The 55,785-nt window shown below is 57.9% G+C and carries 57 protein-coding genes (2 of these 57 running past the window's edge); 35 read left to right on the top strand and 22 right to left on the bottom strand.

Annotated features, from left to right (window positions below; genetic code table 11):
• Both ACR0DX_RS01665 and ACR0DX_RS01660 read left to right on the top strand, forming a co-directional pair.
• On the top strand, positions 1-27 hold the final stretch of the coding sequence (locus ACR0DX_RS01665) for a hypothetical protein (protein WP_480844977.1). The gene continues 756 nt to the left of window position 1, outside the view; the window shows 27 of its 783 coding nt (coding positions 757-783); its start codon lies off the left edge, out of view; it ends in the stop codon at positions 25-27.
• Positions 28-62: 35 nt separating this feature from the next.
• Positions 63-791: a SpoIIAA family protein gene (locus ACR0DX_RS01660; RefSeq protein ID WP_170354585.1), complete on the top strand. Its 729-nt coding sequence runs from the start codon at positions 63-65 to the stop codon at positions 789-791.
• 242 nt (positions 792-1,033) lie between these two features.
• Here the strand turns inward: ACR0DX_RS01660 and ACR0DX_RS01655 are convergent, their stop codons facing one another.
• The 3 genes from ACR0DX_RS01655 to ccmI are packed head-to-tail and all read right to left on the bottom strand — an operon-like array spanning position 1,034 to position 2,965.
• Entirely contained in the window at positions 1,034-1,267 is a 234-nt protein-coding gene (locus ACR0DX_RS01655; protein WP_170354584.1) for a DUF1289 domain-containing protein, read from the bottom strand.
• A gap of 16 nt (positions 1,268-1,283) precedes the next feature.
• Positions 1,284-1,748 (bottom strand): Holliday junction resolvase RuvX, encoded by a 465-nt coding sequence (gene ruvX / locus ACR0DX_RS01650; RefSeq protein ID WP_170354583.1) that lies wholly within the window; start codon positions 1,746-1,748, stop codon positions 1,284-1,286.
• A complete protein-coding gene (ccmI, locus tag ACR0DX_RS01645) occupies positions 1,745-2,965 on the bottom strand; it encodes a c-type cytochrome biogenesis protein CcmI (protein ID WP_480844974.1) in 1,221 nt (406 codons plus the stop codon). The genes ruvX and ccmI overlap by 4 nt, the downstream gene beginning before the upstream one ends.
• A 196-nt stretch (positions 2,966-3,161) precedes the next feature.
• On the opposite strand from ccmI, the gene ACR0DX_RS01640 reads away from it, so the two are divergent.
• The 5 genes from ACR0DX_RS01640 (at position 3,162) to ACR0DX_RS01620 (ending at position 9,143) form a co-directional block, all read left to right on the top strand.
• Positions 3,162-4,406: a sarcosine oxidase subunit beta family protein gene (locus ACR0DX_RS01640; protein ID WP_170354581.1), complete on the top strand. Its 1,245-nt coding sequence runs from the start codon at positions 3,162-3,164 to the stop codon at positions 4,404-4,406.
• Between the two features lie 76 nt (positions 4,407-4,482).
• Positions 4,483-4,812 (top strand): sarcosine oxidase subunit delta, encoded by a 330-nt coding sequence (locus ACR0DX_RS01635; RefSeq protein WP_170354580.1) that lies wholly within the window; start codon positions 4,483-4,485, stop codon positions 4,810-4,812.
• 43 nt (positions 4,813-4,855) lie between these two features.
• On the top strand, positions 4,856-7,885 hold the full coding sequence (locus ACR0DX_RS01630; protein ID WP_170354579.1) for a sarcosine oxidase subunit alpha family protein: 3,030 nt from the start codon (positions 4,856-4,858) through the stop codon (positions 7,883-7,885).
• Entirely contained in the window at positions 7,878-8,444 is a 567-nt protein-coding gene (locus ACR0DX_RS01625; RefSeq protein WP_170354578.1) for a sarcosine oxidase subunit gamma family protein, read from the top strand. Before ACR0DX_RS01630 ends, ACR0DX_RS01625 begins: the two co-directional genes overlap by 8 nt.
• Before the next feature lie 273 nt (positions 8,445-8,717).
• On the top strand, positions 8,718-9,143 hold the full coding sequence (locus tag ACR0DX_RS01620) for a hypothetical protein (RefSeq protein WP_170354577.1): 426 nt from the start codon (positions 8,718-8,720) through the stop codon (positions 9,141-9,143).
• A 484-nt stretch (positions 9,144-9,627) separates the two neighbouring features.
• Here ACR0DX_RS01620 and ACR0DX_RS01615 read toward each other — a convergent pair whose 3' ends face one another.
• On the bottom strand, positions 9,628-10,389 hold the full coding sequence (locus ACR0DX_RS01615) for an FkbM family methyltransferase (protein WP_170354576.1): 762 nt from the start codon (positions 10,387-10,389) through the stop codon (positions 9,628-9,630).
• Between the two features lie 100 nt (positions 10,390-10,489).
• Between ACR0DX_RS01615 and ACR0DX_RS01610 the strand changes: the two genes are divergently transcribed.
• Positions 10,490-11,089: a superoxide dismutase gene (locus tag ACR0DX_RS01610; RefSeq protein WP_170354575.1), complete on the top strand. Its 600-nt coding sequence runs from the start codon at positions 10,490-10,492 to the stop codon at positions 11,087-11,089.
• 199 nt (positions 11,090-11,288) lie between these two features.
• Here the strand turns inward: ACR0DX_RS01610 and ACR0DX_RS01605 are convergent, their stop codons facing one another.
• Positions 11,289-12,035 (bottom strand): M10 family metallopeptidase C-terminal domain-containing protein, encoded by a 747-nt coding sequence (locus tag ACR0DX_RS01605; RefSeq protein WP_170354574.1) that lies wholly within the window; start codon positions 12,033-12,035, stop codon positions 11,289-11,291.
• 577 nt (positions 12,036-12,612) lie between these two features.
• Between ACR0DX_RS01605 and ACR0DX_RS01600 the strand changes: the two genes are divergently transcribed.
• Complete coding sequence (locus ACR0DX_RS01600; RefSeq protein WP_170354573.1) at positions 12,613-13,065, top strand: host attachment family protein; 453 nt, start codon at positions 12,613-12,615, stop codon at positions 13,063-13,065.
• 35 nt (positions 13,066-13,100) lie between these two features.
• On the opposite strand, the gene ACR0DX_RS01595 is transcribed toward ACR0DX_RS01600, so the two are convergent.
• Positions 13,101-13,664 carry an LOG family protein gene (locus ACR0DX_RS01595; protein ID WP_170724415.1) on the bottom strand — a complete coding sequence of 188 codons (564 nt, stop codon included), beginning with the start codon at positions 13,662-13,664 and terminating at the stop codon, positions 13,101-13,103.
• A gap of 126 nt (positions 13,665-13,790) precedes the next feature.
• Here ACR0DX_RS01595 and ACR0DX_RS01590 point away from each other — a divergent pair, with 126 nt between their 5' ends.
• From ACR0DX_RS01590 to ACR0DX_RS01580, 3 genes are all read left to right on the top strand, one after another.
• Positions 13,791-15,203, top strand: coding sequence for a LysM peptidoglycan-binding domain-containing protein (locus tag ACR0DX_RS01590; RefSeq protein WP_170354571.1), 1,413 nt, complete (start codon positions 13,791-13,793; stop codon positions 15,201-15,203).
• 93 nt (positions 15,204-15,296) lie between these two features.
• The gene (locus ACR0DX_RS01585) at positions 15,297-17,087 is read left to right on the top strand and encodes an ABCB family ABC transporter ATP-binding protein/permease (protein WP_480844968.1); all 1,791 of its coding nucleotides are present in this window, start codon (positions 15,297-15,299) and stop codon (positions 17,085-17,087) included.
• Positions 17,088-17,127: 40 nt separating this feature from the next.
• Complete coding sequence (locus ACR0DX_RS01580) at positions 17,128-17,526, top strand: DUF2147 domain-containing protein (protein ID WP_170354569.1); 399 nt, start codon at positions 17,128-17,130, stop codon at positions 17,524-17,526.
• 33 nt (positions 17,527-17,559) lie between these two features.
• Here the strand turns inward: ACR0DX_RS01580 and ACR0DX_RS01575 are convergent, their stop codons facing one another.
• Both ACR0DX_RS01575 and ACR0DX_RS01570 read right to left on the bottom strand, forming a co-directional pair.
• Positions 17,560-21,321, bottom strand: a complete 3,762-nt coding sequence (locus ACR0DX_RS01575) for an efflux RND transporter permease subunit (RefSeq protein ID WP_480844965.1) — start codon at positions 21,319-21,321, stop codon at positions 17,560-17,562.
• Positions 21,318-22,550, bottom strand: coding sequence for an efflux RND transporter periplasmic adaptor subunit (locus tag ACR0DX_RS01570; protein ID WP_170354567.1), 1,233 nt, complete (start codon positions 22,548-22,550; stop codon positions 21,318-21,320). The genes ACR0DX_RS01575 and ACR0DX_RS01570 overlap by 4 nt, the downstream gene beginning before the upstream one ends.
• A gap of 225 nt (positions 22,551-22,775) precedes the next feature.
• Here ACR0DX_RS01570 and ACR0DX_RS01565 point away from each other — a divergent pair, with 225 nt between their 5' ends.
• The 5 genes from ACR0DX_RS01565 (at position 22,776) to ACR0DX_RS01545 (ending at position 28,128) form a co-directional block, all read left to right on the top strand.
• Entirely contained in the window at positions 22,776-23,447 is a 672-nt protein-coding gene (locus ACR0DX_RS01565) for a hypothetical protein (protein WP_170354566.1), read from the top strand.
• A 41-nt stretch (positions 23,448-23,488) separates the two neighbouring features.
• The gene (locus tag ACR0DX_RS01560; RefSeq protein WP_170354565.1) at positions 23,489-24,811 is read left to right on the top strand and encodes a PQQ-like beta-propeller repeat protein; all 1,323 of its coding nucleotides are present in this window, start codon (positions 23,489-23,491) and stop codon (positions 24,809-24,811) included.
• Between the two features lie 48 nt (positions 24,812-24,859).
• Positions 24,860-26,323, top strand: a complete 1,464-nt coding sequence (gene der, locus ACR0DX_RS01555; protein ID WP_170354564.1) for a ribosome biogenesis GTPase Der — start codon at positions 24,860-24,862, stop codon at positions 26,321-26,323.
• 165 nt (positions 26,324-26,488) lie between these two features.
• Complete coding sequence (locus ACR0DX_RS01550; RefSeq protein WP_170354563.1) at positions 26,489-27,475, top strand: fatty acid desaturase; 987 nt, start codon at positions 26,489-26,491, stop codon at positions 27,473-27,475.
• Positions 27,476-27,552: 77 nt separating this feature from the next.
• Positions 27,553-28,128 (top strand): helix-hairpin-helix domain-containing protein, encoded by a 576-nt coding sequence (locus tag ACR0DX_RS01545; RefSeq protein WP_170354562.1) that lies wholly within the window; start codon positions 27,553-27,555, stop codon positions 28,126-28,128.
• 55 nt (positions 28,129-28,183) lie between these two features.
• On the opposite strand, the gene serS is transcribed toward ACR0DX_RS01545, so the two are convergent.
• Together serS and ACR0DX_RS01535 are read right to left on the bottom strand one after the other, a co-directional pair.
• Positions 28,184-29,476: a serine--tRNA ligase gene (serS, locus tag ACR0DX_RS01540; protein WP_170354561.1), complete on the bottom strand. Its 1,293-nt coding sequence runs from the start codon at positions 29,474-29,476 to the stop codon at positions 28,184-28,186.
• Between the two features lie 72 nt (positions 29,477-29,548).
• A complete protein-coding gene (locus ACR0DX_RS01535) occupies positions 29,549-31,210 on the bottom strand; it encodes a mechanosensitive ion channel family protein (protein ID WP_170354560.1) in 1,662 nt (553 codons plus the stop codon).
• Positions 31,211-31,413: 203 nt separating this feature from the next.
• Between ACR0DX_RS01535 and yajC the strand changes: the two genes are divergently transcribed.
• From yajC to ACR0DX_RS01485, 10 genes are all read left to right on the top strand, one after another.
• Positions 31,414-31,701: a preprotein translocase subunit YajC gene (gene yajC / locus ACR0DX_RS01530; RefSeq protein WP_170325331.1), complete on the top strand. Its 288-nt coding sequence runs from the start codon at positions 31,414-31,416 to the stop codon at positions 31,699-31,701.
• Between the two features lie 33 nt (positions 31,702-31,734).
• Complete coding sequence (gene secD / locus ACR0DX_RS01525) at positions 31,735-33,396, top strand: protein translocase subunit SecD (protein WP_170354559.1); 1,662 nt, start codon at positions 31,735-31,737, stop codon at positions 33,394-33,396.
• A gap of 2 nt (positions 33,397-33,398) precedes the next feature.
• Entirely contained in the window at positions 33,399-34,367 is a 969-nt protein-coding gene (secF, locus tag ACR0DX_RS01520; protein WP_170354558.1) for a protein translocase subunit SecF, read from the top strand.
• Entirely contained in the window at positions 34,348-35,106 is a 759-nt protein-coding gene (locus ACR0DX_RS01515) for a sulfite exporter TauE/SafE family protein (RefSeq protein ID WP_170354557.1), read from the top strand. Before secF ends, ACR0DX_RS01515 begins: the two co-directional genes overlap by 20 nt.
• 10 nt (positions 35,107-35,116) lie before the next feature.
• On the top strand, positions 35,117-35,470 hold the full coding sequence (locus ACR0DX_RS01510) for an Mth938-like domain-containing protein (RefSeq protein WP_170354556.1): 354 nt from the start codon (positions 35,117-35,119) through the stop codon (positions 35,468-35,470).
• Positions 35,471-35,616: 146 nt separating this feature from the next.
• Positions 35,617-36,231, top strand: a complete 615-nt coding sequence (ccmA, locus tag ACR0DX_RS01505; protein ID WP_170354555.1) for a heme ABC exporter ATP-binding protein CcmA — start codon at positions 35,617-35,619, stop codon at positions 36,229-36,231.
• Positions 36,228-36,884 carry a heme exporter protein CcmB gene (ccmB, locus tag ACR0DX_RS01500; protein ID WP_170354554.1) on the top strand — a complete coding sequence of 219 codons (657 nt, stop codon included), beginning with the start codon at positions 36,228-36,230 and terminating at the stop codon, positions 36,882-36,884. The genes ccmA and ccmB overlap by 4 nt, the downstream gene beginning before the upstream one ends.
• Positions 36,885-36,945: 61 nt before the next feature.
• Positions 36,946-37,719 carry a heme ABC transporter permease gene (locus ACR0DX_RS01495; RefSeq protein WP_170354553.1) on the top strand — a complete coding sequence of 258 codons (774 nt, stop codon included), beginning with the start codon at positions 36,946-36,948 and terminating at the stop codon, positions 37,717-37,719.
• A complete protein-coding gene (gene ccmD, locus ACR0DX_RS01490) occupies positions 37,716-37,874 on the top strand; it encodes a heme exporter protein CcmD (RefSeq protein WP_170354552.1) in 159 nt (52 codons plus the stop codon). The genes ACR0DX_RS01495 and ccmD overlap by 4 nt, the downstream gene beginning before the upstream one ends.
• Positions 37,867-38,406: a DsbE family thiol:disulfide interchange protein gene (locus ACR0DX_RS01485; protein WP_170354551.1), complete on the top strand. Its 540-nt coding sequence runs from the start codon at positions 37,867-37,869 to the stop codon at positions 38,404-38,406. Before ccmD ends, ACR0DX_RS01485 begins: the two co-directional genes overlap by 8 nt.
• 109 nt (positions 38,407-38,515) lie before the next feature.
• Here ACR0DX_RS01485 and acnA read toward each other — a convergent pair whose 3' ends face one another.
• Complete coding sequence (acnA, locus tag ACR0DX_RS01480) at positions 38,516-41,206, bottom strand: aconitate hydratase AcnA (protein WP_170354550.1); 2,691 nt, start codon at positions 41,204-41,206, stop codon at positions 38,516-38,518.
• 246 nt (positions 41,207-41,452) lie between these two features.
• Between acnA and ACR0DX_RS01475 the strand changes: the two genes are divergently transcribed.
• A complete protein-coding gene (locus ACR0DX_RS01475) occupies positions 41,453-42,154 on the top strand; it encodes a DUF1223 domain-containing protein (RefSeq protein ID WP_170354549.1) in 702 nt (233 codons plus the stop codon).
• On the opposite strand, the gene ACR0DX_RS01470 is transcribed toward ACR0DX_RS01475, so the two are convergent.
• The 5 genes from ACR0DX_RS01470 to purB form a co-directional block, all read right to left on the bottom strand.
• A complete protein-coding gene (locus ACR0DX_RS01470; RefSeq protein WP_170354548.1) occupies positions 42,155-43,078 on the bottom strand; it encodes a lysophospholipid acyltransferase family protein in 924 nt (307 codons plus the stop codon). It lies immediately after the preceding gene.
• A 93-nt stretch (positions 43,079-43,171) separates the two neighbouring features.
• Positions 43,172-44,263 (bottom strand): FliG C-terminal domain-containing protein, encoded by a 1,092-nt coding sequence (locus ACR0DX_RS01465; RefSeq protein ID WP_170724418.1) that lies wholly within the window; start codon positions 44,261-44,263, stop codon positions 43,172-43,174.
• 68 nt (positions 44,264-44,331) lie between these two features.
• Entirely contained in the window at positions 44,332-44,874 is a 543-nt protein-coding gene (locus ACR0DX_RS01460) for a tetratricopeptide repeat protein (RefSeq protein WP_170354546.1), read from the bottom strand.
• A 103-nt stretch (positions 44,875-44,977) separates the two neighbouring features.
• On the bottom strand, positions 44,978-45,130 hold the full coding sequence (locus ACR0DX_RS01455) for an adenylosuccinate lyase (protein WP_170354545.1): 153 nt from the start codon (positions 45,128-45,130) through the stop codon (positions 44,978-44,980).
• Positions 45,131-45,251: 121 nt separating this feature from the next.
• Positions 45,252-46,556: an adenylosuccinate lyase gene (gene purB / locus ACR0DX_RS01450; protein ID WP_170354544.1), complete on the bottom strand. Its 1,305-nt coding sequence runs from the start codon at positions 46,554-46,556 to the stop codon at positions 45,252-45,254.
• A gap of 89 nt (positions 46,557-46,645) precedes the next feature.
• On the opposite strand from purB, the gene ACR0DX_RS01445 reads away from it, so the two are divergent.
• The 5 genes from ACR0DX_RS01445 (at position 46,646) to ACR0DX_RS01425 (ending at position 49,111) form a co-directional block, all read left to right on the top strand.
• Entirely contained in the window at positions 46,646-46,978 is a 333-nt protein-coding gene (locus ACR0DX_RS01445; protein WP_170354543.1) for a hypothetical protein, read from the top strand.
• The gene (locus ACR0DX_RS01440) at positions 46,975-47,397 is read left to right on the top strand and encodes a DUF6314 family protein (RefSeq protein ID WP_170354542.1); all 423 of its coding nucleotides are present in this window, start codon (positions 46,975-46,977) and stop codon (positions 47,395-47,397) included. Before ACR0DX_RS01445 ends, ACR0DX_RS01440 begins: the two co-directional genes overlap by 4 nt.
• A gap of 77 nt (positions 47,398-47,474) precedes the next feature.
• Positions 47,475-48,062 carry a biotin transporter BioY gene (locus tag ACR0DX_RS01435; protein ID WP_170354541.1) on the top strand — a complete coding sequence of 196 codons (588 nt, stop codon included), beginning with the start codon at positions 47,475-47,477 and terminating at the stop codon, positions 48,060-48,062.
• A gap of 132 nt (positions 48,063-48,194) precedes the next feature.
• Entirely contained in the window at positions 48,195-48,743 is a 549-nt protein-coding gene (locus tag ACR0DX_RS01430; RefSeq protein ID WP_170354540.1) for a hypothetical protein, read from the top strand.
• Positions 48,744-48,754: 11 nt separating this feature from the next.
• Entirely contained in the window at positions 48,755-49,111 is a 357-nt protein-coding gene (locus tag ACR0DX_RS01425; RefSeq protein WP_170354539.1) for a hypothetical protein, read from the top strand.
• Positions 49,112-49,117: 6 nt separating this feature from the next.
• Here ACR0DX_RS01425 and ACR0DX_RS01420 read toward each other — a convergent pair whose 3' ends face one another.
• Entirely contained in the window at positions 49,118-50,332 is a 1,215-nt protein-coding gene (locus ACR0DX_RS01420) for a bifunctional alpha/beta hydrolase/OsmC family protein (RefSeq protein ID WP_170354538.1), read from the bottom strand.
• A gap of 239 nt (positions 50,333-50,571) precedes the next feature.
• Between ACR0DX_RS01420 and ACR0DX_RS01415 the strand changes: the two genes are divergently transcribed.
• Entirely contained in the window at positions 50,572-50,754 is a 183-nt protein-coding gene (locus tag ACR0DX_RS01415; RefSeq protein WP_480844953.1) for a hypothetical protein, read from the top strand.
• Positions 50,755-50,758: 4 nt separating this feature from the next.
• Here ACR0DX_RS01415 and dddP read toward each other — a convergent pair whose 3' ends face one another.
• Positions 50,759-52,102, bottom strand: a complete 1,344-nt coding sequence (gene dddP / locus ACR0DX_RS01410; protein WP_480844951.1) for a dimethylsulfonioproprionate lyase DddP — start codon at positions 52,100-52,102, stop codon at positions 50,759-50,761.
• Between the two features lie 123 nt (positions 52,103-52,225).
• Here dddP and ACR0DX_RS01405 point away from each other — a divergent pair, with 123 nt between their 5' ends.
• Complete coding sequence (locus tag ACR0DX_RS01405; RefSeq protein WP_170354536.1) at positions 52,226-52,966, top strand: heme-dependent oxidative N-demethylase family protein; 741 nt, start codon at positions 52,226-52,228, stop codon at positions 52,964-52,966.
• 35 nt (positions 52,967-53,001) lie between these two features.
• On the opposite strand, the gene ACR0DX_RS01400 is transcribed toward ACR0DX_RS01405, so the two are convergent.
• From ACR0DX_RS01400 to glnA, 4 genes are all read right to left on the bottom strand, one after another.
• A complete protein-coding gene (locus ACR0DX_RS01400) occupies positions 53,002-53,916 on the bottom strand; it encodes a hypothetical protein (RefSeq protein ID WP_480844949.1) in 915 nt (304 codons plus the stop codon).
• A gap of 199 nt (positions 53,917-54,115) precedes the next feature.
• Positions 54,116-54,907: a lytic murein transglycosylase gene (locus ACR0DX_RS01395; RefSeq protein WP_480844947.1), complete on the bottom strand. Its 792-nt coding sequence runs from the start codon at positions 54,905-54,907 to the stop codon at positions 54,116-54,118.
• 57 nt (positions 54,908-54,964) lie between these two features.
• Positions 54,965-55,594 carry an MSMEG_1061 family FMN-dependent PPOX-type flavoprotein gene (locus ACR0DX_RS01390; RefSeq protein WP_170354534.1) on the bottom strand — a complete coding sequence of 210 codons (630 nt, stop codon included), beginning with the start codon at positions 55,592-55,594 and terminating at the stop codon, positions 54,965-54,967.
• A gap of 98 nt (positions 55,595-55,692) precedes the next feature.
• Positions 55,693-55,785, bottom strand: partial view of a type I glutamate--ammonia ligase gene (glnA, locus tag ACR0DX_RS01385; RefSeq protein WP_170354533.1) — the 3' end only. 1,314 nt of this gene lie beyond the right edge of the window; the window shows 93 of its 1,407 coding nt (coding positions 1,315-1,407); the start codon falls outside the window, past its right edge; its stop codon occupies positions 55,693-55,695.

Genomic DNA, 55,785 nt, shown 5'->3' with positions numbered 1-55,785 from the left:
GTGGCCGAGTGGATCGAATCCCCGTAACCTACAGCCATGTATTGGTTAGGAGGTATGGGGTCATGATTACGGTCCACACACTCGCCGACGGAGCACAGATCGAGGTCGAGCTGTCCGGCGAAGTCACCAGCGCGGATTACAGCGATACTTTAATTCCCGCCATCGAGGCCGCGCTGATCGAACATGAAACCGTTCGATTGATGGCAATCGTTCAGCCCGAATTCAAAGGGTACGACCTGGGTGCTGCTTGGGCGGACACCAAGTTGGGCCTAAGCCATTGGCGCGGGTTCGACCGGATTGCCGTGGTGGCCGATCAGAGTTGGGTTCAGACCAGTGTGAGATTGGCGGCTCCGATTTTGCCATGTCCGGTCCAGGTTTTTGAACTGTCCGAGGTCGAAACAGCGCGTCGTTGGATCCGCGAATCCCTCGGGTCGATCCATGTGACCGATCTTGGTGGGCCATGCGTTCAGATCAGCCTGTTGGGTAAGGTTGACCCCGAAGAGTATCAAAAGGCCGAGGCGCATCTGGACCAGATGCTTGCAGGGAAAACCGGTTTTCGCCTGCTGATCGACCTGCGGGAGTTTGACGGATGGCAGGGATTGTCTGCTCTGGCTGCGCATTTCCGACTAGCACGCGGTCATATCGGGTTGCTGGACCGTGCGGCGATTGTTGGCGACAAGGCTTGGCAGCATATGGCGCAACGCGTGGCCGGTCATGTGCTGGGCACCCGAACCCAATTTTTCCCGTCGGAAGATATTGAACACGCGAAAACTTGGCTGGCTGCAGGATAACAGTCGCCATCAAGTTGGCTCGCCCTTGGGTTGACGTGAGGTAAGTGCGCTCGCCTCTGATTATTTCTTGATCAGTCAGTCAAAAAAGAAATAGGGTTCAAGGGTTTTCCGGTCTTACCACGTCTGGAAACACCAATGCTGAAGCGCGCCGTTGTGGGTTGCCACTCACTCACCACTTGTCTTCGAACTTGACCCCCTCGGAGTTCAGACCAACCTGCAACGGCGCAGGCTCAGCCTGTGGCTCAGGATTTGTTCAGGCGGGCTGAACGACCACCACGCCGTTTCGCAAGCTGCGGCTTTCGTGCGGGCAGGGCTTCCATGATCTCGGCGCGTTCGGAACTGTCCATCTTGGACCAACGTGTGATCTCGTCGATGGTCCGATAGCAACCAGTGCAGATCCGCTCGGTCGGGTGAACGACACAAATCTGGACGCAGGGGCTTTCGACCTCGTTCCGTTTCCAGACCATGTTTGTCATTGGTGTCATCCGATCCTTAGAGAAAGCGCAATCTGTCCAGCGCTCCTTGCAGAATATAGCCTGCTGCAACGTGGTCGATAACCTGTCCGCGACGTTTTCGTGTCGTATCCGCCTCGAGCAGTGCCTTTTCTGCCGCAACCGTGCTGAGACGCTCGTCCCAGAACCCGATGGGAATTTCGGTCAAACGCATCATGTTGCGGGCAAACGCGCGCGTGGATTGGCACCTCGGACCTTCTGATCCGTCCATGTTTTTCGGCAGGCCAAGAATGACCCCTCCGATCTCGCGCTCGGCGATCAATTCCAGCAGGCGCGCAGAGTCCAGAGTGAACTTTTTGCGCCGAACGGTTTCCAAAGGGCTGGCCACACCGCGCATCCGGTCCGAGACGGCCACACCGATGGTTTTTTCGCCCAGATCCAATCCCATCAATGCGGTCATCGGTGTGAGCGAAGCGGCGAAATCCTCGAACGCGTCATGGATCATTGCGCGATCCCGGCCTGCAATGCGGCGGCGTCAATGATCTCCAGCGCTTCGGCATCCCCGGCAAAGACCGCGTTTGCCTCTTGCATGATGTCGATCGCGCGCTGACCTTCACCCAACACGCCCAGCGCACTGATCAGCCGCGCCCAGTCCTCGGGCGGTCCGCCCTCGGTCGCCAGTCGATCCGAAAGCTGGTTGACCATGCCCATGATCATCTGTTGGCGTTCTTCCGGTGTCAGGTTTGCGGCGGCTTCCACGTCTTCCTGAGACGGTCCGGACGGGGCCGGGATGTTTGGTGGGTTGAAGACACCGGCGCGGAACGCCAACTCCTCCAACTGGGCGCGCATGGCCTGTGCCCAGGGCGAGTCTGCGGGCGATGTGCGCAGCGCCTCGACCCAGATGCGATATCCGATGTCGGGACGGCCAACCTGTGTCATCATCCGTCCAAGATAATATTGCGCGGGGCCGTTTCGGGGATCGCGTTGCAAAGACTGCCGAAGTGCGTCTTCGGCTTCGGGTGATATATATCCGTCAGCGGCCAGGATCATCATTTCGGCCAGATGTGCGTAAGCATCTGCAGGGACCGCTCCACCCGAGAGTTCAATCACCCGCTGCTGCGCTTTGTATGCGGCTGCAAAATTGCCAGCATTCGCCTCGTGTTTGGCAAGCAGTACGTGCCCTTGCAAATCGTCGGGACGTTCGGCAACCGTATTTCGCAGCTGTTGCAACAGGTTGGCGTATCCTTCGTCCAGCTGCTGGGGCAAGTCAGGTAGAACTTCGGCTTCGGCTTCGGCCTGGCTGGGGCGTTCGGCCCGCATTGTTTCGGCCAACTCCTTACGTAGCGACAAGGGCTGGTCCGGCAATCCGGCGGCGCCCATCTGGCGGTACATCCAAAAACCGCCGCCGATCAGGACAGCGGCAACCACGACAATAGCCACCGTATTGGCCCAGACTGGAGGGCCATCCTGTGTCCCCTGCGCTTGCATCTGCGCGTCGGCAGACAGAATCCGGCGCGAGATTTCGGTCCGCACCCGTTCCGCATCGGCCTCACTGATCACACCACGTGCAAGATCACGGTCCACACCAGCCAACTGCTCGCGATAAACGCGAAGGTCAAAAGCGGCTGCGGGTTCGCGGTCTTTGCGTCCCTGCAGCATGGAATATCCAAGGAACACTGCGATCAGCAGTGCGGTCAGGATCAAGAGGGCCCAGAAAGTCATGTTAGCTCCTAAATGGCTGCCTTGACTTAGACCCGCGAGCAGTCGGAAAAAAGGGGCAAATGGCCGCGAGACGACTTCATGTCGCAATATTGAGGGCTATGTCGCAATAGTGCGCTATTACGGCGTTGGATGGCAGGGGTATACTGTCGTTACACGGCATATCTGCGCACAATCACCGAACCGGATGGATTCGCTTATGAAACACTATTCAGCCTTTGCTGTGGCGCGCGAAGCGCTGCGCTATCACACAGGATGGGAGCGCGCTTGGCGCTCGCCCGAGCCAAAGAAGAAATATGACGTGATCATCGTCGGTGCTGGCGGCCATGGACTGGCCACGGCGTATTACCTTGGAAAGAACTACGGTATCCAGAATGTCGCGGTGATCGAAAAGGGTTGGCTGGGCGGGGGCAATACCGGCCGGAACACGACCATCATCCGGTCGAACTATTTGCAGGATCCGTCGGCGGCATTGTATGAAAAGGCGCGCAGCCTGTACGAAGATCTGAGCCAGGACCTGAACTATAACGTGATGTTCAGTCCGCGTGGGGTGATCATGTTGGCGCAAACCCAGCACGAGATCCGTGGCTATCAGCGCACGGCCCATGCCAACGCGCTGCAAGGCGTGAAGACCGAATGGATCACGCCCGAGCGCGTCAAAGAGCTGGTGCCGATCATCAATCTGGACGGGCCGCGCTATCCGGTATTGGGCGGTCTTTGGCAGGAACGCGGTGGCACCGCGCGTCACGATGCGGTGGCCTGGGGTTATGCCCGTGCGTGTTCGGCTATGGGGATGGATATCATCCAGCAATGCGAAGTCACTGGCGTACGTCAGGACAATGGCCGCGTTGTCGGCGTCGACACCACCAAAGGTGCGATTGACTGTGAAAAACTAGGCATCGTGGTCGCGGGCCATTCCGGTCAACTGGCTGAGATGGCGGGCTTCCGTCTGCCGCTTGAGGCCGTAGCGCTGCAGGCGCTGGTGTCCGAGCCTATCAAACCCTGCATGGACGTGGTCGTAATGGCCAACACCGTGCATGGCTATATGTCGCAATCCGACAAGGGCGAGATGGTCATCGGTGGCGGTACCGACGCCTATAACAACTTCACCCAGCGTGGCAGTTTCCACCATATTGAGGAAACCGTGCGCGCATTGGTCGAGACCTTCCCGATGATCTCGCGCCTGAAGATGCTGCGCCAGTGGGGCGGGATCGTGGACATGACCGGCGACCGCTCGCCTATCCTTTCGAAAACGCCTTTGGGTGGATGCTTTATCAACGCGGGTTGGGGTACCGGGGGCTTCAAAGCCATTCCGGGTTCTGGCTGGGGTATGGCGCAGCTGATGGCCACGGGCCATTCGCCGCTGACCGAAGCCTTTACGATGGATCGCTTCAAAGAGGGCCGCTTCATCGACGAAAGCGTCGCCGCCGGGGTGGCTCACTAAGGGTATTGCTCGAAGTGGTCACAACACAGAATACAGGTCGGCCCATGTGTCGACCGACCGACAAAAGGATGAACACATGCTGATCCTGAATTGCCCCTATTGCGGCGTCGACGCCGAAGAAACTGAACTGGCCGCTGGTGGCGAAGCGCATCTGAAACGTTTCGGACCCGGTTCGTCGGATAGCGAATTCCACGACTACCTGTTCATGCGTGAAAACCCTAAAGGCGTTCACTTTGAACGCTGGCGCCATGCAAATGGCTGCGGCAAGTGGTTCCACGCCGCCCGCTGCACAAACACGCTGGAGGTGTTCGGCACTTATTCGGCACAGGTGTATGAACCGCCGCAAGAGATCAAGGACGCCATCACCGCCAAACGTCCTGGCTGGACCTGGAGAGAGTACGAATGATCCGCCCAGCCACCCGTAATTCCGCCTGCGAAAGGTCCGCATCATGAGCACCCGTCTCGCAAATCAAGGCCGGCTGATTGACCGGTCAAAACAGGTTACCTTCACCTTCAACGGCACCTCCATGCAGGGCTATGAGGGCGACACTCTTGCCTCGGCTCTTCTGGCCAACGACCAGATGATGATGGGCCGGTCGTTCAAGTATCACCGTCCGCGTGGTGTTGTCGCCAGCGGCGCAGAAGAGCCAAACGCTCTGGTCGGTCTGGGCGAGGGCAACCGGTTCGAACCGAACCAGCGCGCCACCACGACTGAGCTATTCAACGGTCTGACATCCGTCTCGCAGAACCACTGGCCGAACCTCGAATTCGACATCGGGTCGATCAACACCCATCTGTCGCGTTTCTTGCCAGCTGGCTTCTATTACAAGATGTTCATCCATCCGAAGCCGTTCTGGAAACACGTCTACGAGCCATTCATCCGACAGTCCGCTGGCCTGGGCAAAGCGCCTGACAAGGACAACCGCGACGCCGATACCTATGAGCATTTTTATGCCTTCACTGATGTTTTGGTGATCGGTGGCGGTGTGGCCGGCTTGCAGGCTGCCAAAGCTGCGGCACAATCTGGTGCCAAGGTCATGCTGATCGAGCAGACCGCGCATTGGGGCGGCCGTGCACCTATTGATGGCGGCACCATCGATGATGGCTCTGTGGATAAGTTTGTGGAACAATTAGTTTCAGAACTCGAAACAATGGGTAACGTTACTATGCGCAACCGCTGCATGGGGGCGGGCGTCTATGACCACGGTTACGTGCTTGGCTATGAGCGTGTAACAGACCACAAGCCGGGCACCCAAGGCCCACGGCACCGGCTGTGGCGCATCCGCGCGAAACAGGTTGTTACCGCCACCGGCGCGATCGAGCGTCCGCTGTCCTTTGCGGGCAACGATGTGCCGGGCGTGATGTTGGCCTCGGCCATGCGCGACTATGTGGTGAACTGGGGCGTGACCCCCGGTGACCGCGTGATCGTCGCCACCAATAACGACGACGCCTATCGCACCGCGATCACCCTCAAGAAAGCGGGCGTGGATGTGCTGCGTGTGGTCGATGCACGTGACACGGCTGGTCCGCTGGCGAATGAGGCGCGCGAACTCGGTATCCGCGTTGACCCCGGCAAAGCGATTGCCAAGGTCAAGGGCGGCAAGCGCGTCAAGAAAGTTGCCATCTGCAATCAAGAAGGCATCGGTGGCGCACGTGAAGAGGTCGAATGCGACGCGGTCGCCATGTCGGGCGGCTGGTCTCCGGTCGTGCACATGTGGTCGCATTGCGGCGGCAAGCTGATCTGGGACGAGGCGCAGGCACATTTCCGTCCTGATCCGTCGCGGCCTCCGCTTGGTGCTGATGGCGAAGGGTTCGTGCTGGCCGCGGGCTCGTCGAATGGCCCGCTGGCGCTGAGCGACGTTCTGGCCGACGCGGATGCGGCGGGTAAAGCAGCGGCCAAGGCGGCCGGGTTCACAGCAAAACGCACCAAAGCTCCGGTCGGTGAGACCACGGCTGAGGCTCCGATGGCGGCGGTCTGGCTGATGCCTGCGAATGCCGAGATCGGTTTGCGGATGAAATCGTGGCTGGATTTCCAGAACGACGTCAAAGTCTCTGACGTTCAGCTTGCGGCGCGCGAAGGTTACGAAAGCGTCGAACACACCAAGCGCTACACCACGCTGGGCATGGCGACCGACCAAGGTAAGTTGAGCAACATCAACGGCTTGGCGATCCTTGCTGATGCACTGGATTCGGAGATTCCGAAGGTCGGCACCACCACCTTCCGCCCGCCCTATACGCCCATCTCGCTGGCGTCGATCGGTGGCGAAGCGCGCGGTGAGGTGTTCCAGCCGATCCGCCAGACTCCGATGCATGATTGGCATAACAAGAACGGCGCTGATTGGGAGCCGGTCGGCCACTGGCGTCGGACCTATGCCTATGTGCGTCCCGGTGAATCCGTGCATGACGCGGTTAATCGCGAGGTGAAGAATACCCGTGAAAACCTCGGCCTGTTGGACGCCTCGACCCTGGGTAAGCTGATCGTCAAAGGCCCCGATGCGGGCAAGTTCCTGGACATGTTGTACACCAACATGATGTCCACGCTGAAGGTCGGCAAATGCCGCTATGGCCTGATGTGTTCCGAGAACGGCTTCCTGATCGACGACGGTGTTGTCGCGCGCATCGACGAAGATACATGGCTGTGCCACACCACCACCGGCGGGGCTGAGCGTATCCATGGTCACATGGAAGAGTGGCTGCAGACCGAATGGTGGGACTGGAAAGTCTACGTTGCCAACGTAACTGAGCAATACGCTCAGGTCGCCGTGGTCGGCCCCAATGCCCGCAAGGTGCTGGAGAAGCTGAACGCGAAAGCGGGCGGCGGCATGGATCTGTCGAAAGAGGCGCTGCCCTTCATGGAATGGCGTGACGGCAAGATCGGCGAATTCGACGCACGCGCCTATCGCATCTCGTTCTCGGGCGAGCTGTCCTATGAGATCGCGGTTCCCGCATCGCAAGGGCAGGCCTTCTGGGATGCGCTGATGGACGCAGGTCAGGAGCTGGGCGTGATGCCCTATGGCACCGAATGTCTGCACATCCTGCGGGCCGAGAAGGGCTTTATCATGATCGGCGACGAGACCGACGGCACCGTGATCCCGCAGGATCTGGGGCTGCACTGGGCGCTGTCGAAAAAGAAAGAGGACTATCTGGGCAAGCGCGCTCACACGCGCACCCATATGGCCGATCCGGACCGTTGGAAACTGGTCGGACTTGAGACTGTGGATGGTTCTGTCATTCCCGACGGTGCCTACGCAGTGGGCGAGGGCGTCAATGCCAACGGTCAGCGTAACATGATCGGGCGTGTGACCTCGACCTATTACTCGGCCAATCTGGGCAAAGGCATCGCCATGGGCCTGATCAAGCACGGTCCTGACCGGATGGGCGAGATTGTCGAGTTCCCGGGTACCGACGGCAAAACCTACAAAGCCAAGATCGTCGATCAGATCTTCTACGACAAGGACGGGGAGAAGCAGAATGTCTGAACCCATCAGCGCACTGAACCACGCCAGTTATGACGGCATCGCCAAGGTCGCGGAATGCGGCCTGCAGGGGATGATCACCCTGCGCGGCGATCTGTCCGACAAGGTACTGGCCAAGGCCGTCAAGGACGCTACCGGGCAGAAAGTGCCCGGTCAGCGCGAGGCAAGCGTCAACGGGGATACCGGCGTGTGCTGGATGTCTCCGGACGAATTGCTGGTGCTGGTGCCCTATTCAGAGGTGAACGCCAAACTGGCGCAGATGACCGAAACGCTTAGCGGCGCACATGCGCTGGCCGTGAACGTCTCGGATGCCAGGGCGGTGTTCTGCGTTTCGGGATCTTCTGCGCGTGAGGTAATGGGCAAGCTGGCTCCGGTTGATTTGTCGGCAGATGCCTTCCAGCCCGGCCAGATCCGCCGCTCGCGTTTGGCGCAGGTTGCGGGCGCGTTCTGGATGGACGACGCCGAGACCTTCCGCGTGGTTTGCTTCCGATCAGTCGCAGACTACGCGTTCAAACTGCTTAAGGTTGCGGCGCAACCGGGCAGTGAGGTTGGTGTTTACTAAGCATTTTTAAATGCTTGATTTTTGGGCTGCCAGGGAACCTGGTGGCCCTTTTTGTTGCCGCGACAGCACAGTTGTGATTGATCGGATTAGCTTAGTTCGTGACGTAAGAATGGATTTCCTTCAAACGACACGCATTGTTGGAGTGTTGACTGATATTATCACGTCTGACGTGTGGAGTGCCGATAGTGTTCAACAGTGCTGCTAGGGTACACGGAACTAATGATTTCACTAAGAATGACCGCGGTTTGTGCCGCATTGATCGTATCGCCAGCTGTGGTTTTGGCTGAGACAAATAAAGAAACTTTGGAGTGCACATTCGGCAAAGGCCTGGCGAATCGTCCGACACCTGAGAAAGTGGTGTTTCCAGTGGACGAATTCGGGCGTTCCGCTCTGCTGCATGAGGCCGAGATTCCGGGCATCGTAACTGACACAGGGTCGGGCCGAATCCGACTAGATTCTCCGATCAAATTGTCGATCGCGTCGGTCGGTCAGACCTATTTGTATGCGGCCACGGGAAGAACGTATGCAGGTAATGAATCGCGTATTGATGCAATCGATCTGAGGGATCAGGAGTTCTCGATTGCTTTGGATTGCAGAACGATGAAAGCGATTACAAAGTCTTCCACTGTATCCGCATATGCGGCGCGCGACGGTTTTGCAAAAGGACGTTGCAAAGCTTTTGGAACCCCTAAATCCTGATTTAGGAGACTAGGATTTTGAAACAGTTTTTGTATGCGATGGCAGCTGTCATGTGTACGGTGTCTGCTCAGGCGGGCATTGTGAATTATGAGTGCGAGTTACACAGCTTGGAAGCGCAAGGATGGATTCCTCCGGTTGTCTTGCTGAGTGTCGATGCTGACAAAAACGCGCGCGGGCGTTCGATGGCGCAATCCGCTCTGCCAATGAGCTTGCGCGGATTGATGAAAACACACCAGCAAATGCCAAGTTCAAACTCACGCGAAAAGGCGAATACCGATTGTCATGGCGCCTTACGCTGTCCTCAAACTCTACGCGCCAATACCGTGTGTCCTATACTGCGACAGTCGACCCCGAGACGAACAAGTTAAAGATGTCGGCAAGTTTCCCGCAGGCCAATTTGGGAAACCGACCCAGTGGAATTGGGCGCTGCCAACCGATATCCGCGCCTACCTTGTTTTAGATCTACAAGCGGCTGGGAAAAAGCTTAAGCGCTGAAGACAAACGACTGAAAACCGTTCAACGACGTTGGCGCAGTCAGGGCTTGCTCCCCGACCTCTTCGCCGTTGGCATTGCGGCAAGATGGGTAAAACGACAACAAATCCGCCAGTTTGGCCATTCGATCCTGACGTTGCGCCTCGGGCAAAAGCGGCGCGTGGGTAGAAAGATAAAGCGCGGGGCGGGTCACTTTCAGATACGGAATAAGGCTGGGCAGAACCATGTATTCTGCCCCCTCGATATCCATTTTAACGAGCGACACACTGGACAGGTCGGTCGCGGCTTCGAACTGATCCCAGGCAATGGTCAGCGCATCACTGCCATGAGCCGCGTCATGCAAAAGGGAACTGGTGGAATCACCGGGCTCTCCCCTTACCGAGGCCATACGTGCAACGCCGAACCGATCCGACAGGGCTACGCCAAAGGCCGAGACGTTGCGGACGTTGTTCAAATCCATGTTCCAGGCCAGGTACCGGTAAGCTGTGGGGTCAGGCTCAAAGCACCATACATGTCGCGCGCGCCGCGCGCCGTAAAGAACGGTGGGGCCGATCCATGCACCTATATCCAAATAATCGCTTTCGGGTTTCAGATGAGCATCCAACACGGCAAAAGTCTCGGGCTCCCACAGGCCAGCAGTGGCTTTGCGCCAGAATTTCGAATGGTAGGGGTCCAGTCGAAACGGTTCTCCATTCAGACTGCCTGAATAGTATCCGCGGGCGCGGTAAAACATCTTGCGCGCCTGTGTCAGCATCGCGGACCTCCGGGTTTTCTTGTCTCTGCCCTTGACCTATGGCCGTTGCCAAAGCATTTAACCTTTGGAACCGCAACAATCATTTCAACAGGGGGCCGAGATGGCTTTTGAACTTCCTGATCTTCCTTATGCACATGACGCGCTGGCAGCCAAGGGCATGTCCGCGGAAACATTGGAATATCACCACGACCTGCACCACAAGGCCTATGTCGACAACGGCAACAAGCTGATCGCCGGAACCGAATGGGACGGCAAGTCGATGGAAGAGATCATCGTGGGCACCTATGACGCAAATGCTGTCGCCCAGAACGGTATCTTCAACAACATCAGCCAGTTGTGGAACCACAACCAGTTCTGGGAGATGATGGGCCCCGGCGATAACGCCATGCCCGGTGAGCTGGAGAAGGCTCTGGTCGAAAGCTTTGGTTCGGTTGACGAATTCAAGTCGCAGTTCAGCGCTGCAGGTGCTGGCCAGTTCGGCTCGGGCTGGGCGTGGCTGGTCAAGAACGCAGACGGCTCGCTGGCTGTCACCAAGACCGAAAACGGCGTGAACCCGTTGTGCTTTGGTCAGACCGCGTTGCTGGGTTGCGATGTGTGGGAGCATTCCTACTACATCGACTTCCGCAACAAGCGTCCGGCCTACCTGACCAACTTCCTAGACAATCTGGTCAACTGGGAAAACGTCGCCTCGCGGATGTGATCGGCTGACGGGTAGTACGTTATTGAGGGCCTGCTTGCGTAAGTGAGCAGGCCTTTTTCTTTTGAAATTAACGGTTGCTGCAGGAGGTTGAGGAATCGGCAGCATTCTTCATTTCTATGACCACTTTGAGCCCAAAGGAGACGTTTGGATCAAGCGCAGCGAATGACTGCATCAATGGTGGTTCACGCGACTTTCCACACTAGGCAAAGACGAAATCATCAGCACTTACACCGACGACTCCTAGAAGTGTAATTTCGTTCAAGTCCAAAGCGGTGCCATCAAGGTCGATGATGGTATTACCGTTTATCTCTTGAATATCCAGCGACAAGAACTCTGTCTCGGCAATACCATACCCGGAAATATCCAGCTTATCTTTTCCCACCTCAAAGTCATGGATGGTATCTAGCCCACTGTCCGGTTCAAAAACGAAACTGTCGGCTCCTCCTTGGGCCTGTTCAAAGAGAGAACCATCTCCCCAGAGGTCGTCGTTTCCAGTTCCTCCGACAATGATATCGTTACCTCCGACAGTGTCGCCGTACAGGTTCGGAGCGTCGCCTACGATCAGGTCGTCGTCTGCTCCGCCGTTCAAAACATCGTCGGAGTTCTGGCCGAAGCCAACTGCCCAATCCGTATCTCCGAACAAGTAGTCGTCACCGTCATCGCCCGAGATCGTATCATTCCCATACAGTCCGACGACCACATCGTTACCGTCACCCATTTCGGCGACATCGTCCAAGTCAGTGAGAATAACATCCTCACTGACATCGCTGCCAACAACATGAACCGGAGCCTGTTTTCCTTTGGCGGAATAAAAATCGAAGTGAGGAACATTCTCCTCGTCAGTATAAAGGTGATCTATAAAGCTATCGAAGTTCTTTTTGGACGCAAGCACGTCTAAGTAAATTACAGAGCTTTCGCTATCGTTTTTCGGTGGTTTTCGCGGCATTATCTCCCCCCCCCCCCCCGGAAATAGTAAGGACTTGCTTCTGCCTGTTCTGCCGTCGGCTCACGGTACAGCATCGGTTTGACTACGTCTACCGCCATTGATTTCGGTCGACCGGAGCTTGAGGGTTTCGTGTCCCCGTCAAAGTTCAGATTTAGCAAGCGGAATTTTGAGAGCGTGGGCTAAAGGCTTTCCTCGAATGGCACCAATGTCCGCCAACCGGACAATCATTCGGGTAAGGCGTGCTGCGGTGCGGCCAACGGCAGCTTTGTCTCGCAGGGCAGAAATTGAATTGGTTGCACTGTGCGGCAAACTTTGTTTGCCGGTTCGCATATTAGCATCTTCATCCGCTTCTGGTTCGGTAGCGTACCCATCGGTATTTTCCCGCCGATAAATTCGAATTAATCTGAATGAGTATTGTACGGGCCCCGGTCGTCCCTAGCTATATTAGGCGGAGGGAGAGAACCGCCAATCTACTAAAAAAGCTCAAGCAGCGCGCTGAAAAACCGTTGGCGCGCAAAGGGATACCTATGTCCGTTGAACAAGGGATGGTCACATAAAACCACAACAGGAGATCACGATGGTCGCACTTTCACAGGGAACTTGGATTGTCATTGCTGACGGCGAAAAAGCACTGTTCATGGAGAACATTACGGACGCGGAAGACCCGAATTTGATGATTGTTTCCGTCGAAGAGACCGACGGGCCGGCAGGCCGACCATCGGATCGGGCAGGGCGGCGCGCTGATGCTGGTCCGAACCAGAAATCCGCGGTTGAAGAACCCAAGTGGAAAGCGCAGGCAAAGTCTCTGTTCGTGCAAGACGTTGCTAACCTGTTGAACCGAAAGGGGTTGAAGGGAGCGTATAAACGGCTTGTCCTGGTCGCCAGCCCTCATGTCCTGGGCCTTTTGCGTCGGCGTCTGCACAGCGAAGTGCTGGGCAAGGTCGTGGCCGAAGTTGACAAGACTTTGACCAACCACCCACTCCATAAGGTCGAGCAGGTTTTGATTAACCGTTTGAAGCCTGCAACTTAGACTAAATTCCGAAAGCAGGCGACACGCTCGCCTGCTTATCCCCTGGAGGCGGCCAACAGTGTCCGCAGATTTGCCATGGCCGTTTCCGGCCCGTCGACCCACGTAATGAAATCGCCCAGCGAAGCGTCGGCAAAGCCCTGACCAATGACCTGCTGCACTAGATCGTGCAGGGCGTCCCAATACCCGTCCACGTTCATCACCAGAATGGGTTTGTCGTGCAGGCCCAACTGGCGCCATGTCAACGCTTCGAACAGCTCGTCCAGCGATCCGGGGCCGCCGGGAAGGACGACAACCGCATCCGCGTTCATGATCATGACCTTCTTACGCTCGTGCATCGTTTCGGTGATCACAAAACGGGTCAGGTCGGTCTTGCCAACCTCGCGCTGCAAAAGGTGAACTGGGATGACGCCGAACGTGTCGCCTCCTGCGTCTTGTGTGGCGCGGGCGACCTCTCCCATCAGCCCCACATCTCCGGCGCCGTAGACCAGACGCCAGCCTTCTTTGGCAAGGTGCTGCCCGAATGTGCGCGCAGCCTGTGCATAGGCCGAATTAACACCATTGCGTGACCCGCAATACACACAGACGGATTTCTGGGTCATTATATAGGCTCTCCGGGGTTGTAACTGCGGTTTTGACCCCTGATAGCGGGATTGATAGATTGGCTCAACCGTCACGCAGAATGTGTGAAAGTCAAAGCATTTGCGCTGCGGAGTGAAAGGAAAAAAATGGACGCCAAGTCGGGAAGCGAAAGCACCGGTCCTGTCACCTGGGGGGTGATCATCGGGATACTGGTTCTGGTCGGGGCCACGGGGGCCTATATGTCCGGGGTGTTTGACCAAGAGCCCGAAGGGTCGGGCGCTCAAACGGATGTAGTCGATCAGCCGGTTCAAGACACCGCAACAGAGCAAAGCGCGGCCGTGTCCGAGGGTGAAGGCAGCAAACCAAGCCCTTCGGAAAACACAGAAGCGGAAGAGACCGAGACTCCCGCAGAGCCGAAAGCCGAAACGGCCCAAGCAGAAACTGAAGCGGCGCCCGAATTGTCACCGCCGACTCTTGATCAGATTTTCGTTGAACCGGACGGGAACGCGGTTCTGTCCGGCTCGGCTGAGCCAGGTGCTTTGGTGCGCGTCCTGCTGGATGGGGAAACTCTGCACAGCTTTACGGTCGACGGCAGCGGCGAGTTTGCCGTATTCGTCACGATCCCGTTCGCCAACACCGCGCGGGGGCTTGTGTTGGAGACAGACAGAGGCGATCAGCCGGTCCGGTCGGATGACTACTTGATCGCCGCCTTGCCCGAGCCCAAGGTCGAAATTGCGGCGGCTGAACCCGCTGAAGACGCGCTAGCAACGCCCGAATCGCAGGAATCCTCTTCGGCAGGTGCTGAAACTGCGCAGACCGAGACGTCAGCGCCCGAGGATGATCAGGTCGCGAGCGCCAGTCAGCAGTCCGACGATGAACAGAACGAGACGAGCGCCCCGACACAGGGCGGCGAACAGCTTGACACCGCGCAAGCGGAAACCGCTCCGACCGCGGATGCTGTGCCTGACGCTCCGGAAGAGCCTGTGCAGGAAGAAACCCAAAATCAACAGGTTGCGATACTGCGTTCGGGTGAAGACGGGGTTGAGCTGGTGCAACCTGCGTCTCCGCAGGACAACGCATCGGATCAGGTTGCACTGGACACTATCGGGTATTCTGACGCCGGTGATGTCGAGTTGACGGGCCGCGTACCTGACGGTTCGGTGGTGCGCCTTTACTTGAACAACCGATTGGTTGCGGATTTGCCGCCAACCGATGACGGTAAGTGGCGCAGCGAGCTTGAGGGGGTCGACCCCGGTGTTTACACCCTGCGGGTGGATGAGGTCGGTACGGACGGAACCGTCGTCAGCCGTCTTGAGACGCCCTTCAAACGCGAACCGCTAGAGGTTCTGCGTGCTGCTGATACCGCCAATGGGTCTGCCGCACCCGATGCGCCGGTCATCCGTTCGGTCACTGTTCAGGAGGGCGACACGTTGTGGGCAATCTCGCGTGATCGCTATGGGGATGGGCTTTTGTTCGTGCGTGTGTTCGAAGCCAACCGCAATGCGATCCGTGATCCTGATCTGATCTATCCAGGGCAGGTCTTCACCATTCCCGAGTAATCCTGTACCTCTGACCCTCTTGGGTCAGGGGCCAATCTCTGACCGCAGTTTTGGTACGTGATGAGACGAGCAGCCCATATGCATTCTGAAGACATGCCCAAGGTCGACGAACGCCGTTCCGGCTGGCGAACGATCCGCAAGGTCGCTCCCTATCTATGGCCCGAGGATGAGCCATGGGTGAAACGACGTGTCGTTATCGCCATGAGTATGTTGGTTATCGCCAAGCTGATCGCTGTCTACACGCCCATCCTTTACAAGGGCGCGGTTGACAGCCTTGCCGCCGAGGGGGTGCCTCCGCTTGCACTCGGAGCCGTTGGGCTGACGGTCGCTTACGGTGTTGCGCGGATGATGACGGTGGGGTTCCAGCAGTTGCGAGATGCGGCGTTTGCACCTGTCGGTCAGCGGGCATTGCGGGCCTTGGCGCTTGAGACCTTTCAGCACATACACCAATTGTCGATGCGCTATCACGTGACCCGCCGTACCGGTGGCCTTAGCCGGATCATCGAGCGTGGCGTCAAGGGGGTCGATTTTCTGCTGCGATTCCTGTTGTTCTCTATCGGGCCTTTGATCCTTGAGCTGCTATTGGTTGCGATCATCCTTATGTGGTTGTTCGACGTGTGGTATCTGGTTGTGGTCGCGGTCACCATCGCGCTTTACATCTGGTTCACTTTTGCGGTGACTGAATGGCGCGTAAAATTGCGCCGTGAGATGAACGATCAGGACACCGAAGCCAACCAACGCGCCATCGATAGTCTGCTGAATTTTGAAACCGTCAAGTATTTCAATGCGGAAGAACGCGAAGCTGAACGCTATGACGTGTCGATGAAGGCTTACGCTGGGGCCGCGCTCAAAACGGCGTACTCATTGGCTTTCCTGAATTTCGGGCAGTCCTTCCTGATTACCTGTGGGTTGATCGGGGTCATGGTGCTGGCCGCGCTAGGCGTGCAAGCGGGTACATTAACCGTGGGCGATTTCGTGATGGTGAATGCCTACATGATCCAGATTACAGTGCCTTTGAACTTTCTGGGAACGGTCTATCGTGAGATCCGGCAGGCTCTGGTTGATATGGGGCAGATGTTCGATCTGTTAGAGCAGCCGGCCGAGGTAACGGATAAGCCCAATGCGCCCGCGCTGGATGTGACTGGCGGCGAGGTGACGCTGCGGGATGTCCGGTTCGGGTATGATCCTGACCGTGAAATCCTGAAGGGCGTGTCGTTGACCGTTCCTGCGGGGCAGACTGTGGCAATCGTGGGGGCAACAGGGTCGGGTAAATCCACAATAGGGCGTCTGCTGTTTCGGTTCTATGATGTGACCGGCGGGGCATTGAAAATCGACGGGCAGGACGTACGGGACGTGTCTCAAACCAGCCTGCATTCGGCCATTGGAGTTGTCCCGCAGGATACCGTATTGTTCAACGATACGATCCGCTACAACATCGCGTACGGCCGCAATGGTGCCACACAAGAGGATGTCGAAGCCGCCGCAAGAGCGGCGCAAATCCACGACTTTATCGTTACTTTGCCCGAAGGGTATGACACTAAGGTTGGGGAACGTGGGCTGAAACTGTCAGGCGGGGAAAAGCAGCGGGTAGGGATCGCGCGCACGTTGCTCAAGAACCCTCCGATCCTCTTGCTGGACGAAGCGACCTCGGCGCTGGATACCGACACTGAGCAAGAGATCAAGGACGCGTTGGCCCAAGCTGGCAAAGGACGCACGGTGCTAACCATTGCCCATCGTCTTAGCACAATCGCCGAGGCCGATCGTATTGTTGTGTTGGAGCGTGGCGAGATCATAGAACAAGGCACTCATGACGAATTGCTGCAGCTTGAAGGTCGGTACGCGCAATTGTGGAACCGGCAGCAATCGGATGCGCAAGCAGCGTAATCTTGTGCTAGACTTCGGGATATTCTCCGGAGGTGTTGGAATGCGTCAGTTTTCGTGGATATCCTTTGTTTGCGTGGCGACGCTGACATGCAGTGCAGCTTGGGCCGGAGATGACCCGATCATAGGCGTCTGGAAGACCGAGCCGGATCGCAAGAACCTGACGTCGCACATCAAGATCACCGCGTGTGGCGATGCGTTTTGCGGGCAAATCCTGTCGGCGTATGACGCGTCGGGCAAAGAGGTTCAGACGCCCAACATCGGTAAGAAACTGTTTTGGGATGTGACCAGCGAAGGCAATGGCAAATACGGAGGGGGCGAATTCTGGGTTCCCCTGATTGACGTTGATGCCGTGCCGCAGATGACGCTTGAGGGCGATACTTTGCGGGTGAAGGGCTGCGAGCATCATATCTGCGCTCATCAATCCTGGACGCGCCTGTAAAGAAGCGGGGCCGGCACTGCCGACCCCGATGTATTACTCAGCGGCCCTAAGAGGTGACCCCGGTGGAGTGTCCTTGCGCGGGTCTTCGGGTTTGTCGTCCCAGATCACTTCGGCCGATTGTGCTTCAAGTGCAGCTTTATCGGTCTCCATGTCTTTGGCGACCTGGCTGGACTGACCGCTGGACGCACGGACCACAAGTTTCGCAAGCAACACTGCATAGGTCGAAACCCAGACGCGCAGGGCAAGGAATGATGGCGTGACGATCAGGGTCAGGATGGTGGCAATTCCCAAACCAAAGACCACGGCTGTTGCAAGTTGCTTCCACCACAGCGCAGTCGGGCTGTCGATGGAATAACCACCGTTGATAAAGTCCAGCGACAGGCCGAACATCATCGGGGTCAGACCTGCCATAGTGGTCAGGGTGGTTAGCAGAACAGGACGAATACGGGCCTCGGCGGTGCGGATGATCGCCTCGATCCGAGGCATGTAGCGGCTGTATTCCTGATAGGTGTCGATCAGAACAATGTTGTTGTTCACCACGATCCCGGCCAAAGCTACGATCCCTGTCCCCGTCATGATGATCGAGAAGGGTTGCTGCATAACCATCATGCCCAGCAACACACCGGTGGTCGACAGCACCACCGCCAACAGCACCAGAACCGAGTTGTATAAGCTGTTGAATTGCGCCAACAGGATCACAAACATCAACCCCAGCGCACCCAAGAATGCATTGGCAAGGAAAGCCCCGGATTCGGCCTGTTCCTCTTGGTCGCCGGTCCATTCCCAAGAGATCGCCGGACCAAAGGGGTTCGTGTCCAGCCATTCTGTCAGCGCTGCAATGCGTTCGTTGGGGTTCACCGGCGAGATCGACGCGGACCCTTCGTCGATCAACGCCTGAAGGGCGCCCACGTCCTCGGACCCAGACAGCAACACAACATCGTATTCAACACCGTTGGTGCCAGTCAGGCTGAGATCCGTTGCAGTCGTGTCTTCAGCGACCTGTCGCAGCACGGCCAACCTTGTGGAGGTACCGTCAGCGGCCTGAGTTGTAACCTTGCTGAGGCCCGGTTCCACATCCGCCTTCACATCGAAGTATCGCTGCTGGTCGACACGGTTGATCTCGGCCAGTTTTGCAACCGGCTGGCGGGTGACAAAGTTGGAAAGCGGGACAAGTCCGTCGGCTGTCCGGACTTTCAGAGTATCTAGCGTCGACAAGACGCGATCTTCATCGGGCAGGCGGACACGGATCTCGATCTCTTCATCGACCGTTTCGGGGCGCATTTCGCCCAGCAAAAGGCCGCGCGTGACCAGTTGCACCATCGCCCCTACGGTCGCTACATCTGCGCCAAACCGGCCCGCTTTTGCGACGTCTACGTCAATCTGCCAGTCGATACCCGGCAGCGGGAGGGTGTCCTCGATCTTGATCAGGCCGGGAGTTCTATCGAACACCGCCCGCGCGGCAGTAGTGGCGGCTGTCAGCTGCTCTCGGTTGTCGCCCTTGATGCGCAGGTGCACCGGTTTAGCCGAAGCCGGGCCTTGTTCCAAGGGCAGGATTTCGACCACAATCCCTGGCAACGTCGCCAGTTCCGCGTTTAACTGATCCAGAACGAAGTCACCGTCATACTCCGGAGCGATCGTCTGGCGGTCCAAAAGGCCAAAGAGGATCGGCTCGGACAGGGTAGGGCGGTCCTCCCACGGGATAATCTCGAACTGTACGCGACCGATCGTGTCGGCCGGTGCCTGTGCGCCACCGTTGTTCTGGTTCAGCCCCCCTTCACCCGCAAACGAAAATACATTGATGACCGCAGGATGGGCACCAATGATTTGCTCGGCAGCCAGCACCATCTCGTCTTTTTCCGCCAACGAGATATTGCCCCGCGCGCGGACATAGGCCGTGGCCTGTTCCGGCTCGCTTTCGACAAAGAACTCGACCCCGCGGTTGTTATTGCCGTAGGCGAACATGACCGCCATCACCAGAATGGCAACGACGACGATGGAAACGACCGGCATGATCGGGTTGCCAACCAGGAATTTGATGACATGCCCGAACGGAGTGTGTTCGCGCACAGTATGTACATGCGGATCCGGAGCGCGCTCGATCTTGATCGCGCTCAGAGTGATCGACCCAGCAAAAGCTCCGAGGATGAACAGAACCGCGCCCAGCAAAAGGCCACCCGCAGGGATCAGGAAGGCTGGGTTCAACATTTGCATCGCGCCCAGGAACATCAGCAGAAGGGCGGGCGGCACCATCAGGGCGCGCATGTTCCATGAGAACCGCGCACGTAGCCAGTGCGAGGCGCGGTCAAACATACGGCTCAGACGGCCCGAAACACCGCCCATGACCGGCAGGTAGATTAGGGCAACGATCAACGAGGCTGACAGAACAAAGATCAGGGTGACCGGAAGCATGCCCATGAACTCACCCGGTACACCGGGCCAGAACAGCATGGGCAGAAACGCGCACAGCGTTGTCGCGGTCGAGGACACGATGGGCCAGAACATCCGCTGGGCGGCTTCGACATAGGCGTGCATTGGCCCGACGCCGTCCTTGATGCGTTTGTCAGCATATTCCACGACAACGATCGCGCCGTCGACCAGCATGCCCACCGCAAGGATCAGACCAAACATAACGATGTTTGAGATGCTGACACCCATGACTGCAAGAAAGGCGAAACACAAAAGGAACGAGGTCGGAATGGCGAACCCGACCAGCAGGGCTGCACGTGTACCCAATGCGGCCAACACCACAATCATAACCAGTGCAATCGCCGTCAGGACCGAGCCTTCGAGCTGACTAACCATTGATCCGACGATGCGGCTTTGGTCGTTCGATGTGCCAAGCTGGATCGCGGCCTGCATCTCGGGCGGCCATTTAGTGCGAGCCTCGGCAATGGTCTTTTTGACGTCTTCAACCGTGTCGATCAGGTTGAAGCCCTTGCGCTTGACCACCTGCAAGGCGACGGTGGATTCGCTGTTGAACCGGGCAGTGCCTTCGCGATCCTCGAACGTATAATTGATCTGCGCCAGCTCTCCCATCGTGACGACGCGGTCACCGTTCACCTTGACCGGCAGGTCATACACGTCCTGAGCCGTTTTGAACGATGAAGGAATCTTGACCGAGAAGGTACCTTGTTCGGTTTCGACCTCACCGGCTGCAATCAGTTGGTTGTTGTTCTGGACGACGTTGATCAATTCAGCGGCCGTGACGTCATAAGCCTCAAGCCGCAACGGGTCGATGATGACCTCAAGCAGTTCGTCCCGGTTGCCCGCAATGCCGGCTTCCAGAACCGAGTCCATGGCCTCAAGATCGTCCTGCAAATCTTTGGCAACGCGCGCCATCGTGCGTTCGGGGACTGCTCCGGTCAGGTTGACGATCACGATCGGGAATTCGGAAAAGTTGATCTCGGTTAGGGAATACTGTTCGGCCCCGTCCGGAAACTCGGCCTGAGCGCTGTTCATCGCGTCGCGCACATCGGCCATGATGGCTGTCTTGTCCCAGCCAAAGTCGAACTCGAGCGCGACCCCGGCATAGCTTTCTGCCGCCGTCGAGGTCATCTCTTTCAAGCCGTCCAGGTCGGCCAGTTCGGTCTCCATCGGTTTGACCAGAAGGTTCTCAGAGTCTTCGGCCGAGATCCCTGGAAACTGAACCGAAACGAACAGGGCAGGGATTTCGATGTCCGGCTCGCCTTCCTTGGGCAGGCCAACATAGGCAAAACCACCGATCACCAGCGAAATCGCGATAAAGGCGAGGACCATGCGGGCCCGGCCAGCGGCCCAACTGACGATACCGGTCATTCGGAGGGTTCCTTGTATGTAGGCTCAACCGTCACACCGCTGGTTACGAATTCCTGACCAACAACAATCACGTCAACGGTTTCGGGTAACCCCCCCAACCACACGCCCTCTGACGAGTCGCGCAGCAGACTGACAGGCTTGAAGTCGACCACGTTGCCACTGCCGATCGTCCGTATGCCCACTTTTCCTTCGTGGTTCAGGGTCAGGGCCGATTGCGGCAGCAGATGGGCTTTGGCGCCTTCCGCGGCAATGCGGATATCCGCAGTCTGACCGTCGCGGATCGAAAGATCGAGGTTGGGAACGGTAACTTCAACTTCGAAGGTCCGCGTGGTTTCGTCGGCCGATCGGCTCAGAAATGTGACGCGACCGGCGACCTGCAGCCCGGTCACCAATGTTGCCGAGGCCTCGGACCCGACAATCACACGGTTGACCTCGGCTTCGGGGACAAAGCCAACCAGCTTGATCGGGTCCAGCTGGATCACGGTCGCACACAAAGACCCCGGTTGCATGAGACTACCCAGTTCAGCCGTATCGCTTTCCAGCAGGCCGTCAAAAGGTGCCTCAATGGTCTGACGATCAATTTCGCGCCGCGCGGCTTCGACTTCGGCGATGGCGGCTTCTATGCCTGCGCGGGTCGCCTCAAGCCCAGCCTCGGCGGTCTTGATCCCCGCCTCGGCTGTGCGCATGGCCGCCTGGCTTGAAATTTTGCGTGTTTCCGAGCCGAACCCGGTTTCAGACAGGCGCTCGGCGGCGGTCAGATTGATCTCGGCCTCTGCGACCAGGGCGTGCGCCTCTTCCAGACGGGCTTCGGCTTCGGGGATACGGCTTTCGGCCTCCAGCTTGCCCGCCATGGCCTCGGCCAGGCTGGCTGGACGCGTGCCCGGATCAAGTTCACACAGCAAGTCGCCGGCTTTCACAAAGCTGCCTTTGCGTTTGGGATCTGAGATCACGGTAGAGGTTGTTTCGGCCAGAACTTCGACCTGCCGGTTGGCTTTCGTCTGCCCACGCAGCAGAACAGCACTGTCAATTTCGCGTGCGGATGACCTAACGGCAACAACACCGACGACGGCCTGAGAAGCCCCCGAAACAGCCTCACCTTGTGCGTCAGAAGCAACATTTTCGTCGGCTTCTGCACGGCCAGCCAAAGCGAAAAGGGCGTCGCGTTCGAAAACTAGCAGAAACAGTGCGACGACAACGAGCAAGGCATTTACCATTGAAATCAAACGCATGTAGAATTTCTCCCAGAATTCTTCGCCAAGATTTCTTCGGCGCTCAGGCATAAATGTGGGCCTGATTATGTATCTTTTCTACGCTGAACTGAATAGTTTGGTTCACATTTTTGCGCAACCCTGACGGGATAGGGTGAAAATGTGCGAATTCCGACCCTTGGCTTGGCAAGGGTGCCGGGGTATGACATGGCGCCATACACTACTGACACAGCCCGGAGGGCAGGGATGAGCGACGTCGACAGTTTTATTGATGAGGTGACCGAAGAGGTGCGCCGAGACCGCCTTTACCTGCTGTTGCGCCGGTGGGGGTGGATTGGTGTCCTGCTTGTGGTTCTTATCGTCGGCGGTGCCGCGTTCAACGAAATCCGCAAATCGCGGGCAACTTCGCAGGCTCAGGATTTAGGCGACGCGATTCTTGCGGCGCTGGCAAAGAACGACTCGGGTGAACGCGCGACTGATCTTGCAGCAGTCGAGAGTGCCTCGCCGGGTGGTGACGCTGTTCTAAACATGCTGCTGTCCGCATCACAGGTTGAAGCCGGATCCGAGCAGGATGCAGTGGATAGCCTGAACACGATTGCGGTTCAGGGGGACCTGCCAGAAATCTACCGTGCAATTGCCGCTTTCAAAGCGCTGCTGTTGCAAAGCGATACGATGCCCGCGGCAGACCGCCGCCAACAATTCGAAGCGCTGGCTGCGCCCGGTGCACCGCTGCGGTTGCTGGCTGAAGAACAGCTGGCGCTGATAGACGTCGCCGAGGGTAACACCGATGCGGCTATCGAACGGTTGCAGACATTGCGCCAAGATGCCGAGATCGGTGCTGACCTGCAGCAGCGCGCTGCGCAACTGATTGTGGCCCTTGGGGGCGTACCGGAACCCTTGGTGGCCCGTCAGGGCTGAACTGCGGCGCAAACAACACTGACAGACGAGTTCGGATCATCATGGTAACAAGTCTCTTTTCTCGCGTTGGAGTGTCGGTCGCATTGGCCTCTGTCACGCTTTTGGCGGCATGTGAGGAACCTCAGGTCATCCTGCCCGGCGTCCGCGAGGATATTCGTCCAGCTTCGGACAATGAAGCAGTCGAGACACGCGGATCGAAACCGATCAGCCTGCCGGCACAACAGGCCAACGCCAATTGGTCGCAAAGTCCCGGCACTGTTGCCTATCGTACAACGCACCCGCAACTGCGCGCGACCCCTCAACGGGTTTGGTCGGCGTCGATTGGGAAAGGGGATTCGCGCAAACAACGGATCACAGCAGAGCCCGTCGTCGCAGGCGGATTGATCTACACGCTTGATTCCGAGGCTAATGTGACCGCGACCTCGACCCAGGGTCAGAAAGCTTGGAGCACGAACCTTATTCCCGCAAATGATGGTGACGAGGACGCAACCGGCGGCGGAATGGCGTATGCGAATGGGGTGCTTTACGTGTCGTCCGGGTTTGGCCGTCTGACAGCACTGGATGGCAAGACTGGGGCAATCCGCTGGCAAAAGCGCTTGAACGCAACAGGAAGTGGCGCGCCACTGGTCAACGATGGGCTGCTCTATCTGGTCGCAGGGGACGAAACAGGTTGGGCCGTGGATACCAGCAACGGACGCATTGCCTGGCAGATTCAAGGCACACCGAGCGTGGGTAATGTTCTGGGGGCTCCGGCCCCTGTGATCGCGCAGGATTTTGCGGTGTTTGCATTTGGGTCCGGCGATGTGGCGGCTACTTTCCGCAAGGGCGGAATTCGTCGCTGGAATGCTTCGGTCGCTGGAGGGCGTCGTGGACGGGCGGCGGCTCAGATCGTGGATGTGACCGGAGGGCCGATGGTGGCCGGGGACACTATTTATATCGGCAACCACTCGGGCCGGACTGTGGCGTTCGAGATCGGATCGGGCGAGCGGAAATGGACCGCCGATGAAGGTGCAATTGACACTGTATGGCCAGTTGGCGGAAGCCTGTTTCAGATCAGCGACCGCAGCCAGTTGGTGCGTCTGGACTCGTCCGATGGGTCGATCATCTGGGCGCAGGATCTGCCGGGTTTTGTCAAGGACAAGCCCAATCGCCGAGGACCGATCGTTGCGCATTATGGGCCCATTCTGGCTGGGGGGCGCATTGTTGTTGCCTCGAACGACGGTTTTGTACGGTTCTTCAATCCCGTCGACGGGACACTGTTAAACCGTGTGGAAGTACCTGGCGGGGCGACAACGGCGCCGGTTGTGGCGGGGCAGACGCTGTATGTCGTATCGACCAAAGGTGATCTACACGCTTTCCGTTGACGAAAAGATGCGCTAAAGGGCGCGTCTGAGTCTTGAAAGTTTGGTATCATGTCGCTGACCCTCGCCATCGTGGGACGCCCCAATGTGGGCAAATCCACCCTGTTCAATCGCCTTGTGGGCAAACGCTTGGCCCTGGTCGACGACCAGCCAGGCGTGACGCGAGACCTGCGCGAAGGCGAGGGGCGTCTGGCCGATCTGCGCTTTACCGTGATCGACACCGCTGGGCTTGAGGACGCGACCGATGACAGCTTGCAGGGCCGGATGCGCCGTCTGACCGAGCGTGCGGTGGACATGGCCGATGTCTGCCTTTTCATGATCGACGCACGCGTGGGCGTGACACCGACCGATGAGCTTTTCGCGGATATCCTGCGCAAACGTTCGAAACATGTGATCCTTGCGGCGAACAAGGCCGAAGGCTCGGCCGCCGATGCCGGTGTGCTTGAGGCTTATAATCTGGGTCTCGGTGAACCCGTCCGCCTGTCGGGTGAACACGGCGAGGGGATGACAGACCTTTATACCCAGTTGATGCCTCTGGCCGACGCGGCCGAAGAGCAGGCGCAGGATGAGGCACCGGAAACCGATATCGAACTGGATGAAGATGGTGAGGGCGAAACGCCTCTGATCACTGCGGCCAAGCCGTTGCAGGTGGCCGTAGTAGGTCGCCCGAATGCCGGAAAATCTACGTTGATCAATAAGATCATGGGCGAAGATCGTCTGCTGACTGGCCCCGAGGCCGGGATTACCCGCGACGCGATCAGCCTGCGTATTGACTGGGCTGACCCAGATGGCGATAGCACGCCGATGCGGATTTTCGACACGGCGGGTATGCGCAAAAAGGCAAAAGTGCAGGAAAAGCTGGAAAAGCTATCCGTCTCGGACGGCCTGCGCGCGGTGAAATTCGCCGAGGTCGTAGTGGTCCTGCTGGACGCGGCGATTCCGTTTGAACAGCAAGACCTTCGCATCGCCGACCTGGCCGAGCGTGAAGGCCGCGCGGTCGTGATCGCGGTGAACAAGTGGGATATCGAAGAGGACAAGCAAGAGAAACTGCGCGACCTCAAGGAATCCTTTGAACGTCTGCTGCCGCAGTTGCGCGGCGCGCCTCTGATCACCGTGTCTGCGAAAACAGGCCGGGGGCTGGAGCGCTTGCGCGCTGCCATCCTGCGGGCCCATGATGTGTGGAACCGCCGTGTACCGACTGCGGCGCTGAACCGGTGGCTGACCGCAATGCTGGAGCAGCACCCGCCGCCAGCGCCGCAAGGTCGCCGAATCAAACTGCGCTATATGACACAGGCCAAAACCCGCCCGCCGGGGTTTGTGGTGATGTGTTCGCACCCTGACAAGATGCCCGAAAGCTATAACCGCTATCTGGTCAATGGTCTGCGAGAGGATTTTGACATGCCCGGCACACCCATCCGCCTGACGCTGCGCGGGCAGGGTGACAAGAACCCCTACAAGGGGCGGCGCAAGAAAAACGCCGGTGCTTTAGCCAAGCATCTCAAAGGTCGCGCGTAACTGCGCCAATTTTCAGCATTTTCGGCGGTAGGGCGTGACATGCCGCGAACTGCGCGCTAGCATTCAAGCGCGTGCATCTGTTTTTGCACGCACGGGTTGCATGCGGAGATTCCGCACCTAATTTCAAATTGATATTGAACCGGGCCATCGTGAGGGGCGGGCTGGATGGATCTTAGGGAATACACACGACGATATGCAGTGCAGGACAATCGCCTTGCTGCACTTAGTTACTTTGGAACTTTTGCCGTTTATTTTACGTCGCTGGCGCTGGCGATTGCATATGTGGATCAATGGTTCATCATGATCCCTGCCGGAGTTGTTTTTGCCTTCTCAGCTGTGCGGCTTTACGTCTTGCAGCATGATTGCGGGCATCACTCACTGTTCGAGACGCGCCAGCAAAACGAGTGGGCGGGGCACGGGCTGTCCCCCTTCACATTTGCCCCTTTTGAAGTGATGAAGCAGAACCACAACCTTCACCACTCGGGCATAGGCAATCTGGAACATCGCGAAACCGGTGAAATCCACACCATGACCCTGCGTGAATGGAATGAGGCAGACTGGAAAACCCGTTTTTTCTATCGGCTTTATCGCAATCCGTTCATTCTGGTTCCAGTAGGTGCGTTGTTTACCTATTTCATTCGTTATCGCTGGCCCAAAAACACTGTCCGGTTTGGGGTGGCAGGTGTGGTGCTGCATAACCTGTCGATCGTCGTATTTTTGGGTCTGCTTTACTTCATCGCTGGCGGTACCGGCATTTTGGTATGGATTGTGTTCTCATTTCTGGGCGGGATGCTGGGTGTGTTCCTCGTGTATCTCCAGCATAATTTCGAGGATACCTACTGGGACCGCCGTCCCGACCTTGACCCCAAGCTGGCAGCTTTGCACGGTTCCTCTGCGCTGGATTTCGGCTGGTGGTTCGACAATGCTGTCGCTTGCATCACGTTGCACGACATCCATCATTTCAATGCGCGTATCCCATCCTATCGGCTGCGCGAATGCCACTATAACCTTCCTGCCGAATATACGCCCCGCCGGATCAAGTTCCCCGAGGCCGTCGCGGCACTGAACCTCAAGCTGTGGGACGAGGATGCCAAACGACTGGTACCGTTCCCAAAGAAGACGCGGACAACGAACCTGGCCCATAGCAGCTAGCCTATAGATCATATCGCTTGCGGAATTGTATATTCTGTGTATATACAATTCCTTGGGTGATGAAGAAAGGATAAAGAATGACCGCAGTGACCAATGTCAAAGGTGTAGGCGAAGCGTTGGGAAAAGCGCTTGTAGCTAATGGCTTCAAGACAGCCGAAGCCATTGCCAAGGCAAACCCCGCTGATCTGGTCAAGGTCCCGCGAATTGGGGCGGCGCGCGCTCCTTTGTTGATTGCCGCCGCGAAAGAGGCGGTGTCGTCCATACCTGCAACCAAACCAACTGCCAAACCTGCAGCACGTCGGACGGCCGTACGCAAACCGGCCACACGTAAACCTGCGGCTCGCAAGACCGTGGCCGCTGCCGCCGCTGAAAAGCGTGCGCAAGAGGCGGCGCGCAAAGCGACCGAGGAGAAAGCAGCAGCAGAAGCTGCAGAAGCAAAGGCAAAGAAAAAGGCCAAAGCTAAGGCCAAGGCTGAAAAGGCGGCGAAGAAACGGGCCGAGATGGAAGCCGTGTTCTCGAAAGCCAAGGATAAGGTGAAGGCCAAGACGAAAAAGGGCAAAAAGTCCAAAAAGGACGACAAAGCCAAAGACAGTAAGAAAAAAGATGACAAGAAGGGCGGCAAGAAAAAGGATAAGAAAAAGGCGAAGAAGTAAGACCTCCTCGCCCCTTGATTTTGTTGTAACCGGCGGCTGCGGCGCGCCGGTTTTCTTATGCCAGTGTGCCGTCCGTTTGCAGCGTCAGCTTGCCGCTAAGATAGGGAGAGAGCACCTCGGGCAGGGTGACGGTGCCATCGGCGTTCTGGCCGTTTTCCAGCACCGCAATCAGGCAACGCCCCACCGCCAGACCCGAGCCGTTCAGCGTGTGGACATATTCCGGTTTACCCCCGCCTTCTGGACGGAAGCGCGCGTTCATGCGGCGCGCCTGAAAATCACCACAGGTCGAAACCGAGCTGATCTCACGATACGTGTTCTGACCGGGCAGCCACGCTTCGATGTCATAGGTGCGGCGCGCGCCAAAGCCCATGTCGCCGGTGCACAGGATCACGGTACGGTAAGGCAAGCCCAGTTTCACTAAAATACCCTCGGCGCAGCGCAGCATGCGTTTCTGCTCGTCGTCCGAATTGTCCGGATGCGTGACCGAGACCATCTCGACCTTTTCGAACTGGTGCTGACGCAGCATGCCGCGTGTGTCTTTTCCCGCGCTGCCAGCCTCGGACCGGAAGCACAGGGAATGCGCGGTATAGCGGCGGGGCAGGTAGCTTTCCTCGATCATTGTGTCGTTGACGATATTGGTCAGCGAAACCTCAGACGTCGGTATCAGCCACCAGCCTTCGCGGGTCTGATAGCTGTCCTCTCCGAATTTCGGCAATTGGCCGGTGCCCTGCATCATTTCCGACAGAACCAGTACGGGGCCGTTCACCTCGGTCAGTTCGTTTTCGTTGATATGCGTGTCCAGCATGAACTGCGCCAACGCGCGGTGGATGCGGGCGACGCCGCCGGACAGCAGTACAAAACGCGAGCCAGAGAGTTTGGCGGCGGTTTCAAAATCCATACCGGTCTGAACGGCGTCGATCTCAAAATGCTCTTTCGGGGCAAAATCCAGCTCGCGCGGGGTGCCCCAGCGGTTGACCTCGACATTGTCGTTTTCATCCGCGCCTTCGGGCACATCCTCGGCGGGCAGATTGGCGATACGGATCAGTTGATCCGCGAGCAGCGCGTCCAGATCCTTGGCCTCGGTCTGCATTTGGGCGATCTCGGCCTTTTTCTCGGCGACCAGCGCGCGCAGGCGTTCGAACTCTGCCTCATCACCGCGCGCTTTGGCGGCACCGACCTCTTTGCTGGCCTTGTTCTGTTCGGCCTGTGCGGTCTCAGCGGCCAAAATTTTAGCGCGGCGGCTTTCGTCCAACCGCAGCAGGTCCGACGACACCGGCGCGTCCCCACGGCGCGCAAGGGCGGCGTCAAAGGCGGCAGGGTTTTCGCGAATGGCGCGGATGTCGTGCATGTCTCAGATCCTTGAATGCGTGAATCACTGAGACCGCTTATGCACCATCTGAAAGGCAGGGTGTAGCACCGGTTACGACTTATCCGCGCCCTCGTGGGATTCATGCGCCAGATGGCCATCCCATTCTTCGACCGGGATCTTGGGTTCGGGTGGATCAGCCATGTAAGATGGGGTCATGATCTGTACTCCGTTTTCATTAAAAACGGCCACAATATTGCGGTGCAGGTCGGATCGGATCTTGGGAATGATGCTGCCCCTCGTGCTATAGCCGTTGATCTGGTAATTGATCGCGTAATCGGCCAAAGCCGTCCACAAAACAAAGGGTTCGGGCTTGGCTTTGATCCCTTTGGTTCGGCGGGCGGCCTCGATCAGCATGGCCTCGACCTTTTCGGGCGGTTCTTCATATCCGATGCCGACGGTGGTGTGCAGCAGCAGCCCGCTGCCATCGGTTTTCTTTGAGAAATTCACCACGTCCGAGTTCATCAGCTGCGCGTTGGGGATCGAGATCAGTTCGTTCTTGATGGATTTCAGATGTGTCTCCATCAGCTTGATCTGAACCACGTCGCCAATGTGGTCGCCAATCTGAATGCGGTCCCCGATTGAGGTCGAGCGGCGGTAAATGACGAACAGCCCGGCCAGCATGTTCGACACGACCGAGTTCGCACCTAGTGACAGCATCGCGCCTACAAGAATGGTCAAGCCTTGAAAAGCAGCGGAATCTGATCCCGGAATGTAAGGAACGGCAAAGACCAGCGCGATCAGGATGACGACGACGCGTGCGATGTTGAAAGTTGGACTCACCCAGTGTTTTTCAAAATCCCCCAGATCGAATGACCCGGCCTCGACGGCGTCAAAGAACACTCGCATGCCCCGAATGATGTAAAGCGTGACCCAGCTGATTAGACCCAGCATGATCAAGTTGGGTATGTAACTAAGGATGCCCTTGAAGATCAGTAGAACAGGTTCAGTCAGGTAGGTCAGCAGAAGCTGGGCGAAGTACCGGGTTTCTGCAAAGGCGAGCAGCACGAAGGACAGATAATAGTAGAAACCCAGAAAGAAGATCACCAGCAGAACGAAATTCAGGCCATATCGCACCAGTGCGGCAATTGCTTCAGCCTGAACGCTTTTTGCGGTGGCGGTTTCTACGTCCTTCAGATGACGTTGTACGAATTTCAGCGTCTTGCGTCTGATCCTGCGATGCAGCCAAAGGATTATGGCAACAAAGATAGCAAAGCCGATTGTCCATGCGGTGGCTTCGATCGCTCCGGAAACTCGCGCTTGATCAGTTCGATTGGACCTGTAGGCCTGGATCGCTTGCTCAATGGCCTCGCCATGGAGAAAACCGAGAACTTCCAGTTCAATTTGCTCCAGTTCCGCGTCGGCGACTGTCACAACCGATACCGACAGTCCGTCGACCAGTATGCGTGTGCCGAGTTCAGTATCCTCATAAGTGATTGTGACTTCGAGGCTATCCGAAGCTTCGGCCGCTTCTATTATTTTTTCCTGTACTGCTTCGGCGCGTTCCGATGCTGGTAGTGCACTGGAACCACGTAAGAAAAACAGAGTATCACCGTCTACGATAACGGGTGCTTTGAAAGTCTCGGATTGTTCTTCATTTTCGACAGGGACTTCGACCGTTTCCTGACCAGAAGCAGGCGCCGCACAAAGGCAAACCCATACTGTCGTGACCAGTATCTGAAGTAGCAATCCCAGTTTCAGATGAATGTGCGCCATTGGACCCCCCCGCGGTTCAACTATATCGACGCAAGCGCTTGTTTCTAGGACTTAACTGCAACGCTTGGCCAAATCTTTGCGCATTATCTAAGTTTGGGTGCAAAAACCTGTACCGCCATTCCTTGCAAACAGTCAGTTCAAAGAATAGGTTCTCGCAAAATTTGCGGGCCTTTCCGCAAACACCAAACCAAAAGGAATATCCCATGGAAGGTGGCGCAATCGCCCAGTTTCTCCCGCTGATCCTGATCTTTGCGATCATGTATTTCTTGCTGATCCGTCCGCAGCAGAAAAAGATGAAGGAACATCAGGCCATGGTCGAGGCCGTGCGCCGGGGCGATCAGGTCGTCACCCAAGGTGGTCTGATCGGCAAAGTGTCGAAGGTCAAGGAAGGCGAGAACGAGATTGAGGTCGAGCTGGCTGAAAACGTCAAGGTCCGTGTTGTCAAATCGACCATCGCTCAGGTTCTGAACAAGACCGAGCCTGCGAAGTAATTTCGCGCGATATCTCGTTGAAAAGGCAGGGTAATGCTGCAAATTGATACCTGGAAGCGGGTTCTGATCTGGTCGGTCTGCGTGATCGGCCTGCTCATGGCCCTGCCGAATGCGTTCTACACGCGCGTCGAGCAATCCAACGATGCCAAAGCCGCGATCGAGCTTGGCATAGACACCCCAGACATGCAGGCTGAGGCGGCGCAGTGGCCGAATTGGCTGCCGTCCTCGCTGGTCAATCTGGGGCTGGACCTGCGCGGCGGCGCGCATCTTTTGGCCGAGGTCAAGGTTCAGGACGTCTACGAATCCCGCATGGATGCCATGTGGCCGGAAATCCGCGACGCTTTGCGCGATGAGCGGGCTACGGTTGGCACGATCCGCCGTCAGGACTCGGCCCCCGACGAGATTCGCGTGCGCATCAGCCAGCCCGAGGGGATGGCCCGTGCTCTTGAGGTCGTGCGCGGTTTGGCCCGTCAGGTCCAGACGCTTTCGGGCGTTGGCGCGACGGATATCGAAGCCCGCGCCGAGGGTGACACCATCGTTGTGCAACTGTCGGATGCCGAAAAGCTGGCCTCAGACGATCGCACGGTGCGACAGTCGCTTGAGATCATCCGCCGCCGGATTGACGAGGTCGGCACCCGCGAGCCCACGATTCAACGCCAGGGCGCGGATCGTATCCTGATTCAGGTTCCAGGCATCGGCTCGGCGGGTGAGCTGAAGGACATCATCGGCACGACAGCCCAACTGACCTTCAATCCCGTCGGCGGTCGCACCACCGACGCAGATGCAACGCCGGGTATCGGGCAGGAAGTTGTACCCTCGATTGACGAAGAGGGCGTGTATTACATCATCGACTCGGCCCCTGTTGTAACGGGTGAGGAGCTGGTCGATGCCCAGCCCGCGTTCGACCAGAACGGCCGCCCGGCGGTCAGCTTCCGGTTCAACACCTCGGGCGCGCGTAAATTCGGCGACTATACGCTGGAAAACATCGGCGCGCCGTTTGCGATTGTGCTGGATGATGAGGTGATCTCGGCCCCTGTGATCCAGAGCCACATTCCGGGCGGGTCGGGCATCATCACCGGTAATTTTACCGTCGAGGAAAGCACTAATCTGGCCGTCCTGCTGCGCGCGGGCGCGCTGCCTGCCGGGCTGGACTTCCTGGAAGAGCGCACCATCGGCCCGGAACTGGGGCAAGATAGCATCGACGCTGGCAAAGTGGCGACCATCGTGGCTTTTGTAGCCGTGCTGGTCTTTATGGCGCTCAGCTATGGTTTGTTCGGTATCTTCGCCAATATCGCGTTGATCCTGAACGTCGGACTGCTGTTTGGTCTTCTATCACTGATCGGGGCGACGCTGACCTTACCGGGGATCGCGGGGATCGTGCTGACGGTCGGCATGGCGGTGGATGCCAACGTGCTGATCTTTGAACGTATCCGCGAGGAACTGAAATCCGCCCGAGGTCCGGCCCGTGCAATTGAACTGGGTTATGAAAAGGCACTGTCGGCCATTCTGGACGCAAATGTCACCACATTCATCACGGCAACGATCCTGTTTGCCATGGGCAGTGGACCGGTGCGCGGCTTTGCCATCACGCTGGGTCTGGGTATCCTCACCTCGGTCTTCACCGCGATCTTCGTGACGCGTCTGATGATCGTGATTTGGTTCGAACGCCGCCGCCCGAAAACGATCGAGGTTTGATCATGAGACTGAAACTTGTCCCGCAGGAAACCTCGTTCGATTTCTTCAGCCGCTGGAAGGTCTGGCTGGGCATTTCCGGCCTGATGATGGTCGTGGCCTTCACGTCCTTCATGCTGCAAGGTCTGAACTTCGGCATCGACTTCCGGGGCGGCACCACGATCCGCACCCAATCCGCGCAAGAGATCGACGTCGGTGCCTATCGCGACGCCATCGCGCCGCTGGAATTGGGAGATGTCACCATCACCGAGATTTTCGACCCGACCTTTGGCGAGGACGAAAACGTCGCCATGATCCGCATTCAGGCGCAGGACGACGCCGAGGCGGTCTCGGCCGCGACGGTAACGGCTGTGGAAGAGGCATTGAAGGCGGCAGCCCCCGATATTCAATTCGTGTCCGTCGAATCCGTCGGCCCCAAAGTCTCGGGCGAGTTAATCCAGACTGCCGTAATCGCTGTGGTTCTCGCCATCGGCGCGGTGCTGGTTTATATCTGGCTACGGTTCGAATGGCAGTTTGCCCTGGGGGCGGTGGCCGCGCTTGTGCATGATGTGATCCTGACCATCGGCATCTTTTCGGAACTGCAAATCCGCTTCGATCTGGCCATCATCGCCGCTCTGCTGACCATCGTGGGCTATTCGCTGAACGACACGGTGGTTGTCTTTGACCGGGTGCGTGAAAACCTGCGGAAGTACAAGAAGAAAGACCTGAAAGAGGTTTTGAACATCTCGATCAATGAGACCCTCAGCCGGACGGTCATGACCTCGGTCACAACCCTGCTGGCGCTGATCTCGCTCTATGTGCTGGGCGGAGACGTCATCCGTGGCTTTGTCTTTGCGATGATCTGGGGCGTGATCGTGGGGACGTATTCCTCGGTCTTTGTGGCCTCGACCATCCTGCTGTGGCTGGGTGTCAAACGCGACTGGTCCAAGCCGTCGAATACGGCGGGCAACCAGTTTGCAAACGTCGACGCCTGATTTTATCGGCCAGTCCCCGGCGGGGCTGGCCGTTATTCTTTTTGCGGCCTTCCTCAGCGGTATCGTGCGCGGGTTTTCCGGCTTTGGCACCGCTCTGATCTTCTTGCCCATCGCGACACCTTATCTCGGCCCGTTCGGCGCGCTGATCGGCCTGACCATCATGGACATCTTCGGGCCGCTCCCCAACCTGCGCCGCGCGTGGCGCGAGGTTGAGCGGGGCGATCTGATCCGCCTTGTGGCCGGATGCGCGCTGATCTTGCCGGTTGGCCTTTGGGTGCTGACGCAGGTCGACCCGTATGTGTTTCGATACGCTGTCAGCCTGTTGGCCCTCGCGATGCTGACCATCCTTGTCCTGGGCCTGCGCTACCACGGTCCTGTCGGCCGCGCGATGGTGGTCGGGATCGGCTGCGCGGCGGGGTTCCTGGGCGGAGTAGCGGGCTTGCCAGGCCCCGCCGTGATCCTGTTCTACATGTCGCGCCCTCTGCCAGTTACCGTCATCCGCGCAACGATCCTGCTGTTTCTGTTCGCGTTTGACTTCCTGCTGTTCGGCTATCTGACCGGAATGGGCCGCGTAACCCTCGCGGCCGCGCTGCTGGGCCTCATGCTTGCGATACCCAATCTGATCGGCAACTGGCTGGGCGGGAAATTGTTCCGCCCCGAATACGAGCGGCTATACCGCGCCGCCGCATATGTTGCGATTGCACTTGCCGCCTTGTCGGGCCTGCCAGTTTGGGGCTAAAAACCCCTCCATGCGCCTGAACGAGATCACCTATACCAACGCCACCCCGATAGACGGCTACGGCCCCGGCTTTTTTCGCATCGGCGGACAGGTCCATGATGGTCCGGTTCTAACCGGTCCAAACGGAACAACCGGGTGGAACGGGTATGACGACCAAACACCTCTGCTAGACCTCGCCGATCACATCGACGTGCTGTTCATCGGTACCGGTGCCGAGCTGACCCATATCTCGGCCACCCTGCGCCGCACGCTCGAAGACGCAGGCATCGGCGTCGAGATCATGAATTCCCCGGCCGCCTGCCGCACCTACAATGTGTTACTGTCTGAGGGTCGCCGCATCGCGATGGCCGCACTCCCTGTCTAAAGGATCCTCCTTCATCTGGCCATAAATACCTCGGGGAGCGTGAGGGGCTGGCCCCTCACTCATGACCTGACCACACGAAGCCACCGTCAAAGCTCTGCGGCAATTCCCACCTTTTGTCCGCCTCCACAATCCGTTAAGCGGGCGCTATGACACTGACCGTGACCGATCTGGCCATCACCCGTGGCGGCATTCCCGTGCTCGAAGGGCTCAGCTTTACGCTGCCTGCCGGCAAAGCGTTGATCCTGCGTGGGCCAAACGGAATCGGCAAGACCACTCTTCTGCGTACGCTGGCCGGGCTACAGCCTCCATTGCAAGGCCGCATTGAAGGGGCCGAGGATCAGATCGCCTATGCCTCGCATTCCGACGGGCTGAAACCCACGTTGACGGTTGTCGAGAACCTTAACTTCTGGGCCTCGGTATTTGGAACGCAAGGCATCCAGCCCGCGCTGGACGCTTTTGCCCTGAATGATCTGGCCGACCGCCACGCAGGCAACCTGTCGGCTGGGCAGAAGCGGCGTCTCGGGCTGGCGCGGATGCTGGTTACGGGGCGGCCGATCTGGATGCTGGACGAACCGACCGTCTCGCTGGACCAAAACGCGGTGAAGATGTTCGCCGACGCGGTACGCACGCATCTGGGGCAGGGGGGCTCGGCCCTGATTGCCACCCATATCGACCTCGGCCTGGACGGAGAAGTTCTGGATGTCGGCCCCAACAAGGCCAAACCCAAACCCATCGACGATTTCGACGGAGGCTTCCTGTGATAGCCCTTCTGCTGCGGGACCTGAAACTGGCGCTGCGTGCGGGTGGCGGGTTCGGCCTTGGTCTAGCCTTCTTCCTGATTGTCACGGTGCTGGTGCCGTTCTCAGTGGGGCCGCAATCCTCGCTGCTCTCGACCATCGCGCCGGGTATCCTGTGGCTGGGCGCTCTGCTGGCCTGCCTGCTGTCGTTGGACCGCCTGCTGGCGCTGGATTGGGAGGACGGCTCGCTCGACCTGCTGGCCACGGCACCACTGCCACTGGAATCGGTGGTCACGATCAAGGCGTTGGCCCATTGGCTGACCACCGGCCTGCCACTGGTACTGGCCGCGCCTTTTCTGGGCGTGCTGCTGAACCTGCCGGTGCCGGGGTTTTCGTGGCTTGTGATCTCGCTGCTGATCGGCACCCCGGCCATGAGCGTCATCGGCACCTTCGGTGCCGCGCTGACCGTCGGCCTGAAGCGCGGCGGTTTGCTGCTGTCGCTGCTGGTCCTGCCGCTGTACGTCCCCACGCTGATCTTCGGCGCTGAAGTCGCCCGCCGAGGCGCCACGGGGATGGAAACCCAGACCCCACTGCTCATGCTGGCGGGGATCACTGCCGCCACTATTGCGCTGCTGCCGTTTGCCAGCGCCGCCGTTTTGCGTATCAACCTTCGGTGACGTGCTCAAACTTTGACTGAGGTCAATTGAGAACACGCCCGACTCGGACTAGATAAGGCCCATGTCTATCGCAGCCAAAGCCAACACCCTCTGGGAATACGCCAATCCGCGCAAGTTCCTTGCCACAAGTGAACGGGTGATGCCGTTTTTCTGGATCACGTCCATCGCCTGCATCGTCGTGGGGCTGATCTGGGGATTCTTCTTCACGCCGGATGATTACAAACAGGGATCAACCGTTAAGATCATCTACCTGCACGTCCCGGCGGCGCTGATGGCGATCAATTGCTGGCTGATGATGTTGGCCACCTCGCTGGTTTGGCTGGTGCGTCGCCACCATGTCAGCGCATTGGCTGCCCGCGCGGCTGCGCCCATTGGCATCGTGATGACACTGATCGCACTGGCGACGGGCGCAATCTGGGGTCAGCCCATGTGGGGCACGTGGTGGGCCTGGGACCCGCGCCTGACCTCATTCCTGATCCTGTTCCTGTTCTACCTGGGCTACGTCGCCCTGTGGGAAGCGATCGAAGACCCGGATACCGCCGCCGATCTGACCTCGGTTCTGTGTCTAGTGGGATCCGTCTTTGCGCTCCTCAGCCGCTATGCGGTGAATTTCTGGAATCAGGGGCTACATCAGGGTGCGTCTGTCATGCGGGCTGCCGCAGTGACCGGTGCAGATACCGAGGAAAAGGTCAGCAATATCTATTTCTATCCGCTGCTTCTGTGCATGATCGGTTTTGTCCTGCTGTTCATCGCGCTGGTGCTGTATCGCACGGGTACGGAGATCCGCGCGCGCCGGATCAAGGCGCTGCTGGCGCGAGAAAGGGTAAACGGATGATCCCTGATCTTGGAAAATACGCCGACACGGTGATGTGGTCCTATGTCGTCTCGATTGCTTTGCTGGTCGCGTTGATCGTGTTCAGCGTGATGCGAGGCCGAAAAGTCCGCGCCGAGATGGAGAAGGTCGAGCAAAGGATGACGCGCAATGGCTAAAATCTCGCCTCTGATGGTTGCGCCACCGCTGATTTTTGGGGCGTTCGCCGTGCTGGCCGCCGTGGGAATGTTTCGCGACGATCCGAACGCGCTCCCCTCAGCCCGCGAAGGACAACCCGCGCCGCCGGTTGTATTGACACAGTTCGAGGGCAAGCCAAATTTCGACGATGCCACCCTGCGCGATGGTGAAGTCAAGCTGGTCAACTATTGGGCCAGTTGGTGCGCGCCCTGCCGGGTTGAGCATCCGAACCTGCAGGCGCTGTCCGACGAAGGCATCCCGGTCTACGGCATCAACTACAAGGACCAGTTGGACAATGCCGAAGGCTTCCTGGCTGAACTGGGTGATCCCTATGCAGGGATTGGACGAGATGAACAGGGCCGCATGGGGCTGGACTGGGGCGTCTACGGCGTGCCGGAAACCTATGTGATCGACGGCGAGGGTACGATCATCCTGCGCTTTGCTGGCCCGATCACGCAGCGGGTGATCGAAAGTACGATCCGCCCGGCTTTGGAAAAGGCGGCAGCCAACTAAAACCCGCCCCTTCTTCTGCTCAAAAACATTTCGGAGCGGGGGGCAGAGCCTCGTAAAGCAAAAAAGGACGCCTGCTGGCGTCCTTTCTGGTTTCAAACCTGGCCTTAGATCACCCCACTTTGGCGAGGTTCCGCAGCACATATTGCAGTACACCACCGTTTTCAATGTATTCAATCTCGGGCGCGGTATCGATGCGGCATTTCAAGGTGATGGTCTTCTCGGACCCGTCCGCATAGGTGATGGTGCAGGGCACCTCTTGCAGCGGCTCAACACTGTCCAGCCCGGTGATCGAGACCGTCTCATCCCCCGTCAGACCCAGCGACTTGCGGGTATCGCCGCCGGTGAATTCCAGCGGAATAACACCCATCCCCACAAGGTTCGAGCGGTGGATACGCTCAAAGCTTTCGGCGATCACCGCCTTAACGCCCAGCAAAGCAGTCCCCTTGGCGGCCCAGTCGCGGCTGGAGCCTGCGCCATATTGCTCACCGCCAAAGACCACCAACGGCGTTCCCTGCGCCTGATATGCCATCGACGCCTCATAGACCGAGGTCTGCTGACCATCCGGCCCCTTGGTATAGCCGCCCTCGACGCCATCCAGCATCTCGTTCTTGATGCGGATATTGGCGAAGGTGCCGCGCATCATGACCTCGTGATTGCCCCGGCGCGACCCGTAGGAGTTGAACTCGCGCGGTTGCACCTGACGGTCGGTCAGATATTTGCCCGCAGGCGTCTGCGTGGCAAATGACCCGGCGGGCGAGATGTGGTCGGTCGTCACCATATCGCCAAGGATCAGCAGCACCTTGGCCCCGTCGATGTTCGAGATTGTTCCTGGTTCTGGGCTCATGCCCTGAAAATAGGGCGGGTTCTGGATATAGGTCGATGTGGGCGGCCAGTCATAGGTTTCCTGCTGGGGCACCTCGACGTCTTGCCATTTCTCGTCGCCTTTGAAGACATCGGCATATTTCGATTGGAACGCCTCGCGGGTGACGGTCTGCTGCACCAGCTCGGCAATCTCGCTTTGAGTTGGCCAGATGTCTTTCATGAAGACGTCGTTGCCGTCGTTGTCCTGTCCAATCGGTTCCGAGGTCAGGTCGATATCCATCGTTCCTGCCAGCGCATAGACCACCACCAGCGGCGGCGAGGCCAGATAGTTGGCGCGCACATCCGGCGAAATCCGCCCCTCAAAGTTGCGATTGCCCGATAGGACCGAGGTGGCGACCAGATCGCCCTCGGCAATCGCCTCGGACAGTTCCTTTTGGATCGGGCCCGAGTTGCCGATACAGGTGGTGCAGCCATAGCCCACAAGGTTGAAGCCGATCTTATCCAGATCGGCTTGCAGCCCGGCGGCCTCAAGATAGGCCGACACAACCTGCGACCCGGGTGCGAGCGAGGTCTTGACCCATGGCTTGCGATCCAGCCCCAGCGCGGCGGCCTTACGCGCCACAAGTCCCGCGCCGATCATCACATAGGGGTTCGAGGTGTTGGTACAAGAGGTGATCGAGGCGATCACGACCTTGCCCGATTCCAGCGTATAGTCTTCGCCCTTGACGGCCACTTCCTTGCCCATCGGGCGCTTGAACGTCTCGGCCATTTCACGCTCGAACGCGGATTTGGCGTCGGTCAGGGCGACGTAGTCCTGCGGCCGTTTGGGCCCCGAGATCGCCGGAACGATGGTGCCCATATCCAGGCTCAGCGTGTCGGTGTAGATCGGGTTGTAATTCTCATCCCGCCAGAGCCCGTTTTTCCTGGCATAGGCTTCGACCAGCGCCAGACGGTCTTCATCCCGGCCGGTATTGCGCATATAGCGCAGGGTCTCGCCGTCGATCGGGAAGAACCCGCAGGTCGCACCATATTCCGGCGCCATGTTCGCAATGGTGGCCCGGTCGGCCAGCGGCAGACGGTCCAGACCTTCGCCAAAGAACTCGACGAATTTGCCCACCACACCCTTTTCACGCAGCATCTCGACGACTTTCAGAACCAGATCGGTGCCGGTGGTGCCTTCGACCATTGCGCCCGTCAATTCAAAGCCCACAACCTCGGGGATCAGCATCGAGATCGGCTGACCCAGCATCGCGGCCTCGGCCTCAATCCCGCCGACGCCCCAGCCCAAAACGGCCATGCCGTTGACCATCGTGGTGTGGCTGTCGGTGCCGACCAGCGTGTCAGGGTAGGCGACCTCATCCCCGTTTTGGTCGGTGTCCGTCCAGACGGTTTGGGCCAGATATTCAAGGTTCACCTGATGGCAGATGCCGGTGCCGGGGGGCACAACGCGGAAGTTGTTGAACGCCGACTGGCCCCATTTCAGGAACTGGTAGCGTTCCATATTGCGTTCATATTCGCGGTCCACATTCATCTGGAACGCGCGCGGGTTGCCGAATTCGTCAATCATGACCGAGTGGTCGATGACCAGATCGACCGGGTTAAGCGGGTTAATCTTTTGCGCGTCACCGCCCAGCCCTTTGATCCCGTCGCGCATCGCGGCCAGATCGACCACCGCAGGAACGCCGGTGAAATCCTGCATCAATACGCGGGCCGGGCGATAGGCGATCTCGCGTGGGTTTTTGCCGCCATTGCTGGCCCATTCGCCAAACGCCTTGATATCATCGACCGAGACGGAAAAGCCCGCATCCTCGAACCGCAGCATATTTTCCAGCACCACTTTCAGGGCGGCAGGCAAGCGCGAGAAATCGCCAAGCCCGGCCTCTTGCGCGGCGGGGATTGAATAATAGGCAATGGACTTGCCATTCACGCTTAGACTGCGGCGTGTCTTGGCGGTGTCCTGTCCGGTTTTGATGGGCATCAGGTGGCCTCCCTTTCAAATGACTTGGAAATTGGGATTCGCTATGGGTTTTCTGTAGCATGATTGTTTCCTGTATGGGCGCAGGAAACCCTTACCATTTATTTTGTATGCGGTGGTATGCAATTCAAGAGGCTTCTGTTGCGGTTTCTCAAGAAACCTTGATTGGTGGGTGAAGCGCAAAGAATGGTACACCATTCACGCAGGTTATCGCATCCAGACATAATAGTTATCAGCCCGAGGTCAGATATGATCAGAACCGCCGCCGTTGCCTCTTTGCTTTCACTTGTTTTGACCGCTCCTGTAGCGGCCGAAAGCGACCCGGTCGTGATCGAGCTGTTCACCTCACAAGGTTGTTCGTCCTGCCCGCCTGCCGACAAGCTGATGCACGAGCTGGTCAAGCGCGATGATGTGATCGGTCTGGCCCTGCATGTGGACTACTGGGATTACATCGGTTGGGAGGATGAATATGCCAAGCCCGACCACACCTTGCGCCAACGGGCCTATGCCCGTTGGGGGGGGCGCTCGATGATTTACACGCCGCAGATGGTCATCAACGGTCAGCAAGATGTTGTCGGCGCGAAATCGCAAGAGCTTGAACGGATCATCGACGCCCATCTGACCGCCGCGCCCGAGGCCGAGGTCGTGGCCGCACGTGTTGGAAACGAAGTGACTGTGGATGTCACCCCAGTCGACCTGCCAGGTGGCGGGACCTACGACGTGCGGGTGGTGCAGTATTCACCCATGCGCCATGCCTCGATCCGCCGCGGAGAGCTGGCGGGGCATGAGCTTGACTATGCCAATGTGGTCGAAGCCTGGCAGATGGCCGGGAAATGGGATGGGGTCGCGCCGCAGCAGTTTTCGGCGCAGCTGACATCGGATTTGCCCGCGGTCGTTCTGGTACAGATGGCCGGACACGGCCCGATTGTTGCGGCCGCTAAGGTCAAGTAATCAGGGCATGTCCTCGGGCTGCACCCCCAGCCCATTCCAGGTTTTCCACCGGCGGTGAATCCAGAACCACTGACCCATGTTCTTGCGAACCATGGCCTCAAGATCGTCATTGGTGAACTGAGTCATGGTTCTGGGGTCGGTGTGCTCGACCGGGTCGTGCAGGACGATTTCGAAATCAATACCGTTAGGTTGGCGTACAGCATAGCAAGGGATCAAAACGGCCTTGTATTTCATCGCCAATTCCGCGTTCAGCACCGAGGTGACAGCGGGCTTGCCGAAAAACGTCAACTCTTCACCGCCATGCGCGTGAAGATCGGACACAATCGCAATGATCCCGCCTTTCTTAAGCGTGCGAACCATTTCGACCATTCCTCGGCGACCCTGTTCGAACATCGGGGCACCGGTTTTGTAGAAAGCATCGACATACATATCGTTGAAGTACGGATTCGCCATACGGCGATACAGGCATCCAATGGGTTGCCCGCTGCGGGTTTGTAGGGCTATCCGCGCGGCAAGATAATGCCCAAAATGCGCCGTGATCATCATCACCGGCTTGCCTTGTGCAACCGCGTCGTCAAACGCGGCGATACCAGGACCAGAAATCTTAGCGTGGCTTTGGCGTTCGGTGAAGCCTTCGGGCGAAAAATGCTCCATTATCGCGCGCCCGGCATTGTCGGGTACTGCCTTGCAGATTCGGCTGACCTCTTCTTCCGGCAGCTCTGGGCAGGTCAGCTTGAGGTTGGTTCTCACGCGTTTTGTAAAGCCGACCACAGGTGCCAGAGCGCGCATGAGTGCGCCCATGGTTGCTATCCGCCGCTCGAAGGGCAACAGCCGCATTGCGCCGATTACGCCCCTCAGAAAAAGACCGGACACATAGTATTTGCCAAGCTCAAAACGGCTGAGTTCAGACTTTTCAACGGGCATTCGGGGTCTCGGCGGCTGCTTCGAATTGGATGTCAGACATACAAGCCGACGGTCGCAACCACAAGCGTCCAGCGAAACACGCTGAAGGCGGGGTCATTCTTCGGTTTCGTCTTCCACTAAAGAGATGGCACCGTCGTTCACCAGGGCGCGAATGGCGCCGACAATTTGTGTCATGGCGTCTTCACCCTCTGCCTGCTTGACCTTGCCGCGCTCAGCCATTTCTTCCCGCAGATTGTCTGCCATCCGCGAAGACATGTTGGTCAGAAGATATTCGACCGAGGCCTTGTCGCCTTCGGTATCGGCCCCTGCAAGGGCGGTGACAAGCACGGTTTGGTCGACACCCCGCAAGACTGCGGGAACATCCCTTGGCAAGATGCGGGCAGGGATATGAGCAAAGGTGAAAATCGATTGTCGCACAAGGCTGGCAAAATCGGAATCTTCTTCGTCCAATGCCGTTAGCAGGCCTTCGCGGGTAGAGGCCGCAGATTGATTTAGGATAGCGCCGATCCGTTCTCCGGGGCCGTCGTTAAAGGCGGTTGCTGGTCGTTGATCAAGCTGCGCCGCCAGAGACCAGCCAATCCGTTCAACAGCCTCGGGCGTGATATTGGTGGTTTTTGACACGGCGTAAGTGATGCGCCGCGCCACGGGGCCGGGCAGATGCCCCAGCATTTGCGCAGCCTTGGCGGTTTCCAGTTTGGACAGCATGACAGCGGCGATTTCGATGCTTTCGGCCTGCGCGATCTGAGCCAGATCTTCGGCTGGAATTTCCCTGAGACGCTGCCACGGATCACCGACCTGGCGTACACCGGCCACTTTGCGCAATCGTGCCGCTGTTGCCGGAGCGATCTTGCCGTTCACGGCGTCCAATGCGCCCGCCAATCCGTGAGGGAAGGACAAGCCAATACTTTCCAGAGCCTCGGCAAACTCGGCAGCGACGGCGTCCAGTGTTACGCGATCCACCAGCCCCATTTGCCCCAGCTGATGAGTCAGTTTTTCCTGTAGCTCGTCGGGAAGCTCCTCCAGCGGAATGTCGGCACCTTCGTTCAGCAATAGCCTGACAACGACGGCAGCCTTTTCCCGGCTGTTGAGTGCGCGTGGTACAACGCGCGGGGCATCGTCAACACTGTCGCTTGCGGAAGGTGTGGCCCCCGGTGCCACCTGTATCAATGTGTTTGTGTCCTGCATCTGCCTGCGGTGCCAAATTGCTGTTCCGCAGGCAGATTACAGAGAGTCGGGTAAAGAAAAGCTGAAGCTTAGTAGTTGAAGGTCAGCCCGGTGCGGATCGCCTCGCGCAGGGATGCCTCGGCCCAAGTACCCTCACCACCGCGTGCCTTGATCTCGCGCCATTGTTCGATGGCCAGATCAGTTTTACCCGCGGCCACAAAGCCCTGCGCCATATAGGACCGTGCAAGAATGTTGTCAGGGTTCGTCTTGATGGCGTCTTGGTAATAGGCATTTGCCAGTTCCAGCTTACCCATCTTGCGGAAGGTAAAGCCCCAATATGTCTGCACGCGATCATCGTCCTGATCCATGATGCGCAGAATGCTTTGGGCATTTTCAAATTGTCCGTCATACGCAAGTTCGCGCACCGCACTATACAGTTCGTCTTCCGAAAAGCTGGTTTTGTCGGGCTTTACGCAACGGCCACGGTCTTTGTCATACACCCGACCAAACAGGCATTTCTTTGTCGTGTTCGTTGTTTTGGGGGGACGGGTGTCGTTTCCACCCGCTGCATATACGGCGGGTGCGAATGCAAATGCCTGAAGGGCAATGGCAGAAGCTAGTACGAGGCGCATATTCCTACTCCGTTCTCTGGGCTGTTCTGATCAATCATAGTGCGATCTGACAAAAAGCTAACAACCGCAGGCTCGCTTTTATTCACGAGTAGGAAATAATTTCTTAGCCGCTGACGTTTTCTTTACAGCTGTGGCTTACCGCGTCCCAAGAGGTTCCGGGCGCACAGGACTGTGTTTGTTCCGTGTGCGCACCGCAAGCCAAAGCGGCGGTGGTCGAACTTGCCAGCGCCATCGCGCAGATAAGAGATCGGATCATTGTGTTTCTCCTGATTGGAAATACACAAGCATACTATCTGAATTTGGTCGAATTTTCAAAAGAACAAGGCCCGGATCCGCCAATGCAGTCCGGGCCTTTAAAAGGATTGATAATAGTCAGCTCACTCGCCGAAGACGCGGGCGAAGATCGTGTCTACATGTTTGGTGTGATAACCAAGGTCGAATTTCTCTTCGATCTCGGCGGGGCTGAGGGCGGCAGTGACATCCGCATCGGCCAGCAGTTCTTCTTTGAAATCAGTGCGATGTTCCCAAACCTTCAACGCGTTGCGCTGAACCATGGCATAGGCGTCCTCGCGGCTGACACCCGCTTGGGTCAGGGCCAGCAGAACCCGTTGGCTCATGACCAGACCGGGGAACTTGTTCATGTTCTCCAGCATGTTTTCAGGGAAGATCAGCATCTTGTCGATCACACCGGTCAGACGGGCCAGCGCAAAGTCCAGCGTGATCGTCGCATCCGGGCCAATCATTCGCTCAACCGAGGAATGTGAGATATCGCGTTCGTGCCAAAGCGCTACGTTCTCCATCGCGGGGATCACGGCGGCGCGGACCATGCGCGCCAGACCAGTCAGGTTTTCGGTCAGGACAGGGTTCTTCTTATGCGGCATAGCAGACGAGCCTTTTTGGCCCATCGAGAAGAACTCGGCCCCTTCCAGCACCTCGGTCCGCTGCATATGGCGGATTTCGATAGCGATGTTTTCGATGCTGCTGGCGATCACGCCCAGTGTGGCAAAGAAGGCCGCGTGACGGTCGCGGGGGATGACCTGCGTGCTTATCGGCTCGGGCACCAGACCAAGCTTGTCGCAGACATGTTCCTCAACTGCGGGATCGACATTGGCAAAGGTGCCGACCGCGCCGCTGATTGCGCCGGTTGCAATCTCGGCCCGCGCGTCGCGCATCCGGGACAGGTTGCGGTCCATCTCGGCGTAGAAACGCGCGAAGGTCAGACCCATGGTGGTGGGCTCGGCGTGGATGCCGTGGCTGCGGCCGATGCGTACGGTGTTCTTATGTTCGATCGCGCGGCGTTTCAGGGCGGCCAGCAGACCTTCGAGATCGGCGATCAGCAGGTCAGCAGCGCGAGTCAGCTGCACGTTCAGGCAGGTGTCCAGCACGTCGGACGAGGTCATGCCCTGATGCACAAAGCGTGCCTCTTCACTGCCGATATGTTCGGCTAGGTGGGTCAGAAAGGCGATGACGTCATGTTTGGTGACGGCTTCGATTTCATCAATCCGTGCTACGTCGAACTCCACATCCTTGGCTTTCCACACTGCCTCGGCGTTTTCGCGCGGGATCACGCCCAGATCGGCCATGGCGTCACAGGCATGGGCTTCGATCTCATACCAGATGCGGAACTTGCTTTCGGGCGACCAGATGGCAACCATTTCAGGGCGGGAATAACGTGGAATCATTGGCAGCGGCACCTTATTGTGATTTGGCAGGAGGCGTTGCGGCGGGGTTTAAACCCGACCCGCCACAGGAACAAGGTGCGAGTGCGCAGATGAGACGGTTTGCCCTGATTTTGGCTCTCTGGCCCGGTTTTGCCGCCGCGACCGAGTTCTGGCCGCTGACCGGAGATGAGATTCAGTCGACGTTGGCCGGGCAGACACTCAGCTACGCAGAGGGCGTAACGCAGAACTTCGAAGCAAGCGGAGTGACGCATTACTTCTCGGGGCGACCCAGTGCTGGACGTTGGGCGGTGCGAGAGGACAGGTATTGCTCGACCTGGCCACCGTCCGAGCTGTGGGCTTGTTATGACGTTTTGCAAAGTGGTTTGATCATTCGCTTCATTGATGACAATGGTGAAATCACGGATGGGTATCTGTCCGAATGAACGCACCCAGCGATTTGTTTGATTTTGAAGGCCAATGGACCTTAACCCGGACAATCCGCGATGCGCGGGCAGGGCAGGTGGTGCAGGCTGACGGAATGGCCGTTCTGCGCCGCGCCGATCACGGATTGGTCTATGACGAAGAGGTCACGCTGCGCATTCCGGGTCAGGCCGAGATGAAGGGGACCCGGCGCTATATGTGGCACGCGGATCGTGATGGGATCGCGATACATTTCGACGACGGACGGTATTTTCACCGGTTGAAACTAGGTTTGCAGCAGGTTGCCGATCACCATGATTGCGCACCTGACAGCTATGACGCGACCTATGATTTCAAGGACTGGCCGCGCTGGAATGTGCGTTGGGTCGTATCCGGGCCGCGAAAATCCTATGAAATGGACACGCAATACGTCCCGCGATAACGTAATCACCTTGAAGTGATCGCCCGGATTGGGCATTGCTGTAGCGGAATTCCGATCCGAATTGGGGAGAAGTGAAGATGAATGCAAACGTATTGGCCAACGCGATTGGCCCGCGTGAGGGCACAGCACTGCGCGTCAAGCAAGTGGTTCTGGTCGCGCTGGGCATCGTTGCCCTGGCCGTTGCCGCGAAAATCAAAGTACCGATGTTTCCGGTACCGATGACAATGGGCACCTTTGCAGTGCTGAGCATCGGCACCGCATATGGCGCGCGTCTGGGTCTTGTGACCATGCTGGGCTATCTGCTGATTGGTGCGTTGGGCTTTGATGTATTCGCGGGATCGTCGGCCGAGAAATTTGGCCTGACCTACATGATGGGTGGCACTGGCGGCTACCTTGTCGGCTATCTGATGGCGACCGTTCTGTTGGGCGCTTTGGCGGCACGCGGTTGGGACCGTTCGGTCGGAAAGCTGGCGCTGGCGCTGGTTCTGGCGAACGTCCTGATCTACGTTCCGGGCCTGCTGTGGCTGGGTCAGCTTTATGGCTGGGACCAACCGATTCTGGAGTGGGGTATGACTCCGTTCCTGGTGGGCGATGCGGTTAAACTGGCGCTTGCAGCCCTGTTGATCCCCGCTTTGTGGAAGCTGGTGGGCGACGCCCGCGCCTGATTTTCCGCACAACTGACATTTACGACCCGCGCTAGGAGCAATCCCGGCGCGGGTTTTTTGTTATGCCAAGACTGGACAAACCCGAAGATCACAGGTCAGTCTACGTTAAAAGAAACAATAGGTTATTTGGATATGTTTTTGCGATTGAGCTCTGCTTTTGCGGCGATATGGCTAAGCGCTGTTTCGGCCTTGGCCGAAACGCCGGTCACGTATACCGATAACGGGCGCGCGCTGTTCAGCTTTTCTGTGCCCGACTTTTGGGCGGTCCGCACCGGTGGCCCGCGCGAGATCGAGGATACCGAACTGGGTGATGCGCGTGCTGTCGCGCGGGTGATGGGCGTCCGGCCTGTGACCGATGATACGGTCTGGATCGGGTTCGTATCCCCGGCCGGGGTAGCCTCTATAGATGGCGGGCTGCGGTATTTGCAGGACGTTGACAAGTTTCTGGTTAAGTCCCCGGTTGTATCCGAGACCGTCTCGACGCGGATCGGCGGGCTGCCTGCACAAGTTATCCGTGGCACCGGAACCCGTGAAGGACGAGGGGTCAACTTTACCGCAACGGTGATCGACCTGCCGCGCGACCGTGTGGCCGTTGCTGTCGCTGTTCTGCGCGACGGCGCGGATCCGGCTTACGTGGACGACCTGAACGCGGTGTTCGACTCGTTCCGGGCAGCGCGGTGAGGAGAGTGGACATGACCAGTAAACTGATCAGAAGAACCTTTCTGGCGCTGAGCCTGGGCGCCGCCAGTTTCACGCTCTCGGCTTGCGACGGAGTCACCGTAGGCGTCGGCTACGGGTATGACCCGTTTTATGACTCGCTGCTATGGAACGACTATTATCACGATGTCGACGTCGATATTGATGTTGATCGCCCTGTTCGTCCAAGACCGCCTGAGGGGCGTCCCCCTGCGCGACCCGTGCCGCCAATTGGTAAACCACCCGCACGGCCCCGTCCGCCGGTTGCGAAACCTCCGGCACGACCGCGCCCGCCGGTCGCGCGCCCGCCAACCGCGCGCCCACCGATTCATCGCCCGTCGCCGCGACGGTGACGGGCGTCAAGCCAACAATTCGGTGGTGATCTGAGCCGTTCCTTCAAGTGTCCTGTGAACGGGGCATTTGTCGGCAATCTCAAGCAACCTTGCGCGTTGTTCCTGATCCAGTGGGCCTTCCAACCGGATTTTGCGCCGGAACAGATCGACTTTGCCGTCGCCTATCAATCCGGCGTCCTGCGCGTGGACCTTGTTGTGACAGACATCGACCGTGATACCAGTTAAGGGCCACCGTTTACGGCGCGCATACATCCGTATGGTCATCGAGGTGCAGGCCCCCAAACCTGAAGACACGAAACCGTAGGGCGACATGCCCCGGTCAGTGCCGCCATAGGACGCGGGTTCGTCCGCGATTGCGTGGTGTCGGGGGCCGGACTGAATATCCTGCAAAAAGCCATTCGGATCAGCCTCGGTCACGCGGACGATGCCTTCGGGCGCGCCGGGCGGCGGGGCAGGCGGGTGGAGCGCGACATAGCGCGTCACCCAGGCTGCGATAACGTCCGCAGCATATTCAGCGTCCGAGGCGCGGGTGATCAGGTGGTCGGCGTCGTCCAGCGTGACAAAGCTTTTGGGATGCTTGGCAGTCAGGAAAATCTTGCTGGCGTTGTCGATGCTGACCGTTTCGTCCAGTGGAGCGTGCAAGATCAGCAGCGCCGCCTTCAGCTCTTTGATGGCGGGCGTCATTGCGGATTCCGAGATATCGTCAACAAACGCCTTGCCAATGCGGAAGGGTCGCGCACCCAATGTCACCTCGGCCGAGCCTTCTTGCTCGATCTCGGGCAGCGCTGCTTGGAAATGGTGCGATACATGGCCCGGATCGGCAGGCGCACCCAGCGTAACCACGGCCTTAACGCTGGGAATTCCAGCGCGCGCGCGCAGAACAGCGGCGCCGCCCAGCGAATGTCCGATCAGCAGAGACGGTGGCATGTCGCGCCTTGCTAGGTAATGCGACGCCGCGATCAAGTCCTCGACATTGGATGAGAACGTGGTGTTGGCAAACTCGCCATCGGAATGGCCCAGCCCGGTGAAGTCGAAGCGCAGAACAGCAATACCCATCCCAGCCAGACGAGCAGCGATCCTGCGGGCGGCGGGAATGTCTTTGGAGCAGGTAAAACAGTGTGCAAACAAAGCGGTGGCCAGAACCGGACCGTCCGGCAGGTCAAAGCGCGCAGCAAGTTGGTTGCCGTCGTGACCGGCAAAAGTAATACGTTCGGTGGGCATGGCAGTTCCTTACGTCGCGAGTTGCCTTAATACTGTGGGCTTACTTGGGGTCGCTCAACCCATTTGTCATGGCCGTCACGGGAAGGTGAGGAAAGATCGCCCCTATAGATCATGGCAGTTAAAGCAGAGAAGTTGAAGCATCACCAATTGTGATGAATAGACTTTCAAATATTCGATTTATTAAAGGAAGAACCTTCCCCATCTTGGGCTTGTGAAGCAAAGCAGCCAAGGAGGCAATCATGGCACATGTCACTTCCGCACCCCGTGGCGCAACACTGCGCCCAGACATTCTGATCGTTATCGCGTTGGCGGGGGTTATCGGTTTTTCAGCCGGTCAGAACTGGCCGAACACGCACTCGGCCAGCGCAGTGATGGCCGAGGACTGGCATGGTAACGTCAAGCGTTCGACCTGGCCGGATTAAAAGGTCAAACGAGCCCCATCAATTGGGCGTCAAAGGGATAGGTCGAAAGGTTCTCATACCCGTCTTCGGTGATGAGAACCTGATCTTCCAGTTTGATCGAGAAGTCCCCGCCCACTTCGCCGACGGCGGCTTCGACGCAAAGGACCATGCCGGGCTCAAGAGGGTAATCATACGCGCCCGGCACTGCCTTGTCCGGATAAGCGACCAGAGGCCATTCGTCACACAGCCCCACCCCATGCATCAGGCAACCATATTTCTGCGCCTGAAACTTGTCGTCCAGTCGATGACTGTTGGCCGTCAGTTCTGGGATCACGACGCCGGGTTTCAGCATCTCCATATTGGTCATGATATGCTCATGGGCGTGCTGCATGGCATAGATCATGTCGGGTCGCGGTTTTTGATCACCGATCCACCATGTGCGTGAAATGTCGATGCAAATCCCGTACGAGCCGATAAGATCCGTGTCGAAGGCGATGATCTCGTTGGCTTGCGTAATGCGCGGACCACATTCCTGAAACCAAGGATTCGTACGCTGCCCCGAGGCCAGCAGTCGGGTTTCGATCCATTCGCCTCCGCGCCGGATATTTTCAGCGTGAAGAATAGCCCAGATGTCGTCCTCGGACGTCTTGCCGTCGCCCACATTGGCACGGGCAAATTTCTCCATCTCGGCGACGGCTGTTTCGCAGGCGTGGTTCGCGCAGCGCATCGCCAGAATCTCATCCGGTCCTTTGATGGCGCGGGTTTTTTCGGTGACCTCTTCGCCTTCCATGATCTCGAACCCTTGCGCTTCCAAAGCGCGCAGCCCGTGCAACATGATTTTGTCGACAGCCAGCCGCATGTTGCCGCCACTATGTTCTTCGATCAGGGCGCGTACTTCGTTTGAGAACACATCTGCCGCCACATCCACCTTGTCGCCACGGTCGAAATAGAACAGATCCGCGCCAGAGCGCTGTTCGCGTACCAAGGGGTTGAAAGTCGAAAGAAACGGAGAATTCTTGTAGTCCCAGATCACCATGTAGCCGTCCGCACATAGCAGCACGGCACGAAACGGGTTATGTGTGTTCCACAGCTGCATGTTTGTGCTGTCGGTCGCATAGCGGATGTTGAGCGGGTCAAACATCAGCAAGCCGCCATAACCACGATCAACGACTGCTTGGGTCAGACGTTTCCATCGATATTCGCGCATTGATGCCAGATTGGGCAGGGTCAGGCCAGCGGCCTCCCATTCGGCAAAGGCCAGTTGTGTTGGGCCTATCTCAATCCGGTCCAAATCGTTTGGCGTACCGTCGCCAAGGGTCGCGCCCTTTGTCGGGTCGATCTTTCGACCATCGCGGTAGTGAGTGTTCATGGCGGCCCTCCCTGCCTATTTATTAAGCGTGGAGAATCATTGCGCTGTCGTCTTGATATTTTGCGACGGTCGGCTCGTCGCTTTTTGACCGACAACAGAATGGCGTGGTGGTAAGTCGACCTCATGACGATTTTGCAAAGCTCGATCCCGTACGACCCTCTTTCGGAAAGGCCCCTGCCTGGCATCCAACCTACCAGCATGGAGACGTGGCTGCATCGTGATGATGCCTTCGCCGCACAGATGCAACATCGAGGGGCGTTGCTGCGTGATCGTCGCGCTGACGTTTTGGCGCTGGATCCCGCCGCCGAGCCTGCCGCGCAAGAAGTGTTGGATCTGGTGCTTCACCACGCTTATCCGGGGTGTTCTTGCACTGTCATTAGACCGGATGGGCAAGAGGTTTGCATTGATCGCAAACACCCGATGGAGACTCTTTGCAATTTGGTGCAGGAGGATATTTGCATCCTGCAAAAGCGGGGTGAAGAGCACGTTCTGACCGGTGCAATCCTGTGCTTTCCGGCCAGTTGGCGATTGCCCGAGAAATTCATGCGTCCGTTGATCGACATCCACCTGCCAGTGGACAGATATGACGAAAACGTCGCGCGCCGCGTGCAACGCCTGTTTGATGGAATTCAACCCGGCCGACCACTGTGGCGTTATAATGCTTTGTGGTACGACAACGCCGAGTTGTACCAGCCGCGCAGTGCTCAAGAACCACGCCACATCAAGGACCCCGGTACTGCACCTTATTTACGAAGCGAGCGCCAAACCCTGCTGCGTCTTCCCAAATCGCAGGCAGTCATATTTTCGATCCACACATACGTTTTGGCAGCAGAGCGTCTGCGCAAAATAGAAAACCCCGCCTGATGGCGGGGCCTCCTAGGAGGGTCTTGTTTTGTGAGTTACATGCCCAAAGCGTTGGCAACGCCCGCGAAAGCCCCGCTTGTGCTGAGAGCAGAGATCGCTACGGAATAGGCAAGTACCTGGGTGTTCAGGCGAAAGTCTTCGCCCCTTATCAGGTTCACAGCGGCCATTGAGGCCGCGATCGGGACAGACACACTGGCCACGGCACCGGTTAGTCCCCAACTGGTCAGTCGCAGGATGTCACTTGGTTGTTCGTGGTCGAGGGGGGGCGTGTCCTCCCGATCTATTGGCTGCTTGATAGGTTCTGTCCGAAAAGCGATGCTGAGCAACTGCTCATCCGACAACTGGATCGGCCGGGCTGCCGGAGGCGGCGCCTTTTTTTGTGGCTCGTCCAGTGGGTCTTCCTCAATAGTGTCCAGCTCCGCAAATGGGCCAGAAACCGCCTCGAAAACTTGCTTTCTATTCCGCTTTTTTTTAGCGGGGGGCAGAGTGTCAAATGCACTCATGAATTGTTCGATGGTCAGAACCGTGTTGGGCGATAGCCACTCGACCCGTTTGGTCGCGCAAATGTCGACCATGCGATACAGGATCACCACCAGCATTAGTTCTGAGATTTCAGTGTCATCCAGCAATTCTGAGACGGGAGACACAGTTATTGTCAGTCGATTTTGCGGCAAGGTCACGGCGGGGCGCTTAATCGTTTTCAACCCGGCCGCGCGGTCCACACGTTCGATCCGCGTCTCGCTTGCTGGCACCTGAGTGTCCAGAGTCAGCCGCACAAGATACTGGCTGCAAACGATGCTGGCTTCGGTGGAATCGAGAACGCTTTTACGCTCTACCAGATGGCCATAATCTTCCAAAGTCGCAGCCACAATCGCGCTGAAACGCTCGATCGCACCATCGGTCTCGCCGTCAAACTGCAGGCCACCATGATAGCTGTTCTTCGGAGTCACTGCGCATTCCTCTGCCGCATGTTGTGTCGAAATACAGCCTAGCAAGGAAAATAGGGCAGATTTGGGCGCTAATGGAAAAAAATCACAAATTGCAAAGATTGATTACGCTCAGGAAACCTAGGCATTTTGGGGGCCGTTTAATGTTCATGGCAAGAATGTGACCAAAATGTGGGGCAGTTGCGCGGAAATGTGGCCAGGGTCAGCCGTCGATTCGGGCAGCCATTATCGCGATCGATTGTTGGTACACGGTGGCGGCATTCCATTGCTGGATGACCGCAAAGTTCGGCTGCCCCGGTTGGTAGCCGCGCCCCGGTTTCCAACCCTTTTTGCGCAAAAAGTTGGCTGTCGATGCCAGCGCGTCAGTCATGTTGTAAAAGTCGACGTTACCGTCACCTGTTGCGTCGACTCCATAGGTCAACGCATTGCCGGGTAGAAACTGTGTGTGCCCCAATTCGCCATGTTTCGCGCCCTTGGTGGCTGTCGTAATGCTGCCTTGATCGACCAGTTTTAGGGCACCAATTGCGTGGGGAATAAAGAACTCGGACCGACGACAATCATAGGCCAGCGTGGTGATAGCCGATACAACCTGACTGTCGCCCATAAAACCACCAAAGCCCGTTTCCATCCCATGGATGGCAATAAGAACACCTGCGGGCACTCCGTATTGCCGTTCGAGAGTGGCGTAAAACTGAGGGTTTCGTGCTTTTCGTTTGCGCCCTTGCGCGACGATTGTATCTGCTCCGCGTACTTGCATGAATTTGTCTAACGAGTACTTAAAGCTTTTCTGATTACGGTCTGCGGCAATTGTTCGGGTGGCATAGGTCGTTTGGGCCAATGCCTGAAGCCCCTTTTTCTTGACGCCAGCACGTTTTGCCTGTCGCGAGAAGTCCTTTTTCCAGGCTTCAAACCCGGCGCTGGTGTTTCCGCATTGGGCAGCAAGCCCAGCTGTAGGAAGGAAAACGGTCAGAGCAATTGCTAAGCGCAACATCATAATAATCCCAAAATACACACCCCAACCTTACGATGCGTCTTTGGTCTGGCAAAGGGCTTAGTACAGGTCCAACTCTCCGCTGTGCTTGAGGGCCTCAAACCACTCATCCGGCGTTTTGTTGATCTTGGCATGTTTGACCATCATGGCGTTCATGTTCGGAAGGTTGGACGAGTCCGGCCAGTCCTCGGGGCTCCACAGGTTCGCGCGGATCACGCATTTAGGGCAGTGCGCAAAAACAGTTTGCACCTTAATCAGAAGTGCAAGTTTGGGCGGTCGGGCTTGCACAGTCATCGAGGCCAGTAGTTTTGGATCAGCGCATATTTGGGCAGTTCCTCGGATACGCAGCGTCTCCATCTTTCCTGGCACGAAGAAGATAACACTGGCGCGTGGGTCTTTCAGGATGTTGTGAAAGGTATCCACCCGTTTGTTGCCGGGTCGGTCAGGGATGGCGATCAAGTCGTCCGACAGCACCTGAACAAAGCCACATGGATCCCCACGCGGGGATACATCCAGATGCCCGTCCGGATTGGCCGAGGCGATCAGGCAGAACGGTGAGGTCGCGATGAAGTCGCGGCACATCTGGTCAAGCGCGGGCAGTTCCTTGGCGATGATCTGGGGCAGGGGAGCGCCGGTGATCCGTTCCAGTTCTTCGGGTGTGGTCACGAAGTTGGTGAATTCGGCGTCCATGCGATCTCCTCCTGTCGCTAGTGTGGAAGATCACCCGGAATGAGACAAGGGCGCCCGGTTGGACGCCCTTGAAAGAACTTTCATCGAAAATTCTTGGATCAGCAGCTGTAGTACATGCCGTATTCTACAGGGTGCGGTGTGTGCTCGTAGGTTTCGACCTCTTCCATCTTCAGCGCGATGTAGCCGTCGAT

This window comes from Ruegeria sp. D3 (assembly GCF_056534465.1).
Note: the sequence above shows the minus strand (reverse complement) of the source record. Positions and strands in the feature narration are given on the sequence as shown.

Bases quoted from the DNA above. Each gene is read 5' to 3' on its own strand.
- ACR0DX_RS01425 (WP_170354539.1), top strand. From the start codon at position 48,755: ATGACCAGTAAACTGATCAGAAGAACCTTTCTGGCGCTGAGCCTGGGC.
- ACR0DX_RS01510 (WP_170354556.1), top strand. From the start codon at position 35,117: ATGCGCCTGAACGAGATCACCTATACCAACGCCACCCCGATAGACGGC.
- ACR0DX_RS01615 (WP_170354576.1), bottom strand. From the start codon at position 10,389: ATGCTGACACAGGCGCGCAAGATGTTTTACCGCGCCCGCGGATACTAT.
- ACR0DX_RS01545 (WP_170354562.1), top strand. From the start codon at position 27,553: ATGACCGCAGTGACCAATGTCAAAGGTGTAGGCGAAGCGTTGGGAAAA.
- ACR0DX_RS01655 (WP_170354584.1), bottom strand. From the start codon at position 1,267: ATGACAAACATGGTCTGGAAACGGAACGAGGTCGAAAGCCCCTGCGTC.
- ACR0DX_RS01550 (WP_170354563.1), top strand. From the start codon at position 26,489: ATGGATCTTAGGGAATACACACGACGATATGCAGTGCAGGACAATCGC.
- ACR0DX_RS01420 (WP_170354538.1), bottom strand. From the start codon at position 50,332: ATGCCCACCGAACGTATTACTTTTGCCGGTCACGACGGCAACCAACTT.
- ccmD (WP_170354552.1), top strand. From the start codon at position 37,716: ATGATCCCTGATCTTGGAAAATACGCCGACACGGTGATGTGGTCCTAT.
- ACR0DX_RS01445 (WP_170354543.1), top strand. From the start codon at position 46,646: ATGAGACGGTTTGCCCTGATTTTGGCTCTCTGGCCCGGTTTTGCCGCC.
- ACR0DX_RS01390 (WP_170354534.1), bottom strand. From the start codon at position 55,594: ATGGACGCCGAATTCACCAACTTCGTGACCACACCCGAAGAACTGGAA.
- dddP (WP_480844951.1), bottom strand. From the start codon at position 52,102: ATGAACACTCACTACCGCGATGGTCGAAAGATCGACCCGACAAAGGGC.
- ACR0DX_RS01640 (WP_170354581.1), top strand. From the start codon at position 3,162: ATGAAACACTATTCAGCCTTTGCTGTGGCGCGCGAAGCGCTGCGCTAT.
- ACR0DX_RS01635 (WP_170354580.1), top strand. From the start codon at position 4,483: ATGCTGATCCTGAATTGCCCCTATTGCGGCGTCGACGCCGAAGAAACT.
- ACR0DX_RS01405 (WP_170354536.1), top strand. From the start codon at position 52,226: ATGACGATTTTGCAAAGCTCGATCCCGTACGACCCTCTTTCGGAAAGG.
- ACR0DX_RS01580 (WP_170354569.1), top strand. From the start codon at position 17,128: ATGCGTCAGTTTTCGTGGATATCCTTTGTTTGCGTGGCGACGCTGACA.
- ACR0DX_RS01430 (WP_170354540.1), top strand. From the start codon at position 48,195: ATGTTTTTGCGATTGAGCTCTGCTTTTGCGGCGATATGGCTAAGCGCT.
- ACR0DX_RS01600 (WP_170354573.1), top strand. From the start codon at position 12,613: ATGGTCGCACTTTCACAGGGAACTTGGATTGTCATTGCTGACGGCGAA.
- ACR0DX_RS01595 (WP_170724415.1), bottom strand. From the start codon at position 13,664: ATGACCCAGAAATCCGTCTGTGTGTATTGCGGGTCACGCAATGGTGTT.
- ACR0DX_RS01460 (WP_170354546.1), bottom strand. From the start codon at position 44,874: ATGCGCCTCGTACTAGCTTCTGCCATTGCCCTTCAGGCATTTGCATTC.
- ccmI (WP_480844974.1), bottom strand. From the start codon at position 2,965: ATGACTTTCTGGGCCCTCTTGATCCTGACCGCACTGCTGATCGCAGTG.
- ACR0DX_RS01470 (WP_170354548.1), bottom strand. From the start codon at position 43,078: ATGCCCGTTGAAAAGTCTGAACTCAGCCGTTTTGAGCTTGGCAAATAC.
- ACR0DX_RS01435 (WP_170354541.1), top strand. From the start codon at position 47,475: ATGAATGCAAACGTATTGGCCAACGCGATTGGCCCGCGTGAGGGCACA.
- secD (WP_170354559.1), top strand. From the start codon at position 31,735: ATGCTGCAAATTGATACCTGGAAGCGGGTTCTGATCTGGTCGGTCTGC.
- ACR0DX_RS01475 (WP_170354549.1), top strand. From the start codon at position 41,453: ATGATCAGAACCGCCGCCGTTGCCTCTTTGCTTTCACTTGTTTTGACC.
- ACR0DX_RS01625 (WP_170354578.1), top strand. From the start codon at position 7,878: ATGTCTGAACCCATCAGCGCACTGAACCACGCCAGTTATGACGGCATC.
- ACR0DX_RS01630 (WP_170354579.1), top strand. From the start codon at position 4,856: ATGAGCACCCGTCTCGCAAATCAAGGCCGGCTGATTGACCGGTCAAAA.
- ACR0DX_RS01605 (WP_170354574.1), bottom strand. From the start codon at position 12,035: ATGCCGCGAAAACCACCGAAAAACGATAGCGAAAGCTCTGTAATTTAC.
- purB (WP_170354544.1), bottom strand. From the start codon at position 46,556: ATGATTCCACGTTATTCCCGCCCTGAAATGGTTGCCATCTGGTCGCCC.
- ACR0DX_RS01495 (WP_170354553.1), top strand. From the start codon at position 36,946: ATGTCTATCGCAGCCAAAGCCAACACCCTCTGGGAATACGCCAATCCG.
- ACR0DX_RS01660 (WP_170354585.1), top strand. From the start codon at position 63: ATGATTACGGTCCACACACTCGCCGACGGAGCACAGATCGAGGTCGAG.
- ACR0DX_RS01455 (WP_170354545.1), bottom strand. From the start codon at position 45,130: ATGATCCGATCTCTTATCTGCGCGATGGCGCTGGCAAGTTCGACCACC.
- ACR0DX_RS01485 (WP_170354551.1), top strand. From the start codon at position 37,867: ATGGCTAAAATCTCGCCTCTGATGGTTGCGCCACCGCTGATTTTTGGG.
- ccmA (WP_170354555.1), top strand. From the start codon at position 35,617: ATGACACTGACCGTGACCGATCTGGCCATCACCCGTGGCGGCATTCCC.
- ACR0DX_RS01570 (WP_170354567.1), bottom strand. From the start codon at position 22,550: ATGCGTTTGATTTCAATGGTAAATGCCTTGCTCGTTGTCGTCGCACTG.
- der (WP_170354564.1), top strand. From the start codon at position 24,860: ATGTCGCTGACCCTCGCCATCGTGGGACGCCCCAATGTGGGCAAATCC.
- ACR0DX_RS01585 (WP_480844968.1), top strand. From the start codon at position 15,297: ATGCCCAAGGTCGACGAACGCCGTTCCGGCTGGCGAACGATCCGCAAG.
- ACR0DX_RS01395 (WP_480844947.1), bottom strand. From the start codon at position 54,907: ATGATGTTGCGCTTAGCAATTGCTCTGACCGTTTTCCTTCCTACAGCT.
- yajC (WP_170325331.1), top strand. From the start codon at position 31,414: ATGGAAGGTGGCGCAATCGCCCAGTTTCTCCCGCTGATCCTGATCTTT.
- ACR0DX_RS01535 (WP_170354560.1), bottom strand. From the start codon at position 31,210: ATGGCGCACATTCATCTGAAACTGGGATTGCTACTTCAGATACTGGTC.
- ruvX (WP_170354583.1), bottom strand. From the start codon at position 1,748: ATGATCCATGACGCGTTCGAGGATTTCGCCGCTTCGCTCACACCGATG.
- ACR0DX_RS01440 (WP_170354542.1), top strand. From the start codon at position 46,975: ATGAACGCACCCAGCGATTTGTTTGATTTTGAAGGCCAATGGACCTTA.
- ACR0DX_RS01610 (WP_170354575.1), top strand. From the start codon at position 10,490: ATGGCTTTTGAACTTCCTGATCTTCCTTATGCACATGACGCGCTGGCA.
- ACR0DX_RS01415 (WP_480844953.1), top strand. From the start codon at position 50,572: ATGGCACATGTCACTTCCGCACCCCGTGGCGCAACACTGCGCCCAGAC.
- ACR0DX_RS01590 (WP_170354571.1), top strand. From the start codon at position 13,791: ATGGACGCCAAGTCGGGAAGCGAAAGCACCGGTCCTGTCACCTGGGGG.
- ACR0DX_RS01465 (WP_170724418.1), bottom strand. From the start codon at position 44,263: ATGCAGGACACAAACACATTGATACAGGTGGCACCGGGGGCCACACCT.
- ACR0DX_RS01560 (WP_170354565.1), top strand. From the start codon at position 23,489: ATGGTAACAAGTCTCTTTTCTCGCGTTGGAGTGTCGGTCGCATTGGCC.
- ACR0DX_RS01575 (WP_480844965.1), bottom strand. From the start codon at position 21,321: ATGACCGGTATCGTCAGTTGGGCCGCTGGCCGGGCCCGCATGGTCCTC.
- serS (WP_170354561.1), bottom strand. From the start codon at position 29,476: ATGCACGACATCCGCGCCATTCGCGAAAACCCTGCCGCCTTTGACGCC.
- acnA (WP_170354550.1), bottom strand. From the start codon at position 41,206: ATGCCCATCAAAACCGGACAGGACACCGCCAAGACACGCCGCAGTCTA.
- secF (WP_170354558.1), top strand. From the start codon at position 33,399: ATGAGACTGAAACTTGTCCCGCAGGAAACCTCGTTCGATTTCTTCAGC.
- ACR0DX_RS01565 (WP_170354566.1), top strand. From the start codon at position 22,776: ATGAGCGACGTCGACAGTTTTATTGATGAGGTGACCGAAGAGGTGCGC.